This window comes from Pseudomonas sp. 5P_5.1_Bac1 (assembly GCF_025466015.1).
In the GTDB taxonomy this organism is placed as follows: Bacteria; Pseudomonadota; Gammaproteobacteria; order Pseudomonadales; family Pseudomonadaceae; genus Aquipseudomonas.
Genome location: NZ_JANLNX010000070.1, coordinates 57,672 through 115,342 on the forward strand (window position 1 = coordinate 57,672; position 57,671 = coordinate 115,342).

A 57,671-nucleotide genomic window follows, 5' to 3' on the forward strand; every position below is an offset into this window, starting at 1 on the left:
CGAAGTACTTCATGGAGTTCGCCAAGACCTTCGTCGCGCCTACCAGCACCCGGGTGATGCTCACCGACAACTACCGTAGCCACCAGCACATCATTGATGCCGCCGAGCATATCGTGAAATCCGCGCCGTCGATCACTGGCAAAAAGGCCAAGGCGGTGGGGGCGGCCGCTGAAGAGCGCTGGCCGGTGCACGTTCAGGAACGGGACGAGGCGGCACTGGCGCAGCAGGTGATGGAGCACTACCGGCGCGGCGATTCGATCATGATCCTGTTTCGAAAAGGTTCTGATAAGACATTGATTTCAGAGCATATTCAGTCTGTAGTTAATGTTGATTCTAGCTTGCCGCCCGGGCAACGTCGGCTGCGCCAACTGACCTATCACAGTGCCAAGGGGCTGCAGGCGGACGCGGTGTTCATGCTCGGGGATTGCCAGTATGTGACCCGTTCGCCGTACAAGAATCAGGTCTACCGACTGGCGGGACTGGGCCGCTCGGGTGATCTGGAAGCCTTCGATACGGCGCAGAAGGAAGAGATCCTGCGGCTGGCCTATGTCGCGATTACCCGGGCGGTGCGCCACTGCTACTGGCACGTGGAAGTGCCTAACGGAGAGCAGGCGAACCTGCCCCGGGCTTCGGTGCAGGTGGATGGGAAGAAGGCGTTCTTCGAGGATTTGCGCGTTACAACCAGTAGGTCACAGCCCACCAGCCCAAGCCGCCCATGACAACGGTATACGGCAACGCCATCCACACCATCCGCCCGTAAGATAGCCGGATCAGCGGCGCAATGGCCGAGGTCAGCAGGAACAGGAACGCCGCCTGGCCGTTCGGCGTGGCCACGCTGGGCAGGTTGGTGCCGGTGTTGATCGCCACGGCCAGGGTTTCGAAATGCTCGCGACTCATGGCGCCGTCGAGGAACGCCTGCTTGACCTCGGTGATGTAGATGGTGGCGACGAACACGTTATCGCTGATGGCCGAGAGCAGGCCGTTGGCGATGAACAGCATGCCCGGCTGCTGCTCCGCCGGCAGCGCCAGCACCGCCTGGATCAGCGGGGTGAACAGCGCCTGCTGATGAATCACCGCGACCACGGCGAAGAACACCACCAGCAGCGCGGTGAACGGCATGGCGTCCTGGAAGGCCCGGCCCAGGCGGTGCTCATCGGTGATGCCGGTGAACGAGGTGATCAGCACGATCACCAGCAGGCCGATCAGGCCCACTTCGGCAATGTGCAGCCCCAGGCAGACGATCAGGATCAGCGCGGCAATCCCCTGCACCAGCAGCGCGGCGCGTTGCTGGGCGGTGCGCTGGGCATCGTCTTCGGCGGCGTAGGCGGCGAGTACCTGGCGCACGCGGTCCGGCAGCAGGGTGCCGTAGCCGAACCAGCGCAGCTTCTCCAGCAGCACACAGGTCACCAGGCCCGCCACCAGCACTGGCAGCGATACCGGCGCGACCTTGAAGAAGAAGTCCTGGAAGTGCCAGCCCATCTCATGCCCGATCAGCAGGTTCTGCGGCTCGCCCACCAGTGTGCACACGCCACCCAGCGCGGTGCCCACGGCGCCGTGCATCAGCAGGCTGCGCAGGAACGCGCGGAATTGCTGCAGGTCTTCCCGGGCCAGTTCGGGAATCTGCTGGTCGCTGTCGATCTGTGCATCGCCCCGCGGATTGCTGCCGGAGGTGACGCGGTGGTAGACGGCGTAGAAACCGACCGCGGCGCTGATGATCACGGCGGTTACGGTCAGCGCGTCGAGGAAGGCGGACAGGAAAGCAGAAAGGAAGCAGAAAGTCAGTGAAAGCAATGACTTGGACTTTATTCCTAACAAAATACGCGAGAAGGCGAACAGCAACAGATCCTTCATGAAGTAGATGCCGGCCACCATGAACATCAGCAGCAAGATCACCGGGAAGTTGTGCTGCAACTCCTCGTACAACGCCTGTGGCGTGGTCATCCCCAGCAGCAGGGCCTCCACCAGCAGCAGGCCGCCGGGCATCAGCGGGTAGCATTTGAGCGCCATGCCCAGGGTGAAGATGAACTGCACCACCAGCACCCAGCCGGTGACTACCGGACCGAGGGTGAACAGCAGCAGCGGATTGAGCAGCAGGAACAGGCACAAGGTGGCCTTGTACCAGCGCGGCGATTGGCCGAGGAAATTGTGGGCCAGGGCGCCGGCCAGGGAGCGGGGCATGAAGATGTTTCCTAATGATTCAAAGACCTGCGCACGGTGCCGCAAGCACTGTTTAAGATCAAGGCGCGCAGTCCCGGTTTTGGCACAAGTGCGGCGTGGCGGTTGCGATATAGTCCGAGCTTTCCTACATCTGCTGCTCAAGGAGCGTCGCCGTGACCGACTACACCGCGTTCAAGGTCGAGCTGTCGAACAACATCGCCCACGTCCAGATCAACCGCCCGGAAAAGATCAACGCCATGAACGCCGCGTTCTGGAGCGAGATCGTCGAAATCTTCCAGTGGATCGACGAGACCGATGCCGTACGGGTGGTGGTCATCAGCGGCGCCGGCAAGCACTTTTCCTCGGGCATCGACCTGATGCTGCTGGCCTCGGTGGCCAACGAACTGGGCAAGGACGTTGGCCGCAACGCCCGCCTGCTGCGGCGCAAGATCCTGCAAATGCAGGCGTCCTTCAATGCCGTCGACAACTGCCGCAAGCCGGTACTGGCGGCGATCCAGGGCTATTGCATTGGCGGCGCGATCGATCTGATCGCCGCTTGCGACATGCGCTACGCCGCCAGCGATGCCCAGTTCTCGATCAAAGAGATCGACATGGGCATGGCCGCTGACGTCGGCACCCTGCAACGTTTGCCGCGGATCATCAGCGATGGCCTGGTGCGCGAACTGGCGTACACCGGGCGCACCATCGACGCCGAAGAGGCGCGGCGCATCGGCCTGGTCAACCGGACGTTCGACGATCACGGCAGCCTGCTTGACGGAGTCTTTGCCATTGCCACGGAAATTGCGGGAAAATCCCCGATTGCCGTGGCCGGCACCAAGGAGATGCTCAGCTATATGCGCGATCACCGGATCGACGACGGGCTCGAGTACATCGCCACCTGGAACGCCGCCATGCTGCAATCCACCGACCTGCGGGTGGCCGTGGCCGCCCACATGAGCAAACAGAAGCCGGAGTTCGCCGACTGAGCAGGGCGGCGACCCGCTAAGGAAAGGGAACATGTCAGCGCGTTGGACCACAGCGGTACTGGATACGACTCTCAATGGCGGCCTGGCGGTCGTGCGCAGCGCCGAAGGATTCATGCTGGACGCCAACGGCGCGCTGTTCCCCCGCGACTGGCTCAAGCGCCAGGAGCTGGATATCCGCTTCGAACACGGTATTGGCCACTACGATGGCCAGCCGGTCTACCTGATCGAGTTGCACGGCGCCCAGGCGTTGTCGGGGTGCCGCTGGCAAGGGTTGCGTCAGTTCATGCTGGACGGCGACTTCGATACCTACAAGATCCTCGGCTATGCCGCGCAGATTTCCACCTGGGCCCGCGAGCACCGCTTCTGCGGCAGTTGCGGCCAGGCCATGACCCAGGTGCCGCTGGAGCGGGCGATGTACTGCCAGCCCTGTGATCTGCGCAGCTACCCGCGGATTTCCCCGAGCATGATCGTGCTTGTCACCCGTGGCGACGAAATCCTCCTGGCGCGTTCGCCGCGCTTTGTCACCGGCGTCTACAGCACCCTGGCCGGCTTTGCCGAGCCGGGCGAGTCGGCGGAGGATTGTCTGGTGCGCGAGGTGCGCGAGGAAGTGGCGATCGAGGTGCAGAACATCCAGTACGTCGGCAGCCAGTGCTGGCCGTTCCCGCACTCGATGATGCTGGGCTTCCATGCCGAGTACGCGGGTGGCGAGATTGTCATGCAGCCGGACGAGATCGAGGACGCCCAGTGGTTCCGCATCGATGCGCTACCGCCACTGCCGGCCGGGCGTTCCATCGCCCGCTACCTGATCGACCTCTATGTGGCGCGGCGCTTAGGCCTGGCCGAACCAGTGCTGCCACGCTAGGCGCACGGTCAGCGCCAGCACCACGGTGATGAACACTGGGCGAATGAACTTCGAACCGCCGCTGATGGCGGTTCGGGCACCGAAGAAGGCGCCGACCATCAACGCCGAGCCCATCGACAGCCCCACCAGCCAATCCACCTGACCCGAGAAGATGAACACCGACAGCGCCGCCGCGTTGCTGACGAAGTTCATGCTGCGCGCTACGCCGCTGGCCTTGACCAGGTCGATGGGGTAGATCAGCAGCGTGCTGACGGTCCAGAAGGCGCCGGTGCCGGGGCCCGCGACGCCGTCATAGAAACCGAGGGTGAAGCCCTGCGGGAACTGCCATTTCTTCTTGATGGGCGCATCGGCGTCCAGCGGCGCCTTTGGCGTGCCGCCGAACAGCAGATAAACGCCGCAGGCGAAGACCACCACCGGCAACATCTTGTTCAGCCATTCTGCCGGCAGGTAGTGGGCGATGACCGCGCCGATCAGCGCACCTACCAGGGTGCCCACCAGGGCGTGCTTCCACTGCCCCGGATGGAACAGCTTGCGCCGGTAGTAGGTGAAGCCGGCGGTGGCCGAACCGAACGTGGAACTGAGCTTGTTGGTGCCCAGCACCAGGTGCGGCGGCATCCCGGCGGTGAGCAGGGCGGGCGTGGTCAGCAGGCCGCCACCGCCGGCGATGGCATCGATGAAACCGGCAACGAAGGCTACGGCGGCGAGAATGGCGAGGGTGGTGAGGTCAACGCTGAGTTCGAAAGGCATGGGGATTTCTTGAGCGACAGGGGCAGGCGGGAATGGGCTCGCCGGAAGGGCTGTATGTTACCGCTGTCGTCAGGTTTTGTGTTGGGTTGAGGGCCTCATCGCTGGCTTGTGGGGTGCCGAGCCGGAGCGATGAGGCCCGAAAAATCAGGACAGGAACCCACCATCCACATTCAACGCCACACCCGTGGTGTAGCTCGACGCATCGCTGGCCAGATACAGCACCGCGCCCGCCATCTCTTTCGGATCGGCCACGCGCTTGAGCGGGATCTGTTGCAGCGCGGTATTGAGGATGGCCTCGTTCTTCACCAGCGCCGAGGCGAACTTGGTGTCGGTCAGGCCCGGCAGCAGGGCGTTGCAGCGGATGCCGAACGGCGCGCATTCCTTGGCGAAGACCTTGGTCATGTTGATCACGGCGGCCTTGGTCACCGAGTAGATGCCCTGGAACACGCCTGGCGAGACGCCGTTGATCGAGGCGACGTTGATGATGCTGCCGCCGCCGTTCTCGCGCATCAGCTTGCCGGCTTCCACCGACATGAAGAAGTAGCCGCGGATGTTCACGTCCACGGTCTTCTGGAAGGCGCTGAGGTCGGTGTCCAGCACGTTGCAGAACTGCGGGTTGGTGGCGGCATTGTTGACCAGGATGTCCAGGCGACCGAACTGCTCGCGAATACCGGCGAACACAGCGCCGATCTGCTCCATTTCGCCAATGTGGCAGGCAACGGCGGTAGCCTTGCCGCCGGCGGCGATGATGGCGTCAGCGACATGCTGGCAGCCGTCCAGTCTGCGGCTGGAGACGATCACATGCGCGCCTTGCTGGGCCAGCAGGTGGGCGATGGCCTCGCCGATGCCGCGGCTGGCGCCGGAGACGAAGGCGATCTTGCCGTCGAGGTCGAACAGTTGGGTCTTGGACATGGGCGGTTCCTTGTTGTAGTTGTCAGAGGCTGGACGCTTTGATGACCTGCAGGCTCATGTGTTCCAGCAGCTTGTTCATGTGGATGAACTGGGCGAAGCGTTTGTCCTGGGTCTGGCCGTGGTAGAAGCGGTAGTAGATCTGCTGGACGATCCCGGCCAGGCGGAACAGGCCGTAGGTGTAGTAGAAGTCGAAGTTGGTGATCTCGATGCCCGCGCGTTCGGCGTAGTAGTCGACGAACTGGCGGCGGGTAAGCATGCCGGGGGCATTGCTCGGCTGGCGACGCATCAGTTGCACCGGCGCCGGGTCATCGGCTTCGATCCAGTAGGCCAAGGTGTTGCCCAGGTCCATCAACGGGTCGCCGATGGTGGTCATTTCCCAGTCCAGCACGCCGATGATGCGCATCGGGTTTTCCGCGTCGAGGATCACGTTGTCGAAGCGGTAGTCGTTATGGATGATGCCGGGGCGGTGATGGTCCGCCGGCATTTTCTCGCGCAGCCAGGCGATCACCGCTTCCCAGCGCGGCGCGTCGGGGGTCAGGGCTTTCTCGTAGCGCGTGTTCCAGCCTTCGATCTGACGCTGCACGTAGCCGTCCGGCTTGCCCAGGTCGGCCAGGCCGCAGGTGTGGTAATCGACCTGGTGCAGTTCCACCAGGCGATCGATAAAGCTTTTGCACAGCGCCTCGGTGCGCTGGGCATCGAGGCCCAGTTCAGGCGGCAGGTCGGAGCGCAGGATGATGCCCTTGACCCGCTCCATCACGTAGAACTCGCCACCGATCAGCGACTCGTCGGTGCAGTGCACGTAGGCCTTGGGGCAATACGGGAAACCGGCATTGAGCTGGTTGAGGATGCGGAACTCGCGACCCATGTCGTGGGCCGACTTGGCTTTGTGGCCGAAGGGCGGCCGGCGCAGCACGAATTCGCGCTCCGGGTAGGTCACCAGGTAGGTCAGGTTGGAGGCGCCGCCGGGGAACTGGCTGATGGTCGGAACACCGCTGAGGCCGGGGATGTTCGCCTTCAGGTACGGGTCGATCAGGGTGGGATCGAGTTCTTCGCCGGGGCGGACCTGGGTGGACTGGTCGGTGAGCGTCATGCTTTTCCCTTATTTTGGTAGCCATGGAACATTGGCTAATCTAATTCTCGCGTGAGTACCTGCCAAGCGTCGCCATGCCTTATTGGCGTGGGTGTTGCCGGTCGATCAACGCACCTGATGCCGCCCGATTCGCGGGCGAAAAAAAACCGAAGCGGGTGAGGGCTTCGGTTCTTTTTTCGCCATGGGCGTGATGCTTAGGCCGGGAACAGCTCGCTGAGCTTCATCGACAGCATCATGTCGCCTTCGACGCGCAGCTTGCCGCCCATGAAGGCCTGCATGCCGTCGGTTTCGCCGCTGACGATGCCTTTCAGGGTTTCGCTGTCCAGCACCAGGGTGCAGTTGGCGTCGGCGTTTTCGCCTTCCTGGATTTCGCAGGTGCCATCCTTGACGATCAGGGCGTAGTGCTTGTCTTCATCGGTGATGTTGAAACCGAAGACCAGGTCCAGTCCGGCAGCGGCAGCCGGGTTGAATTTGGCTTTCATGGCTTCAACGGCTTTGGCGACATCGCTCATGGTGTTTTCCTTATTAAGTGATTTCAGCGACGCAGGGGGTCGCGGTGAGCCGGAATTCATCGATAGGTGACGAGTTCCGGCACCCTCAATAGCCGCACGTGGGCTTGGCTGTTGAAGGAGGCCAGGGTCACTTCGCTGCCACGGAACTTCAGTTGGCTGAGCGAGGTGTTGATGATCTGCCAGTTCAGCTCGAAAGCCTGGCTGGCGCTGATGCCGGTGACGCGGTGGAGCAGGGCGGCAATGGTGCCACCGGAGGTGAAGATCGCAATGTTGTCGCCGCTGGCGGCCTGCTCCAGGACCCGCTGCAAGCCGTCGCCGGTGCGCTGGACGAAGCTGGCCCAGCTTTCCAGGCCATCGGTGTCGTGTTGCCCGCCATGCCAGCGCTGCACTATCAGCGCGAACAGGCGCTGGAACTCGGCCCGGTTGTCGCGGGCGTTGCGCAATATATGCAGGGCTTCGGGCTCATCCGGCAGAAGGCCGGGGAGCAGCGCGCGGATCACCGCGTCGGCATCGAATTCATTGAAAGCGGCATCGGTTTCAAGCGTTGGCACCAAGGCGCCGCCCGCTTGCATGCTGGCCATCGCCAGGCTCGCGGTGTCTTGTTGGCGGCGCAAGTCGCCGGCCAGGCAGCGATCCAGGCTCAGCCCAAGCTGGGCCATGTGTGCGCCGAGGACTTTGCTCTGGCGTGTGCCGACCGGGGACAGCACGTCGTAATCATCTGCACCGAATGAGGCCTGGCCATGTCGAATGAGGTAGATGCTGCCCACGTCGTACGCCTGGGTAAGTAGGATTTGGCGAGGTTAGGTTGCCACTGGCAGGCTGTCAACGAAAAAACATACAAGCGTTTGAAAAGGGCGTTTGAACTGCGTTGCTGGAAATTTCCTACGCTGGCGACGGCCTGTCGGCGCCGGTATGCTTCACTATCGTTTTCGCGCCCTCGCGGCGCAGGTCAGCTAAGGAGTTATCGTGGAGTTTCTTGCAGAGTACGCAAGCTTTCTCGCCAAGACCGCCACTCTGGTGATCGCGGTTCTGGTTGTGCTGTCGGCTATCGCCGGTCTTCGCGGCAAGGGACGGCGCAAGGCCGGCGGGCAATTGCAGGTTACTCGGCTCAATGAGTTCTACAAGGACTTGCGTGAGCGCCTGGAGTCGGGCCTGTTGGAAAAGAACCAGCTCAAGGCCCTGCGCAAGCAGCAGGCCAAGGAACAGAAGAAACAGAAGAAAGCCCCGGAAGACAAGCCGCGGGTGTTTGTCCTCGACTTTGACGGCGATATCAAGGCCTCGGCCACCGACAGCCTGCGCCACGAAATCACCGCCTTGCTGACGCTGGCAACGCCGCGCGACGAAGTGGTGCTGCGTCTCGAAAGCGGCGGCGGCATGGTCCACAGCTACGGCCTGGCTGCGTCCCAGTTGGCGCGTATTCGCCAGGCCGGCGTGCCGCTCACGGTGTGTATCGACAAGGTCGCGGCCAGCGGCGGCTACATGATGGCCTGCATCGGCGAGCGTATCGTCAGTGCGCCTTTCGCCATCCTCGGCTCCATCGGCGTGGTGGCGCAGTTGCCCAACGTCAACCGCCTGCTGAAGAAGCACGATATCGACTTCGAAGTGCTGACCGCCGGCGAGTACAAGCGCACGCTGACGGTGTTCGGCGAGAACACCGAGAAGGGCCGGGAGAAATTCCAGGAAGACCTGGATGTGACCCATCAGTTGTTCAAGGACTTCGTTTCGCGTTATCGCCCGCAGTTGCACATCGATGATGTCGCGACCGGTGAAGTCTGGCTGGGCGTGGCGGCGCTGAACAAGCAACTGGTCGACGAGCTCAAGACCAGCGACGAGTACCTTGGCGAGCGGGCGCGTGATTCGAACCTCTATCACCTGCACTATGCCGAGCGCAAAAGCCTGCAGGAGCGGGTAGGGCTGGCCGCCAGCGGTTCGGTCGAGAACGCGTTGCTCGGGTTGTGGAGCCGGCTCAGCCGCTGGCGTTAAGCAGTATGTAGCACCGTTGCAGCAGCTCAAGCAGGTTTCCTTCGTGCTCATTTGCCTTAGGAAAACCTGCGATGACGTCCTTCCGTCCCCCCGCTGTCCCTGACTTGCACGCGCCCTTCATCCAGGGCCGTTTACCCGATTTTTTCAAGCACTCCACCCCCGCCGACTTCAAGCGCCTGCGCAACAGCCACCTGTCTGAGCAGGAAGGCGCGTCGGCGCCTGACCATTGGTTCAACAGCGCCTCTGAGGTTGAGCGTCAGGTCCTGCTCGACTATCAAGCCCGTCGCCGCCACTCCAGGAACACACTGGCGGTCACGCTCAAATCGCTGAAAGGTATTGGCGAGTTCGCCGAACCGTTGCTCCAGGCCCGTATCGCGGTTGGGCTGGGCGTGTTGGTCGACCTGAACAAGGATGAATTCGTCCAGATCACCCGCGAGCCGGAGATGATTGGCTCCATGCTCAGGACCGTTCCGCAGCGGCAAAGCCTGATGCAGGCCGCGCTGCAGAACTTTGCCCGTGAGGTCGGGTTCGAGGCTGGCACCGCGCTTGCGCCCAAAGACGCCTTCAGCCTGGAACTGATCCCCGATGGTCAGGGTGCCTACCCGCGTTTTCGCTATCGCTATCGGGAGCAGTTGCCCATCGAGCCGGCGCGGTTCGCCCGCCTGTGCCACGACCTTGACCTGGGCGGGCAGTACCAGCGGCACCTGCAGCACGTGTTCGACACTCCAGCCACCCGCGGCAGGGTGCATGAGCAATCGGTTGCCGCCTTCAAGGATCAATTGCGGGTCGATGTGCAGATCGCGTTTCTGAAAGAGGATATTGGTCCGTCGGCCCGGCAGACGCTGCTGGAGCTGTTGGGAGGCGAGCGGGCTCCGCGTTTCAATGAGCGGCCGGTTCGTTGCTGGCACTTGTCGATGTTCGGTATTGCATTGGCTCAGGTGCTGCTGATCAGCGGCGGGCTGGGGCGCGGGGACAGCGCCGAGCCGCTGTTGGTCTACCTGCCGGGCGCTCCGTCGAGCCCGCTGAAGGAATATCCCTCGGCCGCTGCCGCCATTCGCGACCTGCGGATCAAGCTGCGGTCGCCCGACTATCAAGCACTGTTGCGGCGCTATGCGCCCAAGGTCAGCGAGGCCCACGTCATGCGCCGCCTCGAAGAGGCGTTGTACCACCAGGTTCGCCAGCCCAGTGGCGTGTATGAGCGCCAGCCCGATCCCAACGGCAATCTTTATCTGGGCGCGGAGCCCATTGAGGTGGAGCTGTTCGGCCACCTGCAGGAGCGCCACGTCGAAAAGCTCAAGGCAGATGCCAGGATCCTCGCAGTGCCCAGCGCCGATGCCGATGAGCAAGCACGCACTACGCGCCTGGCGTATTGGGAGAGTACTGGTTTCAACCTGCTCAACGCCGTAGCCTTTTTCATACCCGGGCTGGATCTGGTGATGGCGGCCGTGGCGGCTGAGCAGTTGTTCGCGGAGGTGGTCGATGGCCTCCGCGCCTGGGAAGAGGGTGAGCTGGATGAGGCCTGGACCGTTTTTGAGGCGGTGGGTTTGAACATCGCCCTGATAGCCGGACTGGGCCTGGCCGGCCATCGGCTGTCCAGGGCGACGTCGAGCGAGCTGATGGACGGGTTGGTCCAGGTCAGGCGGCCGGATGGCCAGGTTCGCTTGTGGAAACCGGACCTCAAGCCCTATGCCGTTGAGGTCGACCTGGAGAACGAGGTGTGCAACGCCCAAGGGGTGTATGCGATCGCCGGCAAGTACTACCTGCGCCTGAACGGCACTTCCTATGAGATCGCCCTGAGTGCAGGAGGCGAGTGGCGCATTCTCCATCCCGCCAACCCCGAAGCCTACCAGCCGCAGCTCAGGCATAACGGTCGCGGTGCCTGGGTGGCGAAGGGCGAGTTGCCCTTGAGCTGGAGCCGACGGCAACTGCTGTGCCGTATGGGGCCGGTCACTGAACGGCTGGAGGACATACAACTGGCGCAAGCGGCGGATATCAGTGGTATCAGCGACGACATGCTGCGTCGGATGTACGTGGAAAGCACTCCCGTGCCGCCGTTGCTCGAAGACACCCTGCGACGGCTACGCCTCGATGACAGTATTGGCCGGATGATCGACCTCCTGCGCAGCGCTCAGTCAGGTGAGCTGAACATGGGTTTCTGCGCAAGGCTGGCGATAGAGTTGCCGGGCTGGCCGCGGCGGGTGATCGAAGTGTTCGAGGGGCCAACGTTGACCGGCACCCCGACGGTCTATGGACGTCAGCTCTGGCCAGAGGGCCGATCAATCAAGGTGCTTGCCAGCGACCTGTTCGACAACAGGCTGCCCGAAGCCATCGTGGCGCAGCTTGATGAAAGCGAGATCGACCAACTGCTCGGCGCGGGCGTCGCGCCCGATGCGCGGGCGCAGGCCGTGCGCGAGAAGATGGCCAGGCGCATCATCCGGCGTCGAAAGACGATATTCGAAACCCTGTACGACCAAGGCCACGCACCCAAGTCGTCAAGGGCCCGGCTCCTGAAGGAAAGATTCACCTCGCTGCCTGATGAGGTCGTTGATGAACTGCTCAGCCACGCCAGCGGTCTGGAGGCCGGCGATGAGCGGATTCCCCTGACGCTGGCGGAGGAGGCCCGGCTCTATCAGCGTCAGGTTCGCTTGAGCCGGGCACTCGAAGGCTTGCATCGGCCCACCATGGCAACCCGGGACAGTGACCGCCTGACCTTGCGCCTGATGGAAAAGCTGCCGAACTGGGACGGCCGGGTTCGTTTCGAACTGCGCAGGGACACCGCGGACGGGCGTTTGCTGGAGCAGGTGGGCGAGATGAACGCCTCCCTGAAAAGGACCTTGGTGCGCGAACACGGGAGTTATACCGTGTTCGACGTTGAAGGGCAGGCACTTGCCAGGAGCGAGTCCATGGCCGGGGCAATCCTGACAGCGCTTCCCGGCAAAGACCGCGTCGCACTGGGGATTGACCTGCCCGGGCAACCGCCATTGCAGGCATTGCTGTATCGCTTGGCTATCGACGACCGCGTTCAGGCTTCGCGGTTGCTGGGCCAGCAGCCGGTACGGCCGGGGTTTCGTTCGCCGCTGCGGCTCGCGGATGGACGGCTGGGTTACCCACTCGGTGGTGTTCAGAGTACTCAGGCAACGGCGCGTAGGCTGAGCGAACTCTATCCTGACTTGAATCGCCGCCAGATACAGGCGCTCAAGGCGCGTCTATCACTGAGCAACGAGCATCTGGGCACCGCCATCGAGGCGCTGGAGCACGAATACGAGCAGCTTGCGCGGAGCCTGCGGGACTGGCAATTGGAGCTGCAGATCAGCTCTTTCGAGCTTGAGTACCGCTGGCGGGTGGGGCAGCGGTTGAAGGCGGCGTGGCGCCTGGCTGGTGACGGTGAGCGAACGCATATCCTCGACTTGTCCGGGCAGCGTGTTTCGCGGCTGCCTGTACTGCGCGCCCGCTTCGATCATATAAAGCAATTGAACATGGAGAGCATGGGGCTGGATGAGGTGCCCGAGAGCTTTCTCGGTCGTTTCGGCGAGTTGCGTGAGCTCATATTGCTCAACAACAACTTGAGCTCGGTTCCCGAAGCGGTCGCCCACCTGGCCAGCCTGAGCACGCTCGACCTGAGCAGTAATGCGCTGACCAACTCGTTGACAGTGTTCGAGCCGCTGCGCTCGCTCCATGGATTGCAGTCGCTGAACCTCAGCAGCAATCGCCTCTCGAGCTTTCCGGCCCAGGTATTGCGCGACCTCTGCAGCCTGCCTTCGCTGTGCCGGTTGAGCATACGGTTCAATGGGTTGGCCTTGAGCGCTGGCGACCTGGATATATTGTCCGCCCTGCCGCTGGAGCGCCTGAGCCTGGGCAGCAATCGGATCGTCCTCGATGCCGCAGCCGCGCAGGCGTTCACCCGCTTTTCACACCTGCGTGTGCTGTCACTCTCGTCCAACCCGCTGGGGCTGGCTCCCGATGTCAGTAACATGGTGCTGTTGCAGCACCTGGACCTGGAGTCATGCGCCATCACCGGCTGGCCCGAAGGGCTTTCTCGGCTGATGAATCTGCACCGTTGTCGGTTGCGCCAGGTCGAGTTGAGTTCGAACTTCATCAGCGAAATCCCGGAGTTGGCGACAACGCGTTTTGCTGAGGTGCTGCGGGAGAGCGACTCGAATCAGAGCCGGCTGCACGTCAACTACAACCCGCTGCTGGCCGAGAGCGTGGCGCGGCTTGAAGCCACGGGTTCGGTCTTCCACGCGTCCGGGCAGTTCCAGCACTCGAGCTTGCCCTGGCTGGTGGGGTCAAGCGCTGCGCAACGCGAGCTGTGGAGCGAGATGTTCGTGCGCCGGGGCAACATGGAGCTGATGGACGTTCTTGACCGTCTGGCCGAATCCCGGGAATACAGCATCAATAAAACCGGCCTGAACGAGAGGGTCTGGGCATTGCTGGAGTTCAGCTCGCAACATGACGAGTTGCGCGAGGAACTGGTCGAGATTGCCCGGTGCTTTCCGTTTACCTGTGGCGATGCCGGTACGGATGCTTTCAGTGAGCTGGAAACGACCGTGCTGGTTTACCGTCTTGGCGTGGAGGCTGGCAACAACGCCGAGTTGGGCACTACGCTGGTGCAACTCTTCCGGCAACTGTTCCGGCGCCATGAAGTGCAGCGCCTGAGCGAACTTGTGGCACAGCGCCGGGTGCTCCGGCGCCGGGCGCTGGTCAGGCAGGAGACGCTGCCCGATCTGGCTGTTCAGGATGACATCAGTGACGGGTTGCTCTTGCGCGCGACTGTGGACGATATCGAGATTCGCCTGGCACTGCGTCAGGGGCTGGCGAAAGCGTTGAACTATCCCGAGCTGTCGACGGGCATGCTCTATAGGGAGGAGGCGAATATTTCGAAGAGGACGATCATGAACATCAGGGACGCGGTGCTGGTGAATGAGACCGCTGCAAACCGGCAGCAGTGGATGGCCGGTGATGCGAGTTGGCAGCGCTACCTCAAGCGGCGCTTTTCCGTGCAGTTCGAAGCCGTCGTGGCGCCATGGGCCGAAGGTTTGGAGTACCTGGAATACTGCGCGCAGATTTATCAGGGCCCGATCCCCACACTGGAGCGGGAGGTGCTGGAGGTGTTGAGCGAAGCTCTTGGTGAAAGTCCGCTGGACGCGCAAGGCGCTTTGCGGAGGGTCGAGCTGAGCGGGCAGCGCTACCTGGATGTCGTGAATGCCGTGAGGGATGCTCACCGCAAGGCTGAGGTCGACTGTATTTCGCGCTTGACCAAGGCGGAGGACGAGGCGGTCGAGGAACTCTAGGGGCGGGATTGGCTGAATGTACAAAGGCCCGCTACCGGGCAGCCCTTCGCGAGCAAGCTCGCTCCTACACATGCGTCGATGGTGTAGGAGCGAGCTTGCTCGCGAAGACTGACCAGGCATTCCCCGGTAATGGGGCCTTTGCCTGACCGATCAGCGGCGGCGGAACAGCGGCAGCGGTTCGTCAGTGGCGGCCTGGTAGGTCACCGAGAAGTCCTTGAGACTTTGCAGTGCATCTTCCGGGTCTTTGTCGGCGCGCACGGCGAAAGCGTCGAAACCGCAGCGAGCCATGTAGAACAACTGGTCACGCAGCACGTCGCCAATGGCGCGCAGTTCGCCGGTGAACTTGTAGCGATCACGCAGCAGACGCGCATTGGAATAGTTGCGCCCGTCGGTGAAGGCCGGGAAGTTCAGGGCGATGACCTGGAAATGCGCGACATCTTCACCGATTTCCTCGGCTTCTTCGTCGCTGTCCAGCCACACGCCCAGGCCGCCGTCGCGGGCTTTCAGGGCGTGGGCGTGTTCGCGCCACAGTTGCAGCGGCACGATGTAGTCGTCGCAGTTGCTCAGTTGGTCCAGGGTCACGTCCTTGGGCAGCAGGTGCCAGGTTTCGTCGACGATCTGGTTGTTCTTAATGATTCGCTGCATAGACGCGCTCCTTGAAGGGGTCGATGCCGATGCGCTGGTAGGTGTCGATGAAGCGCTCGTCTTCGTTGCGTTTTTCAACGTAGACGTTAATCAGCTTCTCGATCACGTCCGGCATGGCGTCCTGGGCGAAGGACGGGCCGAGGATCTTGCCCAGGCTGGCGTCACGGCTGGCGCTGCCACCGAGGGAGACTTGATAGAACTCTTCGCCTTTCTTGTCCACGCCGAGAATACCGATATGACCGACGTGGTGGTGACCACAGGCGTTCATGCAACCGGAAATGTTCAGGTCCAGTTCGCCGATGTCGAACAGGTAGTCCAGGTCGTCGAAACGGCGCTGGATGGATTCGGCGATCGGGATCGACTTGGCGTTGGCCAGGGAGCAGAAGTCACCACCCGGGCAGCAGATGATGTCGGTCAGCAGGCCAATGTTCGGCGTGGCGAAGCCATGCTCGCGCAGTTCCAGCCAGAGCGTGTGCAGCTCGCTCTGCTCGACATCGGCGAGGATGATGTTTTGTTCGTGGGAGGTGCGCAGCTGGCCGAAGCTGTAGCGCTCGGCGAGGTCGGCGACCTTGTCCAGTTGCTTGTCGGTCAGGTCGCCCGGGGCGACGCCGGTAGGCTTGAGCGACAGGGTGACGGCAACGTAGCCCGGCTTCTTGTGCGCCAGGGTGTTGCGCACGCGCCAGCGGGCGAAGCCCGGGTGCTGCTGGTCAAGCTCGGCCAGTTGCGTATCGAGGTTGTCGAGGGCCTTGTAGTCCGGATCGACGAAGTGCTTGGCAACGCGATGCACTTCGGCATCGGTCAGGGTGCTGCTGCCGCCGCGCAGGTGGACCATTTCGGCCTCGACCTTCTCGGCAAACACTTCCGGCGTCAGGGCCTTGACCAGAATCTTGATCCGCGCCTTGTACTTGTTGTCACGCCGGCCGTAGCGGTTGTAAACCCGCAGGATGGCGTCCAGGTAGCTCAGCAGGTCCTGCCATGGCAGGAACTCATTGATGAAGGCGCCGATTACCGGGGTACGGCCGAGGCCGCCACCGACCAGAACGCGGAAGCCCAGCTCGCCGGCTTCGTTGTGCACCGGCTCCAGGCCGATATCGTGCACTTCGATGGCCGCGCGGTCGCTGGTCGAGCCGTTGATGGCGATCTTGAACTTGCGCGGCAGGTAGGCGAATTCCGGGTGGAAGGTGGTCCACTGACGGACGATCTCGCACCATGGGCGCGGATCGATCAACTCGTCGGCGGCGACACCGGCGAACTGGTCGGTGGTGACGTTGCGCAGGCAGTTGCCGCTGGTCTGGATTGCGTGCATCTGCACGGTGGCCAGCTCGGCGAGGATGTCCGGGATGTCTTCCAGGGCAGGCCAGTTGTACTGGACGTTCTGCCGGGTGCTGATGTGCGCGTAGCCCTTGTCATAGTCGCGAGCGATCTTCGCCAGCAGGCGGGTCTGACGCGAGGTCAGCTGGCCGTAAGGCACGGCAACCCGCAACATCGGGGCAAAACGTTGGATATAGAGGCCGTTCTGCAGGCGCAGAGGGCGGAATTCTTCTTCGCTCAGTTCGCCGGCCAGGTAGCGGCGGGTCTGATCCCGGAACTGCTTGACGCGGTCCTCGATGATCCGCTGATCGTACTCGTCGTATACGTACATAGGGGTCCTGTTCTCAAGCTGCTTGCAGCTAATCGCGCGCACGGCCGCGCACTCCGGATGCGGAGCCGGGGAAAGATAGCAGGTTGTATTTATGCGCAAAAGTGATGTTTTTGCATATGAAAAGAACCATTTGGACTAAGTGAGATTGGCTGGCATTTATCGGTCTTTACGAGGGGGTTGGCAGGTGCCGTCAGCCGGCGAAACGAAGGTCGGACAGGGCGTCCGTCGACTCGTCAAAGTCCCTGCTTGAGCAATGGGCATTGCTGGACTTTACTGCTGGGGGTATGCATTCCCATAACCACCAATAAAAGAGGCAATGCAATGGGAAACCCGACCAAAGCCGTCAAAAGCGACAGCAATGTCGACGCTTGGGCAATCCTTTGCCTGATTGTCCTGGTTGTCGTGACCGCTGTGTATTGGGTCAGTCATCAGTGATGGAGCGCTGAAGCTGCCCGCAACAATCGTGATCTTGCGACCTGAAATGAAAACCGCCCGCGGCATGGACCCCGCGGGCGGTTTTCGTTTCAGCGGGCGGTAAGGTGCAGGGCCAGCTGGACCAGCCCGTACAGCACCAGAATGAACACCAGGGTGAACGCGATGCCCATGGCGATGAAGTGCGAGGGCTTGCCATGGGTGAAGTCGCGTGCGCGGTTCTTGCCGCTCTGCACGCCGAACGCGGCGGCGAGGGTGCTGTGCAGGAGTTGCCAGAAGGTAGGTGGTTTGCTTTGGCTTGGGTCTTCCATGATGGGCTCCCTGTTCAGGTTTGACAGAGAGTCTAGTCGCTGAGCACGCTGGCAGAGCCGCTTGCGCGCCATTCACGGCGGTTCGGTGTCCCGAACCGCCGTGCAGCGGCTTTTAGATCATCAGTTGTCGTAGCCGAGGTTCGGCGCCAGCCAGCGCTCGCTCACCGACACATCCTGCGCTTTACGCGCGCTGTAGCTTTCGATCTGGTCCTTGTCCACCTTGCCGACCGCGAAGTACTGCGCCTGCGGGTGTGCAAAGTACCAGCCGCTGACCGCCGCCGCCGGGAACATGGCGAAGTGTTCGGTGAGGAACACGCCGCTCTGGCCGGTTTCGCCAATGGCGGTGCCGTCCAGCAAGCGGAACAGCGTGGCTTTTTCGGTGTGGTCCGGGCACGCCGGGTAGCCGGGAGCAGGGCGGATACCGGCGTATTGCTCCTTGATCAGCGCGTCGTTGTCCAGGTGCTCGTCTTTCGCGTAGCCCCAGTAGTCCTTGCGCACCTGCTCGTGCAGCCATTCGGCGCAGGCTTCGGCCAGGCGGTCGGCGAGGGCCTTGACCATGATCGAACTGTAGTCGTCGCCTTTGTCCTGATAGGCCTTGGCCACTTCTTCGGCGCCGATGCCGGCGGTGGTGATGAAGCCGCCCACGTAGTCGGTGACGCCGCTGTCCTTCGGCGCGACGAAGTCGGCCAGGCTGAAGTTCGGCTTGTTATCCGGCTTGATGGTCTGCTGGCGCAGGTGGTGCAGGCGCTCCAGCGGCTGGCCGTCATCGCCGTAGACCTCGATATCGTCATCGGCGACCTGGTTGGCCGGCCAGAAGCCGAATACCGCGCGGGCGCTGATCAGTTTCTCGTCGATCAGTTTCGTCAGCATCTGCCGGGCGTCCTCGTACAGCGCGGTCGCCGCTTCGCCCACCACTTCGTCGGTGAGGATGCGCGGGAATTTGCCGGCCAGGTCCCAGGAAATGAAGAACGGCGTCCAGTCGATGTACTTGGCCAGCACGTTCAGGTCGATGTCCTGCAGCACTTTGACGCCGGTAAAGCTCGGAACTGCCGGCTGATAGTCGGCCCAGTCGTACTTCGGTTTGGCGGCGATCGACTGCGCGTAGCTCAGGCGCTCGGTGCGGGCGCTGCGGTTGGCGGTGCGTTCGCGGACGTCGACGTACTCGGTGCGGGTCTTCTCGACGAAGGCCGGCTTCAATTCCTTGGACAGCAGTTGCGTGGCCACGCCCACGGCGCGGGAGGCGTCGGTGACGTAGATCACCGCGTCGTTGCTGTAGCGCGGCTCGATCTTCACCGCGGTGTGGGCCTTGGAGGTGGTGGCGCCGCCGATCATCAGTGGCAGGTGGAAATCCTGGCGCTGCATCTCGCGGGCGACGTGGACCATTTCGTCCAGCGACGGCGTGATCAGGCCGGACAGGCCGATGATGTCGCATTTCTCTTCGCGGGCGACCTGGAGAATCTTCTCCGCCGGCACCATCACGCCGAGGTCGACGATGTCATAGCCGTTACAGCCGAGCACCACGCCGACGATGTTCTTGCCGATGTCGTGGACATCGCCCTTGACCGTGGCCATGAGGATCTTGCCCTTGGCCTCCGGCTTGTCGCCTTTCTCTTCTTCGATGAACGGGATCAGGTGCGCCACGGCCTGTTTCATCACCCGCGCCGACTTGACTACCTGGGGCAGGAACATCTTGCCGGCACCGAACAGGTCGCCAACGATGTTCATTCCGCTCATCAGCGGGCCTTCGATCACTTCGATGGGGCGCGCGCATTGCTGGCGGCAGAGTTCGGTGTCTTCGACGATAAAGGCGGTGATGCCCTTGACCAGCGCGTGTTCCAGACGCTTTTCCACCGGCAGCGAACGCCATTCTTCGGTTTCCACTTCCTTGGTCGCGCCGCCGCCGCGGTAATCCTCGGCGATCGCCAGCAGGGCGTCGGTGCCTTCCGGGGTGCGGTTGAGCACCACGTCTTCGACGCGCTCGCGCAGCGCCGGTGGAATCTCGTCGTAGATTTCCAGTTGGCCGGCGTTGACGATGCCCATGGTCAGGCCGTTCTGGATGGCGTGGTAGAGGAATACCGAGTGAATCGCCTCACGTACCGGGTTGTTGCCGCGGAACGAGAACGACACGTTGGACACGCCCCCCGACGACAGGGCGTAGGGCAGGTGGTCGCGGATATAGGCGCAGGCTTCGATGAAGTCCACGGCATAGTTGTTGTGCTCTTCGATGCCGGTGGCGACGGCGAAGATGTTCGGGTCGAAGATGATGTCTTCCGGCGGGAAGCCCACTTCGTTGACCAGGATGTCGTAGCTGCGCTGGCAGATTTCGCGTTTGCGCGCGGCGGTGTCGGCCTGGCCGACTTCGTCGAAGGCCATCACCACCACGGCAGCGCCGTAGCGCTTGCACAGCTTGGCGTGATGTTTGAACGCGTCGACGCCTTCCTTCATCGAGATCGAGTTGACGATGCCCTTGCCCTGGATGCACTTGAGGCCGGCCTCGATCACTTCCCACTTGGAGGAGTCGATCATGATCGGCACGCGGGAAATGTCCGGTTCGCCGGCGATCATGTTGAGGAAACGGACCATGGCGGCCTGGGAGTCGAGCATCCCTTCGTCCATGTTGATGTCGATCACCTGGGCGCCGGCTTCGACCTGCTGCAGGGCGACTTCCAGCGCTTCGGTGTAGTTTTCCTCGCGGATCAGCCGGGCGAACTTGGCGGAGCCGGTGATGTTGGTACGCTCGCCGACGTTCACGAACAGCGAGTTGCGGTCGATGGTGAAGGGTTCCAGGCCGGACAGGCGGCAGGCCCTTGGAATCTCGGGGATTTCCCGCGGCTTGTACTTGGCCACGGCCTCGGCGATCGCCTGGATGTGGCCCGGGGTGGTACCGCAGCAACCGCCGATGATGTTGAGGAAGCCGCTGGCGGCGAACTCCTCGACCACCACGGCCATTTCCGCTGGCGTTTCGTCATATTCGCCGAAGGCGTTGGGCAAGCCGGCGTTCGGGTGCGCGGAGACGTGGGTGCCGGCCTTGGTCGACAGTTCTTCCAGGTACGGGCGCAGGTCTTTCGCGCCGAGGGCGCAGTTCAGGCCGACGGAGATCGGGTTGGCGTGGCGTACCGAGTTCCAGAAGGCTTCGGTGGTCTGGCCGGACAGGGTGCGGCCGGAGGCGTCGGTGATGGTCCCGGAAATCATGATCGGCAGTTCGATGCCGTCGTCCTCGAACACCTGTTGCACGGCGAAGATCGCCGCCTTGGCGTTGAGGGTGTCGAAGATGGTTTCGATGAGGATCAGGTCGGCGCCGCCCTCGATCAGGCCGCGGGTGGCCTCGATGTAGTTTTCCACCAGTTCGTCGAAGGTGACGTTGCGGTAGCCGGGGTCGTTGACGTCCGGGGAAATCGAGCAGGTGCGGCTGGTCGGGCCGAGCACGCCGGCGACGAAGCGCGGCCGGTCGGGGGTTTCCAGGGTCTTGGCATCCGCCACCTGGCGAGCGATGCGCGCGCCTTCGACGTTCAGTTCGTACACCAGCGCTTCCATGCCGTAGTCGGCCTGGGAAATCTGGGTGGCGTTGAAGGTGTTGGTTTCGAGAATGTCGGCGCCGGCGTCCAGGTAAGCCTTTTCAATCGCGGCGATCACGTCCGGACGGCTCAGCAGGAGCAGGTCGTTGTTGCCTTTGACGTCGCTCGGCCAATCGGCGAAGCGCGTTCCACGATAGTCTTCTTCCTCAAGACGATAGCTTTGGATCATAGTGCCCATGCCGCCATCTAGAATCAGGATGCGCTCTTTGAGTGCTTGCTGAAGTGCTTGGAAACGAGCGCTGCGGTCAGACATTGGGACTACCTGGGTCAGACAAAGACGAAAGTTGCGGGATGATAACAAAGCTGCGCGCTTTTTAGACGCGTTGCACATTTGCATGAATTTCATTCATGTTGGCACCGCGGCCCGAAGTAGAATCGTGAAAAGCCTTTATGAAATCAGGACATACGGCACATGGTGCATCGCTTTCTTGCCGGCGCCTTCGCTCTGCTCATCAGTGGCGCGGCGCTCGGACAAGCCCCTCAGAACGCTCCGGCAATTTCCTACGCCCGGGACATCCAGCCGATTTTCACCGAGAAGTGCGTGGCCTGCCACGCCTGCAACGACGCGGCCTGCCAGCTCAACCTCGGCAGTGCCGAGGGCGCCAGTCGCGGCATGTCGAAGGTGCCCGTTTACCAGGGCGACCGCAGCCAGGCGGTCGCCCCGACCCGGTTGTTCTATGACGCCAGCGGCCCGGCCGCCTGGCAGCGCATGGGTTTCAGCTCGGTGCTGGATCGCCAGGGCAGCCAGGCCGCGTTGATGGCGCGGATGCTCGAACTCGGGCACACCACGCCGCTGACACCCAATGCCAAGTTGCCCGAGGACATCGTCCTGGGCTTGAACCGCAGCAACATGTGCCCGCTGCCCGGTGAATTCGACGCCTACGCCGGGGCTCACCCGAAAGAAGGCATGCCGCTGGCGGTGACCGGCCTGACCGAGGCCGAGTACCAGACCCTGCAACGCTGGCTGGCCCAGGGCGCGCCGGTTGAGCACAACCCGGTGCAGCCGAGCGCGACGGAAGCCGCGCAGGTCGCGGAATGGGAGGAACTGCTCAACCGTCCGGGTTCCACCGAGGCGCTGGTGGGGCGCTGGCTCTATGAGCATCTGTTCCTCGCGCACATCTACTTCGTCGGCGGCGAGCCGGGGCATTTCTTCCAGTGGGTGCGCTCGCGCACACCGAGCGGCCAGCCGGTCGACCTGATCGCCACGCGCCGCCCCAACGACCCGCCGGGCACCGATTTCTATTACCGGCTGATGCCCGTGCAGGGCGTGATCGTGCACAAGACCCACATCACCTACCCGATGGGGCCGCAGAAGCTCAAGCGGGTGAAACAGTTGTTCTACAGCGGTGACTGGCACGCCGCCTCGCTGCCGGGCTATGGCCCGCGGCACCGTTCCAATCCGTTCGAGACCTTCGAGGCGATTCCGGCGGTCGCGCGTTACCAGTTCATGCTGGATAACGCCGAATACTTCGTTCGCACCTTTATCCGCGGCCCGGTGTGCCGCGGACAGATCGCCACCGACGTGATCCGCGACAACTTCTGGGCGCTGTTCCAGGAGCCGGCCCACGACCGCTATATCACTGATGCGGTGTACCGTGCCGAGGCCACGCCATTGCTGGCCATGCCCGGCCAGATCGACGACGTTGGCAGCATTCTCAGCCTCTGGCACGCCTACCGCGACAAGCGCAACGAGTACGAAAGCCTGCGCCGCGACACCTACGCCGACATGCCGGCGCCGAGTTGGTCGAGCTTGTGGGCGGGCAATGACAACGCGCTGTTGACCATCTTCCGCCACTTCGACAGTGCGTCGGTGACCAAGGGCCTGATCGGCGACGTGCCGCTGACGATGTGGCTGTTCGACTATCCGCTGCTCGAGCGCACCTACTATCAGTTGGCGGTCAATTTCGATGTGTACGGCAACGTTTCGCACCAGGCCCAGACCCGCCTGTACTTCGACCTGATCCGCAACGGCGCAGAGGTCAACTTCCTGCGCCTGATGCCGGCCGACCAGCGTGGCGACATCCTCAGCAACTGGTATCAGAACAGTGGCAAGGTGAAGATGTGGATGGACTACGAGGAAATCGACACCAGCACGCCGACCGCGCTGAAACTCGATCCGCGCAACCCCACGCGTGATTTCGGCCTCAAGCTGATCGAGCGCACCGGCAGCCTCAATGCTTCGCCTGATCCGATCAACCGCTGTACCGGCGCGTATTGCTCGCGGGACACCGTCAGCGAGGAATTCCGCGATGTCGAGCAGGCCCTGAGCCGGCTGGCATCGCGTCCGGCGGCGGGCTTGAAGGTGATTGGCCAGTTGCCCGAGGCGACGATGCTGCGTATCGAGGGGCAGGGCGGCAAACGGCAGGTCTACAGCATGTTGCGCAACCGTGCGCACAGTAACGTTGCTTTCATGCTGGGCGAGGCATACCGCTATCAGCCGGGGCTGGACACCTTGACCATTTACCCGGGGGTGATGAGCAGTTACCCGAATTTCATGTTCAACGTGCCGGCCAGCGATGTGCCGGAGTTCGTCGAGGACATGGAAGCAGCGCGTGACGACACGGCGAAGTTCGAGCGGATCGTCATGCGCTGGGGCGTGCGCCGCAGTCACCCGCAGTTCTGGCATTACTTCCATGACTTGAACAGCTACATCAAGGAGACCGATCCGGTGGAGTCCGGGGTTCTGGATATGAATCGGTACGAGAATCTTTGAAGCGACAAGCCTCAATCCTCACGCGGCAAGAGAGAACAGCGGCGCGGCTGGCTGCTTTTTCTTGCCGCTGGTAGCTTGCGGCTTGATCCTTTCTTTCCCGACATAATTGCTAGGACTTTGTTCGTTGACGCGCTTGGCGTAAACTGCCGCCAAGTCTGTGAGGAAATTCCATGAGCGCTATAACTATTACCGACGCCGCGCACGATTACCTGGCCGATCTGCTCTCCAAGCAGAACACGCCGGGCATAGGTATTCGCGTCTTCATCACCCAGCCCGGCACCCAATACGCCGAAACCTGCATTGCCTACTGCAAGCCGGGTGAAGAGAAGCCAGAAGACACCGCGCTGGGCCTGAAGAGCTTTACCGCCTACATCGACGCTGTCAGCGAGCCGTTCCTCGACGACGCCGTCGTCGACTACGCCACCGACCGCATGGGCGGCCAACTGACGATCAAGGCGCCGAACGCCAAGGTGCCGATGGTCAACGATGACAGCCCGGTCAACGAGCGCATCAACTATTACCTGCAAACCGAAATCAACCCGGGGCTGGCCAGCCACGGTGGTCAGGTCAGCCTGATCGAAGTGGTCGAGGACGGCATCGCCGTGCTGCAGTTCGGCGGCGGTTGCCAAGGTTGCGGCCAGGCCGACGTGACCCTCAAGGACGGCATCGAGCGCACCCTGCTCGAGCGCATCCCTGAGTTGAAAGGCGTTCGCGACGTGACTGACCACACGCAGAAAGAAAACGCTTACTACTAAGCACAGAAAACGGAGCCAGATGGCTCCGTTTTTTTGTCTGGGGATTCTCTTTTCTCGGCATGCTATGCCCTTGTGGTGGCTTGCCAGCGATACGCCGCGCGCGAAGTGGAACGCTTACTACTGACCCCTGTCATAGTCTGGCAATATGACATCGCGGGGCCGCCCCGCGATTCATTTCTAGCGCTGAATTTCAGCAGTTCCTCAGTCAGGGTCGACATGCAACCTCTCTATCTCAAAAAAATCGTCAACGCTTACATTCAGGAGTCGCCATTCCTCGACGCGCACTCACAACCGTCGTTCACCACCGTGCCGATGGCCCCAAAGATGGAAAGCTGGTGGGTTGGCGGAACCGTTGAGGTGACGCAGGACGTCCTGGTTTTCTCGGCCAACTTCGCCAACCGCCTGGTTCATGATCATCTCAACGAGGTGCATATCCCCACGGCGAATATGACCTCGATCGGATACGAGTTCGGCTGGCTCACCGGGATCGTGGTGGTGAGGCACCTCAATGGCGAGTTCCGCTTCCGCTGCTACGGCGCCAAAGGCGTGGTGGCCCAGTTGCATGAAGCGTTCATCGAGCCAAGGACCGCGTCGCGCTCCCTGGCTCAGCCGGTCAAAAGTCGTAACTCACGCTGGAGTAGTAAAACGCCCCCTGGGCGCCTTCGGGAGAAGTGATCGAGTACTTCGGCACCCCGTACAACTGCGCGCCCTTGAGTTTGTCCGGGTGGCTGTCGAACAGGTTGATCGCGCCCACCGAGACTTTCAGCCCGAGGTCGAAGCGGTAGCTGAGGTCCAGGTCGGTCACCCATTGCGGGCTGAAGGTCTGGTCCAGTGCCGGGTTGCTGGCGTTGAGGTTTTTCCATTCGCCGTAACGCCGCTGGGTCAGGGTCAGGCCCCAGTTTTCGTACAGCCAGTTGGCGCTGAAGGTCAGTTTGTTCTCCGGGGTGCCGTGTTCGATCAGGCCTTGGGTGTTGCGCCCGACGATCTGGTCGCCACGAATGCCGCCCACATCCCGCAGGTCGGTGATCCGCGTGCGGGTCTTGGCGACGCCGGCGTTCAGGTCCAGGCGACCATAGGCGGCCAGGTCCAGTTGGTATTGGCCGCTCAGTTCGATGCCGTCGGTGCGGGTGTCGGCGATGTTGGTGTAGAACGCCGCGCTCTGGATGTTGGCGTAGGGCGTGCCGGCGAAGATCGGCCCGACCACGTTGGCCGGCAACTGGTCGGAGAGGGTGATGCGGTTGTCGATGTCGATGCGGTAGGCGTCCACGCTCAGTGATGCGTTGGTCAGCGGTCGCCAGACCAGCCCCAGGGAGTAGTTGGTGGATTCTTCCGGCTTCAGCGCCCGGCCGCCGAGCAGCGCCGCTTCCGGGCTGTCGGCACGCAGGGTGCGCTGCTGCACTTCAACCCAGTTGCCGCTGCCCGCCGGCTGCTCGACCACTTGCACGCTGAACGATGACAAACCGCTCTGCACCAGCGATGGCGCGCGATAGCCGCTGCTGATGCTGCCGCGGGCGGCGATCTGCGGGGTGAAGTCGTAGCGCAGCGACAGCTTACCGTTGGTGGTGTCGCCGAAGTCCGAGTAGTGCTCGGAACGCACCGCCAGGCCGGCCTGGAATTTGTCGGTGATCTGCCCTTCGAAATCCAGATAAGCACCGAGGACCTTGCGCTCCAGCGAGGCGGCATCGACCTGGGTGATCCCCGAGTAATAGCCCGGAATGCGCCGTCCGGTGATCGGGTCGAGGGTATTGAACAGCGCGCCGTTCTGCCAGCCGGCGGCCTCGCCGGCGCTCAGGGCGTAATTTTCCTTGCGCCAGGCCAGGCCGGCGGAAACGGTCAGCGGCTTGGCCAGCAGGTCGGTAGGGAAGTCCCGCACCCAGTCCAGGGTCAGGTTGGTCTGCTCGTTCTCGCGTTCACCGGTGTAGATGTTGTACGGGCTTGCCGTACCCCAGCTCGGGTTGATGGCATCGCGGTCGGTGGACTTGAGGGTGTCGTTGCCGTAGTTGGCCGCCAGGTCGAACTTGCCCAGTTGCTCGCTCTCGTAACGCAGGCCGCCGGTCAACGCATAGTCTTCGAGGGCGTAGCGGGTGATCGGCAGGCGCCCGTCCGGGTAGCGCGACAACGCCACGCTGCCGTAGTTGCTGCGCAGGGTGGTGGGCGGGTCGAAGAAGCCTTCGGCGTCGGTGTTCTTGTGCGCGTAGGTGGCGAAGCCGTAGGCGGTCAGGCCGTCGCCGAGGCCGATTTCGCTGTTGGCGACGAGGTTGTACTGATCGGAAACCCCGCCCGAGCCCCAGTTCCAGGTGCGGTAGCGGTTGTTCTGCTCCCGTGGCGTGTTGATGCTGGTGCTGCCGGGATAGAAGATGCGGTTGTCCGGCCGGGTGTCGCTGGCCGGGTCCTGGTTGCCGGCGTCGAACGACAGGGTGAGGAAGCCGTCATTGGGCAGGGCAAAGCCTTTCCAGCCGCTGAGCTTGCGCTGCAGGCCGTCGCCCTTGTCGTAGCCGCCGAAGCGGTAGCCGATGTTGCCGCCGTCATCGTTTTCCTTGAGCACGATGTTGATCACCCCGGCGATGGCGTCGGAGCCGTACTGGGCGGCCGCGCCGTCGCGCAGGATTTCCACCCGCTGTACCGCGCTGAGCGGGATCAGGCTGAGGTCCACCGCCGCCGCGCCGCGGCCGTTGGCCAGGCTCTGGCGGGTAATGTTGGCGCTGCTGTGGCGGCGCTTGCCGTTGACCAGCACCAGCACCTGGTCCGAGGCCAGCCCGCGCAGCGAGGCGCCTTGGGCGATGGAGCCGGCGAAAGCACCCTGCGGCGATTGCGGGAAGCTGAAGGACGGCGACAGCGCGGTGAGTGCGCCGGACAAGTCCTTGGCGCCGGTTTCTTCGAGGCGTTCGGCGCTCAGCACATCCACCGGCGCGGCGCTTTCCAGCGCGGTGACGTCGCTGCGGCGAGTACCGACCACCACCACGGTGTCGAGTTTGTCACTCTTGGCGCCATTGCCGGTGGCGGGCTCCTGGGCCTGAACGACGGGCACGGCAAGGCTGCCGATGACCAGCGCGATGGCGCCGGCCAAGGGATCGAGACGGAACATGTGGGGCTACTCCTGTAACACGAAAGAGGTGCCGGCGGCGCGGGCCGCCGGCGAGGGCGGGATCAGAACCGGCTGGTGACGCTGAGGCCGACGGTGCGCGGGTCGCCGTAGGTGATGACGTATTGGCCGGCGGTGCCGTTGGGCCGGCCGTGGACCTGGTAGCGGCGGTCGGTGAGGTTGTTGACGAAGCCGGTGACGCTGAGTTTTTCGTCGGCGCTGAACCAGGTCAGGCGGCTGTTGACCAGGGTGTAGTGCGGCTGGTTGAGCGGTTCATCGGCGCTGCTCTGGCGGTCGGCGAGGAAGTATTCCTTGTCGCGGTAGCTGACATCGCCACCGGCCACGAGTTTGCCGGGAATGTCCAGCGGCAGGGTGTAGTCGGCGCCCAGCGACACCACGTGGCGCGGCGAGCGGACGAAGCTGTTGCCGCTGTAGTCGGCGGTGACGGCGCCGGTGGTGGGGTTGGTGTTCTTGAAGTCGGTGTATTCGGTGTCGAGGAACGACAGCGCCGCGCGCAGGTGCAGGCGATCGGTGGGCTGGCCCTCGATCTCCAGTTCCGCGCCCTTGACCTTGCCCTTGGCGCCGTTGGTCAGCGCGGTGGTGAGGATGCCGCTGTTCACCGTCAGCAGGTTGACCTGGATGTCCTGGTAGTCGTAGTAGAAGACGTTGGCGTTGACCGTCAGGCGACGGTCGAACCACTCCGATTTCAGGCCCAGTTCGTAGGCGTCCAGTTCTTCCGGGTCCACCGTGGTCAACTGCGCCAGGCTGGTGGACAGGCCGGTGTTGAAGCCACCGGAACGGAAACCGTGGGCGTAGCGGAAGAACACCCGCAGGTTGTCGTTGATGCGGTATTCCGGGGTCAGGTCGTAGGTCCAGGCGTCCCAGCGTTTTTCTTCTTCCTGGTTGCCGTTGCTGCCGGCGGCGGTCAGCGGGATCAGCGGGCCGTTGGCGGTGGCGCGGGTCAACTGGGTCAGGTTGAGGTCGATGTCCTTTTTCTCGGTGGTCCAGCGCAGGCCGCCGGTGACCGTGAGGTTGTCGGTGAAGTCGTAGGCCAGGTTGCCGAACAGCGCATAGCTGTCGGTGCGGTGGTCGTAGTTCAGGTCGCGGAAGCCCACGGCGCCGCCGGTCTGGTTGGAGCCGGTGCCGTTGGGCGTCGGGCCGGGGATCACGCGGCGCACGGCGCTGCTGTCGAGGGTTTCGTGGAAGTAGTGGGTGCCGAGCATCCAGCGCAGGGTTTCCTGCTGCGGCGAGGCCAGGCGGAATTCCTGCGAGTACTGGTCGTAGCGGTTGTCGCTGTCGGTGGCGCCGTTGACTTCGTAGGGGGTGTAGTCGGCGTCGGCGAGGGACTGGTTGCGCAGGTAGTCGTAGGCGGTGATCGAGGTGAGGGTGTAGTCGCCGAGGTTCCAGTTCAGGGTCAGCGAGGTGCCGCTGTGGTCGAGTTTGTAGTCCTCGTCGGTGTTCAACTCGATGCGCCGGCCTTCGGGACGCTGGTAACCGACGTTGTAATAACGCCCCAGCGGCAGCGAACCGCTGCTGCCGTCGCCCTTGAACTCGCGGCTGTGGATCTTCAGCAGCGCTTCCAGGTCGTCGGTGACCTTGGCCAGGAACTGCACGCGCACGGCCTTCTTGTTGACGTCGCCGTAGGTCTGGTCGTTGGTCAGGTTGTGGGTGAAACCGTCGCGCTCCTCGGAGTACAGCGACACCCGGCCGGCCAGGCGGTCTTCCACCAGCGTGCCGCCGATGGCGCCGTTGAGGATGCGCTCATTCTTGCTGCCGAAGCCGATGGTGCCGTAGCCGTCAGTCTCGAAGGTGGGTTTCTTGGAGATCACATTGACCGCGCCGGCGGTGGTGTTCTTGCCGTACAGGGTGCCTTGCGGGCCGCGCAGGATCTCGATGCGTTCCAGGTCGAACAGCGGACCGCCGCCAGCCACCGGGGCATTGAGGTAGACGTCGTCGGCGTAGATGCCCACCGGGTAGACGGTGGCGGCGCCGGTGTCGCCGGTGCCCAGGCCGCGGATGTACCAGCGCGGACGGCCGTCGCCATCCGGGTTCTTCGCCGAGGCGTTGGGAATGAAGGTGGTGATATCGCCCATGGCGCGAACGCCGTCGGCGACGATGTTGCTGCCCTGGACCGCGGAAACCGCCACCGGCACTTCCTGGAGGGTTTCCTCGCGGTGCTGGGCGGTGACCGTGACGGCCTTGAGTGACGTGGTGGTGGTGTCGTCTTCGGCGTGAGCGAACTGGCCGGCCAACAACAGACTGAGGCCGATGCCTTTAGTGATTGGATTGATCTGGAACATGCTGCTTCTCCCCGAGCGTTGCAGATGCAGGGATAGAGCAGGGTTTGTGCCAGTTTTATAAGGTGTTGATTTACATCAATAAAACGTGATTTTTCGGTGATGGCTGCTAGTTGGGCAGCAGGCGGCTGTGGAATGCCTGTTGCTCCAGCAGCAATCCGCTGTTGATTGCCGCGCATGGCGTGTTGGCTGCCAGGCCCGTCGCCGTGTGGAGACGTTGGAAGTATCCCAGTGCGCTGTTATTTCGAAGGGTTATCGCGACCTGTCATTTTTATCAGTTGTTGCCGACGGCCTTCGAATCTAACGTCATCGTAAATGCTTGTTTATGGTGTGCTTAAAGCCGGGTGGTTATTACCACGCGAGGGAGACGTCATGTCCGATAAAAAGAAAGGCGCCGCTGTTATTCCCTCTATCCCGAAGGGCGCGGGTGCGGATCCTGCATCAGGAAGTTCTGAGCAGCCGCTGGCGGGTGGGGGGCAGGAAGTTCCTCGCAGTCACGTTATTTCCATTAATCCTGAAACCGGCCGTGGCGTGTTGAAAATTCCGCTAGGGCGTCTGTTTGCCGATGAGGGAAGTAAGGCGGGAATTGATATCAATCTTTCCTGGGATCTGGACAATCCGGTGTTGAAGTTTTTTCCGCCGGACAAGGTGTTTAGGGTTTGGGTGCCGGAAAGTGTTACCGGGGCGCAGTGTGGAATTTCCTTGCGGTCGTGTGAGGGGCGCCCCATCAAAGCCAAATTTAAAGATGAAGGGATACAGGTTGGCACCGACTTTCTATTGGACGCGTCGGCGTTATGCGCAAGGCTTAAAGTGATACTCGCTTGCCGCGCGGAAGGTAAAAGTGAATGTGTGGCTGTTTACTATAAGAATGGGGTAAGTGAATTCTATAGTTATGAATTTCCTGACGGTGATGAAGGTGAGGGTGACTTTTTTACTGTTTTCGGGGTTCTACTGTTAAGTCAGTATGTTTTGCCGTCGGGCCGGTCACTGAGTTTTACGTGGGCGCACGAGGGTAAACATCCAACGCTTGTTTCTATCCAGGATGAAAAAAGGTGCCTGCTGCGCGCGGCATGGACAACCGCACACGAGCGCCCTGAACTCGAAAGCCTGACGATGTTCCCGGATAGCGAGGAAAAGGCGTGCTACCTGTTCTCTCGCGAAGGCGAGGTGTTGAGCATTGACGTCAATGGCGCAGGCGCATCGGCCAAGCAGCGCTACCGGCTTGAAAACGACAGTGAAGGCCGGCTTGCGACATTTACGCTGGAAAACCAGGTGACCCTCGCCCCTGAGAAAGAAGGCGACGAAGGGGGACTTGAGACTCGCTGTCACGTCGAATCGCTGGCGTACACCGACGGCAAAGTTCGCCAGCATTCGATTGCGTCCGGCGGAGGTTGCGCAGTCAGGGTCGAACAATACAGCTATGAGCGCGGCAAGACGTCGGTTACTTGCACCCTGCGTGCGGAAAATACCGAGACAGCGGAGAACAATAGTGTCGCCACCCGTGTGTATACGTTCGGAGACAATTTTTTTTCCGAGTCATCGCACTCCGGTGGCGTGGTTGTTACCACTGAGCAGACCGTTCAGATAGATAAGGTGCGCGGCGTCGCGGCTGTCAAAACGATAAAAATGCAGGGAGGCGCCATTGTTGATGAGTTGACCCTGGAATATGACGCGTGCGGCAACCTGATTACACATATTCAAGGCGATACGGTGACGGAGTGGACTTACTACAATAATTACCAGGCGTATAGCGTTTCCGAGCGTCGCGAAACTCAGCAAGATACAAGTTTTTTTGGAGTTATTTTAAAGCCATTCGAATACCTGAACCCGGTTGGATGGGGGTTTGCGCTATTCGGGAATGGAGGGCTCACTTGGGGAACGGTACTGACCTCGACGGTCACGATGTCAGCCTCTGACAATAACTACGCTCAAAGCGCCTTTCAACTTCCCGTTGAAATCAACTATCCGGGCGATGTCAAAAACTTCGCCGCGCATGTCGAATCAGAACTGGTGTACCGCAAGAAAGGCGATAAGAAGCATGCCTTGAGCCTGACCTATTATGGCTACGAAGCCTTTAAACCGATGCCGGTGCCGGGTGGGCGCACCCACGCGGTTGTTCCTAAGCGCAAGTTGACGGTGCTCGAGCCACAGTATGACGAAGTGGATGTATCGGCAGAGCAGTTGGCCGTTGCCAGAAAGGCTGCCAAGGCGGTGCTGGACCTGTTTGCCAGGGAACTCAAGGCCGCCACCGACAATAGGTTGAAGGAAGAACAGCAGGCGTCGCTGGACGAACTGAATACCAGCCTGCAGGCGCAAAGCAAAGCCAATGCCCGAGGGTTCAGGCTGCACACGCCGTGGCCGCAAGGGGCGATGCAGGTCGAGGATCTGGCCTACCACAACCAGGCCGGCAAACCCGGCTTCGGACTGCTCAAGTCCAGTGCCACCTATTTGCTGGGCGGCGACGGCAAGGAAATCGAAGGCTCCAGGGTTACCTCCGCGTTCGACTACAGCCTGGCTGCCGAGGACGCGCGCAAGGTGACGGTAAAAACCACGGTGGAAACCACCGATGTAATCACCCTCACTACAAGCCAGACCCGTTCGGTGCTGAGCGGGCGGCAGCTTGAGCAAGTCGATCCCCTGGGCGCCGTCACCACGTTCAGCTATGACGAGCGCGGCCTGCTGAGCAAGGAAACGCTGACGCTGGACGGCAAGGTGCTGCGCGAGGTGGTGCATGCTTCCAGCCCGCTCAAGGGCAATCTGTGGCGCCATGAACGCCACGACACCGAGACTGGACAGGGCATCCGGACCGTGGTGGATGAGTTGGGCCGCGTGCGCGAGCACTGGGAGCAGGAGGGCGCGCTGTGGCTGTTGATGAACAGCTACAGCTATGACTCGGCGGGTCGTAGCGCCAGCCGGTGTGAGTACGACTACGACAGCCAGCATCAACGGCACAGCACGCAGCTCACCACCTGGGCGTACACCGACAGCGGCACGACGATCACCCAGGTGCTCAAGGATGCCAGCGACCAGGAAATCGACCGTCAGTCCCAACGGATGGAGATTACAGCCGATAGCGAGACGGTGATCTCCAACGGCTTCGAGGTGCAACGCCGGTTCGAACCGGACGCTGGCGTGCTGACCGAAACGTTCGGGGACGCGAGCAAGGCTCACTTCAAGATTCAAAGCACCGTGAATGACGCCGGCCAGTTGCTCTCGGCCCGATACCTCAAGGTCGCTGCGGATAAAAAGGAGACCGAGCGGGACAGCCTGGCGATCGCCTACAACTGGCAGGGGCTGGCCGAGACCATGACGCCTGCGTTCGGCGCTGCTTCCACGTACCGCTATGATCGCTTTGGCCGCCTGCTCGGCACCACCACCGGCGGTGTCGAGGTCGGTAACACCTATGCCGATGCGTCGCGCTTGCCCGTGGCAACGACCGGCTTTGTGAAAGAGGCCGACGACGAGGTTCTGCTGGGAAGCCAGACAGTCGATGGCCTGGGGCGGATTACCAGCCGGACAGTCAACGGCTTCAAGACAACGGTCACCTATGCAGGGACGAGCCGCTGGGCCACGGGGGGTGATGCAGACAAGCAGCCACAGGCGGACAAGCATTTCACCCGCACCCGCGACGTCACGGGCCTGGAATTCAGTGAAACCTACGACCAGGGATTCGGCGGTTACATCCACACCTCCCGCACCGTGCTCAGCCGGGGCGGCAGGCTGTTGACGTTCGAAGGGTTATCGGGCGGCGTGACTCACTACCAGTACGATGCCTGCGGCCGGGTGCTGGGGTCGACCAATGACAGTTGCGAGGCGCGGTTCGTGTACGCCGATAAAGGTCTTCTGGCCAAGGAAACCATCAAGGCCCTGGCCGAGGGCGTCACCATGACGGTGACCTACAGCTACGACGAGATGGGCCTGGAGATCAGTCGCTCATTCGACTGCGAGGGCTTCGCGCCTCATGTGATCGAGCGGACCTTACTGGGCGATGGGCGCGTGCAGAAGAGCAGCCTGTCAATCAACAAGAAGGAACAGCGCAGCGATCAGTATGAATATGACGAACTCAAGCGCCTGGCATCGTGGTCGTGCACGGGTGAGGGGGTAGACACGGGTAATGACAGGCGTTACGTCAAGCAGGTTTTCAGCTACGACGCGTTCGGCAACGTAGTGTCGCGTCAGGACGATTACTATTTGATCGAGCACAAGCAGCGCCCTGACACGCTCGAAACGAGTACCACGACTTATCGCTACGACCCGCTGAAACCCGGGGTGCTGCTGAGCGTTGACGGGCATGGCATGCAAAACGATGACAGGGGCCGGGTGACCAATCGCTTCTGCCGTGAAATCACGTACCACGACAACGGCCAGGTCAAGCGCTACGCCTGTGAAGAAAGCCCTGAAGAGCCGATGCCTCGCAATGGCCTCAATCAGGATAGGGAGCAAGCCTTCCTGTACGACGACCTTGGCCGAGTCCGTGGGGATGGACGCGATTATTATCATTATCGCGGCGATCGCATTTATGCCTGCACCGAACAAAATCTCGTCAACTTCAATCGCGACCACAGCGGGCGGCGGATGATGGTGTTGCAAAACGACAGCCCCGGTTGCTGGATGCAGGAAGTCAGGGCCGCCAGTAGGGTCAATCCCGCCCAAGGCCTTTGCTTCGACACCTTCGAACTTCGCGACGCCGCCGGGACGGTATTCGCCAGCTTCAACCTGAAGCTCAAGACGATCACTTACCAGGCCTACACCCCTTATGGCGAGCGCAAGTCCAGCCGTGAGTCGTTCACCTGGCTGGGGTTCAAAGGTGAGCCGCAGAATGCGCTTGGGCTGTACCACCTTGGTAATGGCTACCGCCTCTATGACCCGCTTCTTCAGCGTTTCCAGACGCCTGATGACTGGAGCCCGTTCGGCGAAGGCGGCCCGGCGGCCTATGTTTTCTGCAACGGCGACCCGGTCAATTACTGTGATCCGCAGGGCCATCAGCGGGTCGCCCAGTTCAGCCGCCTGGAGACCGCTCCGTGGATGTACAGCGCCGAATTCAACATTGCGACGAGTGTGCTGGGGGTGCTCGCGACGCCGTTCACGGCAGGAGGATCGCTTGCCCTCGGCATCGGGCTGACCGGGCTTGCGGCCATAACGGCCGCGTTCGATATCGCCTCGACGCTGCTCAAGGACAGCGATCCCAAGTTGTCGAAAATTTTCGGGTACGTCGGGATGGCGACAGGGGCAATGGAGGCTGGTGCCGGGATCGTGACGGCATTCGGCAATGCGCCGGGTGTAATAGGCAAGTCTACTAACCGAGCAAGTGCTAGCTGGATGAGTGCGGCAGGCGATGGTCGCAGGGTCGACAGCCTCAGCCTTGCGCATTCAGCCCGAGGAGGCTCGCACAAATCGCAGACAGTGATTGACGGGGTGGCGGGGCTGGGGATGCAGTCCGCCGAAGCGGGGCTTCGTTGGCTTGATTGGGTGCCATCAGCGCGCCGTGCAAGAGGTATTGATAACTATCTTTTGAGGCAGTTCAGAGCCGCCATAAGGGAGCTGTCTGATGTGCCGTGGCTTGACCTGATAGCGGCTCAAGCCCTGGATATCGATATCTCCAAGCCGCTGGATTACAAGGGGGTGAGTGAGCTGCTCATAAAGGCTCATACCCGTGGTTTTCACTACGACAGAATCGTCGGTAGTTTCTGCCGGGGAACGATTCCTCCGCATGGCTACTGGACGGGGGGCGCAGGCACTTTTCGTACAAAGCCTGGTCGTTGAAGCGAAGGGGGCCGCACAGCGGCCCCCCCGGTTTCCTCAACCTTCGCGTTTCACCACCAACGTCAGAATGTCGTAACTCGCCACCAGCTCACCCAACTGGTTGGTCACTTCCACATCCCACGCCACCACCCCTTGCGGAATGCCCTGCGGGCTCTTCTTGCCCTGGTCGATCTTGCGCTTGCAGGTCAGGCGCGCCTGGATGGTGTCGCCGATGCCCACCGGGTTGATGAAGCGCAGGTTGTCCAGGCCGTAGTTGGCCAGCACCGGGCCGGGCGCGGGGCTGACGAACAGGCCCGCCGCGGCCGACAGCACGAAGTAGCCGTGGGCGATGCGCTTGCCGAACTGCGATTCGCGGGCGGCGATTTCGTCGAAGTGCATGTAGAAATGGTCGCCCGACAGGCAGCCGAAGTTCACCAGGTCGGCCTCGGTGACGGTGCGCCGGTGGGTCAGCAGCGACTCGCCGATGCGCAGGTCTTCGAAGTGGCGGCGGAACGGGTGCACGTCGGTTTCGATCACCTCGGCACCGCGCACGTATTCGCCGGTCACCGCCATCAGCATGCTCGGCGAGCCCTGTATCGCGGCGCGTTGCAGGTAGTGCTTGACCGCCCGCAGGCCGCCCAACTCTTCGCCGCCACCGGCGCGGCCGGGGCCGCCGTGCTTGAGTTGCGGCAAGGGCGAGCCGTGGCCGGTGGATTCAGTGGCGGCTTCGCGGTCCAGCACCAGCAGCCGGCCATGCCAGGCCGCCGCCACTGGAATGGCCTTGGCCGCGACGGCGCGGTCGGCGGTGACCAGGCTCGCCACCAGGCTGCCTTTGCCGCGCGCGGCGAGGTCGAGGGCTTCGTCGAGGTCGTTGTAGGTCATCAGGGTGCTGACCGGGCCGAACGCCTCGATATCGTGGGCGCCGCCTTCGGCGTGGGCATCCCGGGCCAGCAGCAGGGTCGGGGCGAAGAACGCACCGTTGGCGACGCCTTCACCGCGCGGTTCGAAACCGTCACGGGCGCCGAACAGCAGGTCGCAGCTTTGCAGCAGTTGTTCGACCCGCTCGCCAACGTCGGCCTGCTGATCATGGGACGCCAGGGCGCCCATGCGCACGCCCTCTACCGACGGATCACCCACCACCACCTTGCTCAGGCGCTCGCGCAGGCGCGTGGCCACGGCATCGAGGTGCTTGGCCGGGACGATGGCGCGGCGGATGGCGGTGCATTTCTGCCCGGCCTTGGTGGTCATCTCGCGCACCACCTCCTTGATGTAGAGGTCGAACTCCTCGCTGTCCGGCGTGACATCCGGGCCGAGGATGGCGCAGTTCAGCGAATCGGCCTCGGCGGTGAAGGGCACCGAGTGGCGGATCAGGTTGGGGTTGACGCGCAGCTTCGCCGCGGTGTCGGCCGAGCCGGTGAAGGTCACCACGTCCTGGCCGTCGAGGCGGTCGAGCAGGTCGCCGGTGCTGCCGATCACCAGTTGCAGGGCGCCTTGCGGCAGCAGGCCGGATTCATCCATCAGGCGCACCACGGCTTCGGTCAGGTAGCTGGTGGCAGTGGCCGGTTTGATGATGCACGGCATGCCGGCGAGGAAGGTCGGCGCGAACTTTTCCAGCATCCCCCAGATCGGGAAGTTGAAGGCGTTGATGTGCACCGCGACGCCGGTGCGCGGCACCAGGATGTGGCTGCCGGCGAAGCGCCCCTGTTTGCCCAGCGGGATTGCCGGGCCTTCATGCACGAGGTTGCCCGACGGCAGTTCGCGGGCGCCGATGCCAGCATAGGAGAACAGCGTGGCGTTGCCGCCTTCGATGTCGATCCAGCTATCGGCGCGGGTCGCGCCGCTGTGGTGGGACAGGGCGTAGAGCTGTTCCTTGCGCTCGGCCAGGTACAACGCCAGGGCCTTGAGGCGCTGGGCGCGTTGCTGGAAATCCAGGCTCATCAGTGCCGCGCGACCGCGCCGGCGGGCGTGTTCGACGGCTTCGGCGAAGTCCGGGCGCTCCTCGTGGGCATGGGCCAGGACGTGGCCGTCCAGGGCGCTGCGCAGGGATTGCGCGCCGTGCTCGCCGATCCAGCGGCCGGCGATGAAGCTTTGCAAGGTAGGGGCAGCAGGCATGGTGTGTTCTCCGATTCTTTCAAGACGGCGCTGTTACCACAGCGCCAGGGTGTAGCCGACGATCAGGCGGTTCTCGTCCAGGGCATTGGTCAGGCCGTTGCCGGAACGGAAGGTGACGTTGCGCCAGCGCAGGCTGACGTTTTTCAGCGGGCCGCTCTGGATGACGTAGGCGAGGTCGGTGTCGCGTTCGCGCTCGCGGCCGTTGTCGATGCCCGCCGCCTTGGCGTGGCGGCCATCGGTGTAGCGGGTCATGAAGGTCAGGCCGGGGATGCCGAGGGCGGCGAAGTCGTAGTCGTAGCGCGCCTGCCAGGAGTCCAGCCCGGCGCGGGTGAAGGTGTTGAAGGTGACCAGGTTGACGGTGTACGGGTCGCCGCCGTTGAGGAACGGGAAGGCACTGTCGCCAGACATCTGCTGGAAGGTGCCGCTGAATTTGTGCGCGCCCACCGCCAGGGTGAACATGCCGTTGAAGTTGCGGTTATCGATGCGGCCGGCGCGTTCGGCACCGTCGCCGCGGCTGTCGAAATAACGCAGGTCGCTGCGCAGGCTCAGGCCTTCGCCCAGCGGCTGGGTGTGCACCAGGCCGACGAACTGCTGGCGGTAGATCTCCTCCAGCTTGGCGTAGTAGTAGGTCACCGCCAGTTGCGGGTTGAAGGCGTAAGTGCCGCCGCCGAAGTCGAAGTGGTCGCTGCTGGCGGCGCCGTAGCCGATGTCGTCATTGCTCGACGAGTCGCGCAGGTTGGCCTTGGTCAGGCGACCGCCGTTGAGGGTCAGGCCGTCCAGTTCCTGGCTGGTCAGCAGGCCGCCCTTGAAGGTCGAGGCGAGCAGGCGGGTGTCGTTGTAGGTCACCACCGGCAACAGCGGTTGCAGGGTGCCGAGGCGCAGCACGCTTTTCGACAGGCGCACCTTGGTGGTCAGACCCAGCTCACTGTAATCATCCGCCGGCTCCAGGCTGTTGCGACCGTAAGGCAGCAGGCCGGTGCCGCGGCGGTCGCGGCTGGAATCGAGCTTGATGCCCAGTTGGCCCATGGCATCGACGCCGAAGCCCAGCGTGCCGTCGGTGAAGCCCGACTCCAGCTTGGCGGTGAAGCCCTGGGCCCATTCCTCGGCCTTGGCTTGCGGCGCGTTGTCCTGGCGGAAATCGCGGTTGATGTAGTGGTTGCGCAGCTCGATTTTTGCGTGGCTGTCCTCGACGAAACCGGCCATGGCCGGGGCGCAGGCGAGGGGCAGGGTGAGTCCTGCCAGAAGGCGAACAGGGTTCATTGTTGTTATTCCCGAGTCGTTTTCTTGTGAATTAGTGTTTGCTGGCGCCAGCGGCGCCGATACCGGTCATGGAGCGGATGAACTGCGCCAGGTAGCGCCCGCGTTCCTCGCTGGCCTGGGCCGAGCGGTCGGTGACCGAGAACACCCAGGCACTGAGGAAGGCCGCGCTCATGGAGAACAGCGCCGGGTTGCTGTAGGGGAACAGCGCCTTGTCGTGATGCAGCACGTTGACCCACACCACCGGGCTCAACACCAGCAGGATCACGGCCGAGAGCAGGCCCGCCATGCTGCCGGCGACCGCGCCACGGGTGGTCAGGCCCTTCCAGAACATCGAGAGGAACAGCACCGGGAAGTTGACCGACGCCGCGATCGCCAGCACCAGCCCGGACAGGAAGGCGATGTTCTGCGATTCGAACATCAGCCCGAGGATGATCGCCAGCACGCCAATCACCAGGGTGGCGACGCGGGAGACGCGGATCTCTTCCTGTTCAGTGGCCTTGCCCTTGCGGATCACGCAGGCGTAGAGGTCGTGGGACACCGCCGAAGCACCGGACAGCGCGAGGCCGGCGACCACCGCGAGGATGGTGGCGAAGGCCACTGCCGAGATGAAACCGAGGAACAGGTTGCCGCCCACGGCTTGCGCCAGGTGCACGGCGATCATGTTGCCGCCGCCGATGATTGCGCCGCTGGCGTCGCGGTAGGACGGTTCAGTACCGACCATGACGATGGCGCCGAAGCCGATGACGATCAGCAGCAGGTAGAAGTAGCCGATGAAACCGGTGGCGTAGAACACCGACTTGCGCGCTTCCTTGGCGTTACTGACGGTGAAGAAACGCATCAGGATGTGCGGCAGGCCGGCGGTGCCGAACATCATGCCCACGGCCAGGGAAATGGCGTCCACCGGGTTCGACAGCAAGCCGCCCGGGGCCATGATCGCCGCGCCCTTGGCGTGCACGGCGGTGGCGCTGGCGAACATCGCCTCGGTGCTGAAACCGAAGTGCTTGAGCACCATGAACGCCATGAAGGTGGTGCCGGACAGCAGCATCACCGCCTTGATGATCTGCACCCAGGTGGTGGCGAGCATGCCGCCGAAGGTCACGTAGAACACCATCAGCACGCCCACCAGCATCACCGCGTAGAGGTAGCTGATGCCGAACAGCAACTCGATCAGCTTGCCGGCGCCAACCATTTGCGCCACCAGGTACAGCAGCGCCACGGTCAGGGTGCCGAAGGCCGAGGTCAGGCGCACCGGCGTCTGCGCCAGGCGGTAGGAGACCACGTCGGCGAAGGTGTATTTGCCCAGGTTGCGCAGGCGTTCGGCGATCAGGAACAGGATGATCGGCCAGCCGGCGAGCACGCCGAGGGCGTAGAGCAGGCCGTCGTAGCCGTTGAGGAACATCATCGCCGAGATGCCAAGGAAGGACGCGGCGCTGATCATGTCGCCGGCGATCGCCAGCCCGTTCTGCATCCCGGTCAGGCCGCCGCCGGCGGTGTAGAAATCACTGGCCGAGCGGGTGCGCAGGGCGGCCCAGCGGGTCACGCCGAGGGTGAAGACGACGAACAGCAGGAACATGCCGATGGCGGTCCAGTTCATTGCGCGCACTCCTGCTTGACCTTGTCGTTGAGCGGATCGAGGACGTTGTTGGCGCGGTACACGTAGATACCGGTGAGGGCGAAGGACAACAGCACGATCAACACGCCCACCAGCATGCCCACCGTGGTCACGCCGCCACTGAGGGACTGGCCCAGGGTGCTGGGGGAAAAGGCCACGAGCAGGACGAAGCCGTAGTAGATCACCAGCATGGCGGCGGTCAGCGTGCCGTTGAGCCGGCGCTTGCGCCGGACCAGTTGCTGGAAGTCGGGGTGATTGCTGATGGATTCGATATGACTGGGAGTCATGGGTGGGCGCTCTCTTGATCTTGTTGTAGTTGTGTTGTGGGAGCGGGTTTACCCGCGATGGGTAGCGGACCCTGGGTGTTTCCGGTGAAACGGTGTTGCCTGGTTTTGCGGCCCTTCGCGAGCAAGCTCGCTCCTACCGGGTTTGCGTTTTGGGCGTGTAGGAGCGAGCTTGCTCGCGATAGTCAGAGCTGATCGAAGTCGAGCACCACGCGCTCGCTCACCGGGTAGCTCTGGCACGACAGCACATAGCCGGCCGCCACTTCGTAGTCTTCGAGGGCATGGTTGCTGTCCATTTCCACTTCGCCTTCGATGACCTTGCACTTGCAGGTGGAGCACACGCCCGCCTTGCACGACCACGGCAGTTCCGCGCCGATGGCGTTGCCGGCTTCCAGCACGCTCTGGGTGTTGCGCGGCAGGTCGAAGGAGAGGGCGCGGCCATCGCTGATCACGGTGATCTGGCTCACTGCCGCATCCACCTGCCGCGCCGCTTCGCGGGCATGGCGGCGTTCGCTGTTGCCGGCAGTGGCGAACAGTTCGAAGTGGATGCGCTCGGCCGCCATGCCCTTGGCCTTCAGCGCATCGCGCACGGTCTCGGTCATTTCCTGCGGGCCGCAGATGAACGCGGCGTCGAGGTTGGGCACGTCGAGCCAGCGGCTGAACAGTTGCTCGCATTTGCCGGCGTCGATGCGGCCGTTGTAGAGGTCGATGTCCTGCTGCTCGCGGCTGAACACGAAGATCAGGTTGAGGCGCTGCAGGTAACGGTTCTTCAGGTCTTCGAGCTGTTCGCGAAACAGCGCGCCGCCGCTGGCGCGGTTGCCGTAGAGCAGGGTGACGCGGCTGTTCGGCTCGGCCTCCAGGGTGCTCTTGACGATGGACAGGATCGGCGTGATGCCGCTGCCCGCCGCCACGGCGAGGTAATGGCCGTGGCGCGCCGGATCGAGGGCGACGTGGAAGCTGCCGGACGGCGGCATCACCTCCAGCACGTCACCGGCCGCGAGGGCTTCGTTGGCAAAGGCGGAGAAACGCCCGCCGTTGACCTTCTTCACCGCCACGCGCAATTCGTCGTCGTTGATGCCGGTGCAGATTGAGTAGGAACGGCGCACTTCTTCGTCGTCCAGCCGGGTGCGCAGCACCAGGTACTGGCCCTGGGTGAAGCGGAAGGTTTCGCGAAGGTCGTGCGGCACGTCGAACAGGATCGACACGGCGTCGCGGGTTTCGCTGCGGACTTGCTTGACGGTCAGGCTATGGAACTGGCTCATGGAATTCTCCATCAGGCGCGCTTGGCCGCGCCTAGATGCACTTGAAGTAGTCGAAGGGCTCGCGGCAGTCGCAGCAGCGGTACAGCGCCTTGCAGGCGGTGGAGCCGAACTGGCTGAGCAGTTCGGTGTGCACGCTGCCGCACTGCGGGCAGGCGATCACGTCAGGCTCGCCCAGCAGGCTGCGCTTGCTGCTGCTGCCGACCGGCGCGGCGATGCCGTAGGCGCGCAGGCGTTCGCGGCCGCTGGCGCTGATCCAGTCGGTGGTCCAGGCCGGGCTCAGTTGCCGGCTGAGTCGCGGCGCGGCGAAACCGGCCTGCTCCAGCGCGTCGCGGATGTCTTGCTCGATCACCTCGGTGGCCGGGCAGCCGGAGTAGGTCGGGGTCACGGTCACGCGCAGGTGACCTTCGGCCCAGTCGAGGTCGCGGACGATGCCCAGCTCGACCACGCTGACCACCGGCACTTCCGGGTCCATGACCTGTTCCAGCACCGTCCAGGCCTGGTGCAGGTCGTCGGCCCGGGGCGCGCGGGCGCCGCGGTCGCTGGCGATCAGCTCACCAGGTCGCATCGGGATAGGCTCGCGGCAGGAATTGCATTTCCGCCAGCAGCAAACCGAGGTGCTCGCTGTGCACGCCCTGGCGACCGCTGAGGTAGAAGTGGCTGGCCGGCTGCGGCACCGGCAGGCTGGCGCGCTCGAAGGTGGCTTCGACCTGCCGCTGCCAGTCCAGCGCGACCTGCTCGGGATTGCCGATCACGCCGGCCTGGAACAGGCGCTGCTCGACGGCATCGGCCTCCACCAGCTCGACGGTGAAGCGCCAGACCTGGGGCAGGGCGGCGAGCATGCGCTGGCGGCTTTCCTCGGTGCCGTCGCCCAGCCGCTCGACCCACTCGCCGGAGCGGCGCAGGTGATACGTAACTTCTTTCAGCGCCTTGGCGGCGACGCCCTGCACACGCTCGTCGCTGGAGCGGCACAGGCCTTGAAGCACCGCGTAATGCCAGGCGTCGTAGAAGAACTGCTTGAGGATGGTCACCGCGTAGTCGCCGTTGGGCTGTTCCACCAGCAGCAGGTTGCGGTAGGCGCGTTCGTCGCGGCGGAACACCAGGTGATCGGCGTCACGGCCGTCATCGGCCAGCTCGGCGGCGTATTCCAGCCAGTTGCGCGCCTGGCCGACCAGGTCGAGGCCGACGTTCATCAGCGCCAGTTCTTCTTCCAGCGCCGGGGCGCGGCCGCACCACTGGCACAGGCGCTGGGCCTGGACCATGGCGCTGTCGCCCAGGCGCAGCAGGTACTGGATCAGGTCCTGGTTCATCACATGTGCCCCACTTCGGCCGGCAGCTCGTAGAAGCTGGCGTGGCGGTAGATCTTGTCTTCGGACGGGGCGAACAGCGGGTCTTTTTCGTCCGGCGACGAGGCGGTGATCAGTGCCGACGGCACCACCCACAGGCTCACGCCTTCATTGCGCCGAGTGTACAGCTCGCGGGCGTTCTCGATGGCCATTACCGCGTCGGCGGCGTGCACGCTGCCGACATGCTTGTGGTTGAGGCCGTGCTTGCTGCGCACGAAAACTTCGAAAAGGGTCCATTCGGACATGGCGGGGTTCTCCTGTCAGGCGGCGGTCAGGCGGCGTTCTTGTTGTGTTTTTTGCGGGCGTGGGCGACCGCGGCCGCGCGGACCCAGGCACCGTCTTCGATGGCCTGGCGGCGGGTGGCGACGCGCTCCTGGTTGCACGGGCCGTTGCCCTTGAGCACTTCGTAGAATTCGTCCCACTGGATCTCGCCGAAATCGTAGTGGCCGCGCTCGGCGTTCCACTTCAGGTCCGGGTCCGGGGCGGTGCAGCCGAGCAGCTCCAGTTGCGGCACGGTCTGGTCGACGAAGCGCTGGCGCAGTTCGTCGTTGCTCTGGCGCTTGATTTTCCAGGCCATGGACTGGGCGCTGTTGGGCGAGTGCTCGTCGCTGGGGCCGAACATCATCAGCGACGGCCACCAGAGGCGGTTGATCGCGTCCTGGACCATGTCCTTCTGCGCCTGGGTGCCCTCGCGCATCATGGTCAGCAGCAGTTCATAGCCCTGGCGCTGGTGGAAACTCTCTTCCTTGCAGATGCGGATCATCGCCCGCGAGTAGGGGCCGTAGCTGGTGCGCTGGAGCACCACCTGATTGACGATGGCGGCGCCATCCACCAGCCAGCCCACCGCACCGATATCGGCCCAGCTCAGGGTCGGGTAGTTGAAAATACTCGAATACTTGGCTTTTCCGCTATGCATCTTGTCAATTTCTGTATCGCGATCAGCGCCCAGGGTTTCCATCGCGCTGTACAGGTACAAACCGTGGCCGGCTTCGTCCTGAATCTTCGCCATCAGTTGCAGCTTGCGCTTGAGGCTGGGAGCACGGGTGACCCAGTTGCCTTCTGGCAGCATGCCGACGATTTCGGAGTGGGCGTGTTGGGAAATCTGCCGGATCAGCGTCTGGCGATAGGCGTCCGGCATCCAGTTCTTGGCTTCGATCTTGATCTCGGCGTCGATCCGTTCCTGGAAGGCGCGTTCCTGCTCGGACATCTCTTCGAGGGTCTTCAGGCGCTTGACGCCGGTTTCGACCAATTGTGCGTACATGAGGGGTCTCCCGCCTTTTTGTCGTGGGGGCTTCGGGGCGTGAGACAGTTATAAGTGATACAAAACCAAATATCAAACAGAAAAAATGGTGTCGTAATTGTTTTTTGTGTCGGATCGCAGCGTTGATGACGAACGGAGTCCGGGTTGATTTATGTACTAAAAGTAACCTACCTTTGGTATGTCGATATTTCATCTCAACAACCCGGAGAAACCCATGCACGCCTTGATCGTCGTTGCGCATCCCGACACCGGTTCCCTGACCCATCGCGTCGCCGCTGAACTGGCGCACGGCGTCGCCGAACACCACGCCTTCGAACTCGCCGACCTCAGCGCCGAAGGCTTCGACCCGCGCTACAACCCCGAGGACCTCGCCCTGTTCCGCAACCAGGCGGCGGTGCCCGCGGACGTCCTCACCGAGCAGGCGCGGATCGACCGCGCCGATGCGCTGGTGTTGGTGTACCCGGTGTATTGGTGGTCGTTCCCGGCACTGCTCAAAGGCTGGATCGACCGGGTGTTCACCAGCGGCTGGGCCTACGATCAGGCCGAGCAGGGGCTATTGCAGCGCCTGCCGGTGCACTTGGTCGCTATCGCCGGCGCCGGCCCGCGCACTTACGACAAGCACGGCTACGCGGTGGCGATGCACACCCAGATTGAACACGGGATCTTTGGCTATTGCGGTGCGCGGGTGGCATCCTCGACGCTTTTGACCCAGATGGATGAGCATTTCCCCGAGGGGCATTTCGACACCGCGCGGCGTATTGGCCGTGAGCTGTTCAGTCACAGGAGTTGATGCATGAGCGACACCCGCAAGCGCCTGACCCGCGAGCAGCGCCTGGAGCAGTTGCTGGACGTTTCCCGGCAACTGATCGCCGCGGAGGGCACCGATGCCCTGAGCCTGGGCCGGCTGGCCGAGGCGGCGGGCATCACCAAACCGACGGTGTACGACCATTTCGGTACGCGGGAAGGTTTGTTGACCGCGCTCTACCGGGATTTCGAAACGCGGCAGAACCTGCTGATCGACGCGGCCATGGCGGCGGGTGAAGCCAGCCTGGCGGGTAAGGCGCGGGCGATCGCCGACAGTTATGTCGACTGCGTGCTGGCCGAAGGGCGGGAGATTCCCGGGGTGTTGGCGGCGCTGGAAGGTTCGCCGGAACTGGCGCGGTTGAAGCGCGAGTGTCAGCTTGAGTTTCTCGGCAAATGCCGGACGGTGCTTGGGCCTTTTGCCGGGGCGCTTTCTACTGCGGGGTTATGGGGAATGCTGGGCGCGGCGGATGCTTTGTCCGGGGCGGCGGTGGCCGGAGAGATTGAGCACGGGCAGGCGCGGGAGGAGTTGTTTGCCGTGATCGTCAGTCTGGTGGGCAGAAGCTGAGGTGACGGCCTCATCGCTGGCAAGCCAGCGCCCACAAGGTCCGTTGCATGTCGATCCCTGTGAGAGCCGGCTTGCCGGCGATGAGGCCCGAAAGACGGACTCAGCCTTCAACCCGCCTGCTTGCGCTTGTCATACACATGGCACGCCTTGCCTTCCGAGCGTTTGATCGAGTACGCCGGCTGCAACACGATCCGGGAGCTGATGCCGATATGGGTCTTGATATGCCGGCTCAGTTCCGAACACACCTCTTTCTGCTGCGCCTCGCCCAGGTGCTGGTGCTCGCCGCGCAGTTCGACATGGATGTCGATGCTGTCCAGGTTGCCATTGCGATACAGGTGGATCTCGTAGCACTCCGAAAGCTGTTTGACCTTGAGCACCTGTTCCTCGACCTGGGTCGGGAACACGTTGACCCCGCGGATGATCAGCATGTCGTCGCTGCGCCCGGTGATTTTGTCGATGCGTCGCATTGGCCGCGCGGTGCCCGGCAGCAGGCGGGTCAGGTCGCGGGTGCGGTAGCGCACCATCGGCAGCGCTTCCTTGCTCAGGGTGGTGAACACCAGCTCGCCCAGCTCGCCGTCCGGCAGCACTTCGCCGGTCACCGGGTCGATGATCTCGGGGTAGAAATGGTCTTCCCAGACGGTCGGCCCGTCGCGGCTTTCGGCGCATTCCATGGCGACACCCGGCCCCATGATTTCCGAAAGACCGTAGATATCCAGGGCGGTGATGCCCAGGCGCGCCTCGATCGAGGCGCGCAGTTCCGGCGTCCACGGCTCGGCGCCGAAGATGCCCAGGCGCAGTGCCAGCTTGTGCGGGTCGATGCCCTGGCGTTCGATCTCGTCGGCCAGGTTGAGCATGTACGACGGCGTGACCATGATGATGTCGGGCTGGAAGTCGCGGATCAGTTGCACCTGTTTCTCGGTCTGCCCGCCGGACATCGGGATCACCGTGCAGCCCAGGCGTTCAGCGCCGTAGTGGGCGCCGAGGCCGCCGGTGAACAGGCCGTAACCGTAGGAAACATGCACCTTGTCGCCCTTGCGCCCGCCCGCGGCGCGGATCGAGCGGGCCACCAGGTCGGCCCAATTGTCGATGTCCTTTTGGGTATAGCCGACCACCGTCGGCTTGCCGGTGGTGCCGCTGGACGCGTGCAGGCGGACGATGTCGTGCTGCGGCACGGCGAACATGCCGAACGGGTAGTTGTCGCGCAGGTCGTTCTTCACCGTGAACGGGAAGCGCGCGAGGTCATCGAGGCTGTCCAGGTCGGAAGGGTGAACGCCCAGTTCGTCGAAGCGCTGCCGGTACATCGGCACGTTCTGGTAAGCGTGCTCCAGGCTCCAGCGCAGGCGCTGCAACTGGTGGGCGCGCAGTTCGTCGACGCTGGCGGTTTCCATCGGGTCAAGCACGGGGGCGGGGGAAAGCTGCATGTTCATGGGTTCACTCTAATGTTGTTGTTGTCTGCGGCCGGCACGTCGGCCCGAGTGCATGGCGCCAAGCATAACCCGGCGCCATGGAGCGTTCAGTGTTCAGTCGTCGAGGCGTTCGATAATCATCGCCAGGCCCTGGCCGACGCCGATGCACAAGGTGCACAGGGCGTAGCGGCCACGGCGTTGTTCCAGTTCGGTGAGGGCGGTGGTGACCAGCCGTGCGCCGCTCATGCCCAGCGGGTGACCCAGGGCAATGGCGCCGCCGTTGGGGTTGACCCGCGGATCGTCGTCGGCCACGCCCAGTTCCCGCAGGACCGCCAGGCCCTGGGCGGCGAAGGCCTCGTTGAGTTCGATCACGTCCATGTCGGCCAGCGCCAGGCCGGCCAGCTCCAGCACTTTGTGGGTCGCCGGCACCGGGCCGATACCCATGATTCGCGGTTCGACCCCGGCGCTGGCCATCGCCACCACCCGGCCCCGGGCCTTCAGGCCGTAGCGACGGGCCACTTCGCGGCTGGCGAGGAGCACGGCGCAGGCCCCGTCATTCACACCCGACGCATTGCCGGCGGTGATGCTGCCGCCTTCGCGGAAAGGTGTGCCGAGGCGTTGCAACTGTTCCAGGGTGGTGTCGGCGCGCGGGTGCTCGTCCTGTTCCACCAGTTTCGCCGGGCCTTTGCGCTGCGGAACCGGCACCGGCACGATTTCCAGCCCGAGGCGGCCGCTGGCCTGGGCTGCTGCGGCGCGTTGCTGGCTGCGCAGGGCGAAGGCGTCCTGGTCGGCGCGGCTGATGTTGAACTGCGCGGCGACGTTTTCGGCGGTCTCCGGCATGCTGTCGATGCCGTACTGCTGCTGCATCAGCGGGTTGACGAAGCGCCAGCCGATGGTGGTGTCGAACAGTTCCGCCTGGCGCGAGAACGCTTGTTCAGCCTTGCCCATCACCAGCGGCGCGCGGGACATCGATTCGACGCCGCCGGCCAGCACCAGCCCGGCTTCGTTGCAGCGAATCGCCCGCGCCGCGGCGCCGACCGCTTCCAGGCCGGACGCGCAGAGGCGATTGAGCGTGACGCCGGGCACGCTGATCGGCAGGCCGGCCAGCAGCGACGACATGCGCGCGACGTTGCGGTTGTCTTCGCCGGCCTGGTTGGCGCAGCCGTAGAACACATCGTCCACCTGGCTCCAGTCCACCTGCGGATGGCGTTGCATCAGGGCGCGCAGCGGCACCGCGCCGAGGTCGTCGGCGCGCACGCCGCTCAGGGCGCCGGCATAGCGCCCGATGGGGGTGCGCACGGCGTCGATGATCAGGGCGTCATTCATGTCAGGGTCTCCGGTTCGAGTACGCTGCCGCGTACCTGGTAGGACTTGCCGCGAAACAGCGCGATCAATTTGCCGTGCTGGTTCTCGATGCGGACGTCATAAGTGCCGGTGCGTTTGCCGCGGCTCAGTTCAGTGCAGTCGGCGGTCAGGGTGTCGTCGAGAAACGCCGGGGCGATGTACTCGATGCTGCAACCCTGGGCCACCGTGGCGTCGTTGTGGCTGTTGCAGGCGAAGGCGAACGCCGAGTCGGCGAGGGTGAAGAGGAAGCCGCCGTGACAGGTGCCGTGACCCTGCAGCATGTCGGCGCGCACGCTCATGCCGACCCGCGCGGTGCCCGGGCCGCTGGCAAGCAGGCGCATGCCCAGGCCCTGGCTGGCGGCATCGCGGTCGAACAGGGCCTGGGCGCAGCGGCTGGCCAGATCCAGACGGTCATTCATGAAAGCGTGCTCCTTCGGCCCGTTGCCGACGCAGTTGCAGGGAGGGGCGATAGCGTTCTTCGCCATAGGCGGCTTGCAGGTGGTCAAGCACCCTCACCAGGGTGTCGGCGCCGAGCTGGTCGGCCCAGGCCAGCGGGCCGCGGGGGTAATTGACCCCGGCGCGCATCGCCAGGTCGATGTCCGCCGCCGAGGCCACCCCTTGCAGCAGGGCGTCGGCGGCTTCGTTGGCGAGCATGGCGACGGTGCGCAGCACGCACAGCGCCGGGCTGTCGCGCAGCGGGGTGACGGCGATGCCGGCGGCGCTCAGCAGTGCGACGACCTGGTCCACGGCGTGGGTCGAGGTGGCGTTGGCGCAACTGATGCCCACCCGGGTGCAGCGCCGGTAATCCAGGGCCAGGTCCAGCAACACCAGTTCGGTCAGGCCCTCATCGGCGGCGCGCTGGCTGGCAAGGCGGCCGTCGCTCAGGGCCAGGGTGGCGTCGCCGACCCGTAGCAGCCCGCGTCCGGCGCGGCGGCTGATGCTCACGCCGTGTTCGCTCAGGCGCTCCAGCAACGGCTGCAGCAGTCCGGCGTCGCCTTCGACGATCACGGCCGGCGTCTTCGCCGGGCTGATGAGGCTGGCGGCGGACGGGCGCACGGCGCCTTCGCGGTAGTCATAGAAACCGCGACCGCTCTTGCGTCCGAAGTGACCGGCGTCCACCAGTTCTTTCTGGATCTGCGAGGGCTGGAAGCGCATGTCCTGGTAATAGGCGTCGAACACCGAGCAGGTCACCGCGTAATTGACGTCGTGGCCAATCAGGTCGGTCAGTTCGAAGGCGCCCATGGCAAAGCCGCCCGCCTCGCGCAGCAGGGCGTCGAGGCTGGCGCAGTCGGCGGCGCCTTCCTGCAGCAGGCGCAGGCTTTCGGCATAGAACGGCCGGGCCACGCGGTTGACGATGAAGCCGGGCGTGGAGCGCGCCAGCACCGGTTGCTTGCCCCAGGCCAGGGCGGTGGCGAGCACGCGCGCGGCAACGTTCGGATCGGTGGCGAGGCCCTTGATCACTTCCACCAGGGCCATGACCGGCGCCGGGTTGAAGAAGTGCATGCCGACCAGGCGCTCGGGCCGGCGCATGCCGGCGCCGAGACGGGTGATGGAAATCGACGAGGTGTTGCTGGCGAGGATGCAGTCAGGGGCGCAGAGCGATTCCAGTTGGTGCAGCAACGCCTGCTTGACCTCCAGGTTTTCGACGATGGCTTCGATCACCAGGCCGGCATCGGCCAGGCGTTCAAGGCTGTCCGCCGGCACCAGCGTGGCTAGGCAGGCGTCGCGGGCGCTGGCCGCCAGTTTGCCGTTGTCGACCCGCTTCGCCAGTTGCCGGGCGATGCCGTCGATGGCTTGGGCGGCGGCGCCGGGGCGGTTGTCGTAGAGCCAGACCCGGTGCCCGGCGCTGGCGGCCACTTGGGCGATACCGGCGCCCATGGCGCCGGCGCCGATCACCGCGACGGGCACGTTGCTGTTGAGTGCGCTCATCGACTCAGTACCCCTTGAACTGCGGCGTGCGTTTTTCCATGAAGGCGGCGACGCCTTCGCGGTAGTCCTCGCTGCGTCCGGCCAGGCGCTGCAGGTCGCGTTCGAGGGTCAGTTGCTGCTCGAAACTGTTGTCCAGGCTGGCGTGCAGGCTGCGCTTGATCAGGCCGAGGCCGTAGGTCGGCTGGGTGGCGAGCTGGCGGGCGAGGGCGATGGCCTGGTCGCGCAATTCGGCGTCATCGACCACGCGGTAGATCAGCCCCCATTCCAGCGCCTGCTCGGCGCTCAGGCGCTCACCCAGCAGGGTCAGCGCCTTGGCCCGGGCCATGCCGACCAGCCGTGGCAACGCCCAGGTGCCGGCGGAGTCGGGAATCAGGCCGATCTTGCAGAACGCTTGGATAAAGCTCGCCGAGCGCGCGGCCAGGACCAGGTCGCAGGCCAGCGGGATGTTGGCGCCGGCGCCCGCGGCGACGCCGTTGACCGCGCAGATCACCGGGATCGGCAGTTCGCGCAGGGTGCGGATCAGCGGGTTGTAGAAGCGCTCGATGGACAGGCCGAGATCGGGCATTTCCGCGCCGGGGGCGACGTTGCGGTCGCTGAGGTCTTGCCCGGCACAGAAGCCGCGGCCTTCGGCGGTCAGCAGCAGGACGCGGACGTCGCTGTTGTTCTGCACGGTCTTCAGGGCGTCACGCACTTCCTGGTGCATAAGCGTATTGAAGCTGTTCAGTTGCTCGGGGCGGTTGAGGCTCAGGGTGGCGACCCCGGCTTCAATGGAAAACAGGATGTGCTGGTAGCTCATGGCGGGTCCTCTTAACGGCCTTTGAAGTCGGCCGGGCGTTTTTCCTGGAAGGCGCGGATGCCTTCGTTGCGGTCGGCGGTGCCGGCCAGCAGGGTGAAGGCGTGGCGTTCGAAGCGCAGGCCGCTGGCCAGGTCCAGGTCCTGGGCCTTGAGCAGAGCTTCCTTGGCCAGGCGCACCGCCAGCGGCGCTTTGGTAGCGATGCGCTGGGCGATCTGCAGGGCGCGTTCGACGGTCAGTTCCGGCGGGGTGATTTCGCTGACCAGCCCGGCATCGAGGGCGCGACGGGCGCTGATGGATTCGCCGGCGAGGACCATCTGCATCGCCAGCGACTTGCCCACCGCCCGCAGCAGACGCTGGGTGCCACCGGCGCCGGGCATGATGCCGAGGTTGATTTCCGGCTGGCCGAACTGGGCGTCGTCGCCGGCGATAAGGATGTCGGCGTGCATCGCCAGTTCGCAGCCACCGCCGAGGGCGTAGCCGTTGACTGCGGCAATCAGCGGTTTGGGGAAGCGGGTGATTTGTTGCCAGTAGGCCTGGCGTGGGTCGTCGAGCATGCCGACGAGGTCGCGCTCGGCCATCTCGTTGAGGTCGGCGCCGGCGGCGAAGGCCTTGCGGCTGCCGGTGATAACCACGGCGCGGACCTCGAGGTCATCGGCGCAGCGTTGCAGTTCGTCCGCCAGCTCGCCCAGCAGTTCGGTGGTCAGGGCATTCAGTGCATGTGGACGATGCAGGGTGATCAGGCGGGTGGCCTGATGCGCCTGCACCACAAGGGTGTGCGGCATGACGACTTCCTCGCAAGGCTCGCCGGACCCGTGGGTCGGCGTTTTATTGTTGGACGGGCTCGATGGCCGTTTCGCCAAAGTATAGGCATAATGCGATACAGAAAAACAATATCGACAATCAAAAATGTGTCCAATGATCGATTGTAATACTCAGGGAAGTCCGTTATTCCTAAGAAAAACCTCGTGTTAGGGGGTTTCGTGAGTACGACTGTTGCGTATCGTTTTCGAGGAGAAGTGGCATGACTTGTTACAGCATTGACGGCCTGACCCCGGTCATTCACCCCACCGCCTACGTGCACCCGTCGGCGGTATTGATCGGTGATGTGATCATCGGGCCGAACTGCTACGTCGGCCCGCTGGCCGCGCTGCGCGGTGACTTCGGACGGATCGTCCTGGAGGAGGGCGCCAACCTGCAGGACACCTGCGTCATGCACGGCTTTCCGGCCAGCGATACGGTGATCGAGCGCAACGGCCATGTCGGCCACGGTGCGGTGTTGCACGGGTGCCGGGTGGGCGAGGACGCGTTGATCGGGATGAACGCCGTGGTGCTCGACAACGCCCGCATCGCTCCGCGCTGCATCGTCTCGGCGGGCGCGCTGGTCAAGGCCGGGTTCCACTGCGAGGAGCAATCGCTGGTGCTGGGCTCGCCGGCAAAAGTGACCCGGCGCCTGAGCGACGACGAAGTGGCCTGGAAACAGACCGGCACCCGCGCCTATCAGCAACTGACCAGACGCTGCCTTGAAAGCCTGCGCGAGTGCGAGCCGCTGAGTGAAATCGAAGCCGGACGCGGCCGTTACCGTGACGACGCCGTGCGCCCGAAATTACCGGGCGGCGCCTGAACCGCCGGCGCGCGCCGAGCATGGTCATGCCGCGGGCGCGCGGGTATATTCCTTCCTTTTCTGACCGGAACGCTTATGTCGTCCCTCACGCCACTCGACCACCTGATCGACCGCTTCCAGCAGCAGACCCCGGTTCGCGCCAGTTCCCTGATCATCACCCTCTATGGCGATGCCATCGAACCCCGTGGCGGGACGGTCTGGCTGGGCAGCCTGATCCAGTTGCTCGAACCCATGGGCATCAACGAACGGCTGATTCGCACCTCGATCTTTCGCCTGACCAAGGAAAACTGGCTGACCGCCGAGAAAGTCGGCCGGCGCAGCTACTACAGCCTCACCGGCACCGGGCGGCGGCGTTTCGAGAAGGCCTTCAAGCGCGTCTATGCGGCCAATCCACCGGCGTGGGACGGCTCCTGGTGCCTGGCGGTGCTGACCCAGTTGCCGCAGGACAAGCGCAAGGAAGTCCGCGAGGAACTGGAATGGCAGGGCTTCGGCGCCATTTCCCCTGGCGTGCTGGGTTGCCCGCGCTGCGAGCGTGCGGATGTCAGCGCCACCCTCGCGGACCTCGGCGCCCAGGAAGACACCATCCTCTTCGAAACCACCGCCCAGGACGTGCTGGCCTCCAAGGCGCTGCGCATGCAGGTGCGCGAAAGCTGGAAGATCGACGAACTGGCGGCGCACTACAGCGAGTTCATCCAGTTGTTCCGGCCGCTGTGGCAGAGCCTCAAGGAACAGGACACCCTCGACCCGAAAGCCTGTTTCCTGGCGCGGGTGCTGCTGATCCATGAGTACCGCAAGCTGCTACTGCGCGATCCGCAACTGCCGGACGAACTGCTGCCGGGTGATTGGGAAGGCCGCGCGGCGCGGCAGTTGTGCCGCAATATCTACCGGTTGATCCACGCCGCCGCCGAGCAGTGGCTGGAGGCGGCGATGGAGACGGCGGACGGGCCGTTGCCCGAGGCGGGGGAGGGTTTTTACAAGCGGTTTGGTGGGTTGACCTGATAAAAATGCCAGTTGTGCCGCTCATGGCCCAAGAGGCTTACTGAAGTCCTTCTGAGAGGGGCTTCAACATGGCCAAACCTTCGCTGACGCAACTGAAGTCCTGGCTTGCAAGCGGGCCCAGAGGCCTGGGCTGGGAGATGATCGTTGCCTATGATCGGGACATGATCAACGAACTGCTTCAACAGCAGTACATCCATCGGTTCAGCCAAAGCGACTTCATACCGGCAATTTCTCAAAGCATCGACCTCACGCACTCCACCGAACACATGCAGGGCATCAGGCTCAGGGCGCCGGTGGCTTCATTTGAAGGTGACTCGCTGCGCCTGAGCATGGACTGCATCAGCGGAACGATCATCACGGAGGTAACGATAACGGGCGCCGTGCCTTACATCGGTACGGTCCGAAACCTGCTGCCCGTTGGCGGGCCTCAACTGACCTTGGGCGTGCCGCTGACGGAACTGACCGGGCAGGTGGGTGACGGTCGAAGAATTGTCCTGGATATCAGCAAGGGCACCGAGTTCTTGGCCAACTTCGTGCTCGACACGCAGTCTCAGCAGGTAATTGGCCAGCGCTTCAAGCATGTCTTTCAGAGCCTGCCTGAATCACAACGGACGTACGATCTGGGCCAGCTCGCCGATGATTTTCCCGTGCCGAAAAAGGTTGTCATGCGCGTCATGCCCGTCCCCGGAACGCGGGATAGCGCATCTTCCACGCTGGGAGGCGGCGCACTGCTGATGTTCGTGCGTTTCGAAAAGAACGCCGACGGTTCATTTCCTGGCCCGGACTTCCTGTACCCGATACCAGAGCACACCGCGTCCAAGCGCTACACGATATCGACCCTGACGTTCTGGGACTCCGCGAAGAAGTTTCCCGGGGATACCGGTGCAGGAGAACTCCCCGAAGTCATGAGTAGCATCGGTTTTGGTGACCACTATCAGGTGTTAGTGAACGACATCAGCTTTAGTGGGCAACCGGGGGCGCATCAAGGGTGGTACGGCGACCTTCAACTGTCGAGCAGTGTGTATGACGTCACTCCGGCATTTCCGGTTATCTGGGCGGGGGCCTATTTCGGCTTCTCCACAGTACCTCCGGTGAGTAACGGGGTACTGAGCTGGAGTGCGCGTGGAACGGATCCGGCCAACAGCAACGTCGGCTCTATCAGCACCCTTGGCAATTACGTTCCGCCTGAGCCCGCGTCGATGAAGAGTGATTGCGAGAACGTCACGGTATCGGCCAGTTGGAAAGTCGCAGGGCGGGATTTGCGCTCTTGCGCACTGGTTTCCATTTTGAAACACCCCTTGGCGGTTTCACCGACGTTTGAGGTCTGCAGCGCCGGGAAGAGTGTCAGCATGACGGCGGCGATTCCCTCCTCGCACGCGTCGACGCTGTCCTGGCGGATTGTTTCCCCTGGCATGGGCGGAACGCTCGGTACAGCAACCAACCGGCTGAGCTGTACCTACCAGGCGGCCGCTCCAGGCACGCAAAAGCAGGCCATTTATCTGGAGAGGGTGCGCGTCAAAAGCACGTATTCCCATGCCCCGGAAGACGAACAGGACATCACGATACTGGTACTGAACGTTACCCCCTCGGTGCCGATGTGCATCAGCGCGCAGAGCCAGCCTGAAACCAATCGCGTCCAGCTTCAGGTCCTGCGCAAAGGCGTTCCGGTCAATCTGAACGAGGTGGGCGACTATGTGCTTGAGCGAATGCTCATGCCCGCTACCTGCAACGTCACGGAGGACGGTATTTTTTCGGCGGCTTCCACGGCGAGCGGTATTGCCATCTTGCACCTGACAGTGCTCGATGACTTCTCCGACCATCACGGCTTTATTGTGCTTCCCATGCCATTGTGGGCTCACGAGGATGTTATGCAGCGGACGAACCGGTCGATCATGCAACACGCCATGGCAAGATCACCGCACTGACCCGGCTCAGTTAACTTGGCACGGTATCGATGCCTTTCTCGCCCCCGGCAGGTGGCTGCCGGAAGCTTTTTGAATCAATCGTTGACTTGGTAAAGGCACTTCGCTAGTTTCGCTGGTATGACGAACCTCCCGCTTGTGCCGACCCGCAGCATTATTACCGCCATTATCAGATTGGCGGGTTAGCTGGCACTTGCACCGAACCCGCCCTGGAGGCGGGTTCTTTCTCTCGACTCCTGGGCTCTTTGAAAAAACCAGGAGTTACCGATGACCAGCCTCACCGCATGCCCCAGTACAGCCGTTGGCGCACCGAACCTGCTGTCGGACTATGTGCGCCGGATTCTTGCCGCTCCGGTGTACGACCTGGCCATTGAAACCCCGCTGCAACCGGCCCGCGCCCTTTCGGCGCAACTGGGCAATCAAGTGCTGCTCAAGCGTGAAGACCTGCAGCCGACCTTCTCCTTCAAGATCCGTGGCGCCTACAACCGCCTCAGCCGGCTGACCCAGGCCCAGCGTGATCGCGGCGTGATCACCGCGTCCGCCGGCAACCATGCCCAGGGCGTGGCGCTGGCGGCCCGCGAGCTGGGCATTGTCGCCACCATCGTCATGCCGGAAACCACCCCGGCCCTCAAGGTCGAAGGCGTCCGCTCTCGCGGCGGCAACGTGGTGCTGCACGGCGACGCCTTCCCCCGTGCCCTCGCGCATGCGCTGCAACTGGCGCAGAGCGAAGGCGCGACCTTCGTCCCGCCCTTCGATGACCCGGACGTGATCGCCGGGCAGGGCACCGTGGCCATGGAAATCCTTCGCCAGCAGCAGGGCCCGCTGGATGCCATTTTTGTCCCGGTCGGTGGCGGCGGCTTGATCGCCGGCATCGCCGCCTACGTCAAATACCTGCGGCCCGAGGTCAAGGTCATCGGCGTCGAGCCCCACGACTCCAACTGCCTGCAGGCGGCCCTGGCGGCCGGCGAGCGGGTGGTGCTGCCGCAGGTCGGCACCTTCGCCGATGGCGTGGCGGTGGCGCAGATCGGCGCGCATTGCTTCGATGTCTGCCGGCACTACGTGGACGAAGTGATCACTGTCAGCAGTGACGAACTGTGCGCGGCCATCAAGGACATCTACGACGACACCCGCTCCATCACTGAGCCGTCCGGCGCGCTGGCGGTCGCCGGGATCAAGAAATACGTGGCCGCCCGTGGCGTGCGCGGGCAGACCCTGGTGGCGATCGACTCCGGCGCCAACGTCAACTTTGATCGCCTGCGCCATGTCGCCGAGCGCGCCGAACTGGGCGAGCAGCGTGAAGCGGTGATCGCGGTGACCATCCCCGAGCGCCCCGGCAGCTTCCGCGCCTTCTGCCAGGCCCTGGGCCGGCGGCAGATCACCGAGTTCAATTACCGCTACTACCCCGGCAAGGAAGCGC

General features: G+C 63.4%; 41 protein-coding genes and 1 pseudogene (2 of these 42 cut by a window edge). 15 read left to right on the forward strand and 27 right to left on the reverse strand.

What is annotated here, in order from left to right:
* Positions 1-719 carry the 3' portion of a UvrD-helicase domain-containing protein gene (locus NTD82_RS15330; RefSeq protein WP_262129314.1) on the forward strand. The gene continues 1,786 nt to the left of window position 1, outside the view, so only the last 719 of its 2,505 coding nucleotides appear in the window; its start codon lies beyond the left edge, outside the window; the stop codon is at positions 717-719.
* Here the strand turns inward: NTD82_RS15330 and nhaB are convergent.
* Positions 676-2,178, reverse strand: coding sequence for a sodium/proton antiporter NhaB (nhaB, locus tag NTD82_RS15335; protein WP_262129315.1), 1,503 nt, complete (start codon positions 2,176-2,178; stop codon positions 676-678). The genes NTD82_RS15330 and nhaB overlap by 44 nt on opposite strands.
* A gap of 152 nt (positions 2,179-2,330) precedes the next feature.
* Between nhaB and NTD82_RS15340 the strand changes: the two genes are divergently transcribed.
* Entirely contained in the window at positions 2,331-3,143 is an 813-nt protein-coding gene (locus tag NTD82_RS15340; RefSeq protein WP_095155085.1) for a crotonase/enoyl-CoA hydratase family protein, read from the forward strand.
* A gap of 31 nt (positions 3,144-3,174) precedes the next feature.
* Positions 3,175-4,005: an NAD(+) diphosphatase gene (gene nudC, locus NTD82_RS15345; RefSeq protein WP_095155084.1), complete on the forward strand. Its 831-nt coding sequence runs from the start codon at positions 3,175-3,177 to the stop codon at positions 4,003-4,005.
* Here the strand turns inward: nudC and NTD82_RS15350 are convergent.
* The 5 genes from NTD82_RS15350 to NTD82_RS15370 form a co-directional block, all read right to left on the reverse strand.
* Positions 3,973-4,752: a TSUP family transporter gene (locus tag NTD82_RS15350; protein WP_262129316.1), complete on the reverse strand. Its 780-nt coding sequence runs from the start codon at positions 4,750-4,752 to the stop codon at positions 3,973-3,975. The two genes, nudC and NTD82_RS15350, sit on opposite strands and share 33 nt — an antisense overlap.
* 144 nt (positions 4,753-4,896) lie before the next feature.
* Positions 4,897-5,664: an SDR family oxidoreductase gene (locus NTD82_RS15355; protein ID WP_262129317.1), complete on the reverse strand. Its 768-nt coding sequence runs from the start codon at positions 5,662-5,664 to the stop codon at positions 4,897-4,899.
* A 22-nt stretch (positions 5,665-5,686) separates the two neighbouring features.
* Positions 5,687-6,754 (reverse strand): phosphotransferase family protein, encoded by a 1,068-nt coding sequence (locus NTD82_RS15360; RefSeq protein WP_262129318.1) that lies wholly within the window; start codon positions 6,752-6,754, stop codon positions 5,687-5,689.
* 194 nt (positions 6,755-6,948) lie between these two features.
* Entirely contained in the window at positions 6,949-7,266 is a 318-nt protein-coding gene (locus NTD82_RS15365; RefSeq protein ID WP_036995189.1) for an SCP2 sterol-binding domain-containing protein, read from the reverse strand.
* Between the two features lie 56 nt (positions 7,267-7,322).
* Positions 7,323-8,033 (reverse strand): histidine phosphatase family protein, encoded by a 711-nt coding sequence (locus NTD82_RS15370; protein WP_262129319.1) that lies wholly within the window; start codon positions 8,031-8,033, stop codon positions 7,323-7,325.
* A 199-nt stretch (positions 8,034-8,232) separates the two neighbouring features.
* On the opposite strand from NTD82_RS15370, the gene sohB reads away from it, so the two are divergent.
* Together sohB and NTD82_RS15380 are read left to right on the forward strand one after the other, a co-directional pair.
* Positions 8,233-9,249, forward strand: coding sequence for a protease SohB (gene sohB, locus NTD82_RS15375; protein ID WP_262129320.1), 1,017 nt, complete (start codon positions 8,233-8,235; stop codon positions 9,247-9,249).
* 71 nt (positions 9,250-9,320) lie between these two features.
* The gene (locus NTD82_RS15380) at positions 9,321-14,540 is read left to right on the forward strand and encodes a dermonecrotic toxin domain-containing protein (protein WP_262129321.1); all 5,220 of its coding nucleotides are present in this window, start codon (positions 9,321-9,323) and stop codon (positions 14,538-14,540) included.
* 150 nt (positions 14,541-14,690) lie between these two features.
* On the opposite strand, the gene NTD82_RS15385 is transcribed toward NTD82_RS15380, so the two are convergent.
* From NTD82_RS15385 to metH, 4 genes are all read right to left on the reverse strand, one after another.
* Positions 14,691-15,185 carry a DUF934 domain-containing protein gene (locus tag NTD82_RS15385; RefSeq protein ID WP_095155077.1) on the reverse strand — a complete coding sequence of 165 codons (495 nt, stop codon included), beginning with the start codon at positions 15,183-15,185 and terminating at the stop codon, positions 14,691-14,693.
* Positions 15,169-16,827 (reverse strand): nitrite/sulfite reductase, encoded by a 1,659-nt coding sequence (locus NTD82_RS15390; protein ID WP_095155076.1) that lies wholly within the window; start codon positions 16,825-16,827, stop codon positions 15,169-15,171. Before NTD82_RS15390 ends, NTD82_RS15385 begins: the two co-directional genes overlap by 17 nt.
* Positions 16,828-17,351: 524 nt before the next feature.
* Positions 17,352-17,570 (reverse strand): DUF2970 domain-containing protein, encoded by a 219-nt coding sequence (locus tag NTD82_RS15395; protein WP_095155075.1) that lies wholly within the window; start codon positions 17,568-17,570, stop codon positions 17,352-17,354.
* Between the two features lie 120 nt (positions 17,571-17,690).
* Complete coding sequence (gene metH, locus NTD82_RS15400) at positions 17,691-21,398, reverse strand: methionine synthase (RefSeq protein ID WP_262129322.1); 3,708 nt, start codon at positions 21,396-21,398, stop codon at positions 17,691-17,693.
* A gap of 159 nt (positions 21,399-21,557) precedes the next feature.
* On the opposite strand from metH, the gene NTD82_RS15405 reads away from it, so the two are divergent.
* From NTD82_RS15405 to NTD82_RS15415, 3 genes are all read left to right on the forward strand, one after another.
* Positions 21,558-23,858: a fatty acid cis/trans isomerase gene (locus tag NTD82_RS15405; protein WP_262129323.1), complete on the forward strand. Its 2,301-nt coding sequence runs from the start codon at positions 21,558-21,560 to the stop codon at positions 23,856-23,858.
* A gap of 170 nt (positions 23,859-24,028) precedes the next feature.
* On the forward strand, positions 24,029-24,613 hold the full coding sequence (gene nfuA / locus NTD82_RS15410; protein ID WP_095155072.1) for a Fe-S biogenesis protein NfuA: 585 nt from the start codon (positions 24,029-24,031) through the stop codon (positions 24,611-24,613).
* 216 nt (positions 24,614-24,829) lie between these two features.
* Entirely contained in the window at positions 24,830-25,288 is a 459-nt protein-coding gene (locus NTD82_RS15415; RefSeq protein ID WP_262129324.1) for a hypothetical protein, read from the forward strand.
* On the opposite strand, the gene NTD82_RS15420 is transcribed toward NTD82_RS15415, so the two are convergent.
* Together NTD82_RS15420 and NTD82_RS15425 are read right to left on the reverse strand one after the other, a co-directional pair.
* Complete coding sequence (locus tag NTD82_RS15420; RefSeq protein WP_262129325.1) at positions 25,227-27,698, reverse strand: TonB-dependent receptor plug domain-containing protein; 2,472 nt, start codon at positions 27,696-27,698, stop codon at positions 25,227-25,229. The genes NTD82_RS15415 and NTD82_RS15420 overlap by 62 nt on opposite strands.
* 62 nt (positions 27,699-27,760) lie before the next feature.
* Positions 27,761-29,995 (reverse strand): TonB-dependent receptor, encoded by a 2,235-nt coding sequence (locus NTD82_RS15425; RefSeq protein WP_262129326.1) that lies wholly within the window; start codon positions 29,993-29,995, stop codon positions 27,761-27,763.
* A 369-nt stretch (positions 29,996-30,364) separates the two neighbouring features.
* Here NTD82_RS15425 and NTD82_RS15430 point away from each other — a divergent pair, with 369 nt between their 5' ends.
* A complete protein-coding gene (locus NTD82_RS15430; protein WP_262129327.1) occupies positions 30,365-35,755 on the forward strand; it encodes an RHS repeat-associated core domain-containing protein in 5,391 nt (1,796 codons plus the stop codon).
* Between the two features lie 36 nt (positions 35,756-35,791).
* On the opposite strand, the gene paaZ is transcribed toward NTD82_RS15430, so the two are convergent.
* From paaZ to paaA, 9 genes and pseudogenes are all read right to left on the reverse strand, one after another.
* Positions 35,792-37,846, reverse strand: a complete 2,055-nt coding sequence (gene paaZ, locus NTD82_RS15435) for a phenylacetic acid degradation bifunctional protein PaaZ (protein ID WP_262129328.1) — start codon at positions 37,844-37,846, stop codon at positions 35,792-35,794.
* A gap of 33 nt (positions 37,847-37,879) precedes the next feature.
* Complete coding sequence (locus NTD82_RS15440; protein ID WP_262129329.1) at positions 37,880-39,106, reverse strand: OprD family porin; 1,227 nt, start codon at positions 39,104-39,106, stop codon at positions 37,880-37,882.
* Positions 39,107-39,137: 31 nt separating this feature from the next.
* A pseudogene (locus tag NTD82_RS15445) lies at positions 39,138-40,706 on the reverse strand (cation acetate symporter); the annotation flags it as partial.
* The gene (locus tag NTD82_RS15450; RefSeq protein ID WP_095155065.1) at positions 40,697-41,005 is read right to left on the reverse strand and encodes a DUF485 domain-containing protein; all 309 of its coding nucleotides are present in this window, start codon (positions 41,003-41,005) and stop codon (positions 40,697-40,699) included. The pseudogene NTD82_RS15445 and the gene NTD82_RS15450, both read right to left, overlap by 10 nt.
* A gap of 182 nt (positions 41,006-41,187) precedes the next feature.
* Positions 41,188-42,264 carry a 1,2-phenylacetyl-CoA epoxidase subunit PaaE gene (gene paaE / locus NTD82_RS15455; RefSeq protein WP_262129330.1) on the reverse strand — a complete coding sequence of 359 codons (1,077 nt, stop codon included), beginning with the start codon at positions 42,262-42,264 and terminating at the stop codon, positions 41,188-41,190.
* A 31-nt stretch (positions 42,265-42,295) separates the two neighbouring features.
* The gene (gene paaD / locus NTD82_RS15460; protein ID WP_262129331.1) at positions 42,296-42,829 is read right to left on the reverse strand and encodes a 1,2-phenylacetyl-CoA epoxidase subunit PaaD; all 534 of its coding nucleotides are present in this window, start codon (positions 42,827-42,829) and stop codon (positions 42,296-42,298) included.
* Entirely contained in the window at positions 42,816-43,571 is a 756-nt protein-coding gene (paaC, locus tag NTD82_RS15465) for a 1,2-phenylacetyl-CoA epoxidase subunit PaaC (protein ID WP_262129332.1), read from the reverse strand. The genes paaD and paaC overlap by 14 nt, the downstream gene beginning before the upstream one ends.
* A complete protein-coding gene (paaB, locus tag NTD82_RS15470; protein WP_095155061.1) occupies positions 43,571-43,852 on the reverse strand; it encodes a 1,2-phenylacetyl-CoA epoxidase subunit PaaB in 282 nt (93 codons plus the stop codon). The genes paaC and paaB overlap by 1 nt, the downstream gene beginning before the upstream one ends.
* A 26-nt stretch (positions 43,853-43,878) precedes the next feature.
* On the reverse strand, positions 43,879-44,868 hold the full coding sequence (gene paaA / locus NTD82_RS15475; RefSeq protein WP_262129333.1) for a 1,2-phenylacetyl-CoA epoxidase subunit PaaA: 990 nt from the start codon (positions 44,866-44,868) through the stop codon (positions 43,879-43,881).
* 214 nt (positions 44,869-45,082) lie between these two features.
* Between paaA and NTD82_RS15480 the strand changes: the two genes are divergently transcribed.
* Both NTD82_RS15480 and NTD82_RS15485 read left to right on the forward strand, forming a co-directional pair.
* Entirely contained in the window at positions 45,083-45,658 is a 576-nt protein-coding gene (locus tag NTD82_RS15480) for an NAD(P)H-dependent oxidoreductase (protein ID WP_262129334.1), read from the forward strand.
* Between the two features lie 3 nt (positions 45,659-45,661).
* Positions 45,662-46,237 (forward strand): TetR/AcrR family transcriptional regulator, encoded by a 576-nt coding sequence (locus NTD82_RS15485; protein ID WP_262129335.1) that lies wholly within the window; start codon positions 45,662-45,664, stop codon positions 46,235-46,237.
* Positions 46,238-46,344: 107 nt separating this feature from the next.
* Here NTD82_RS15485 and paaK read toward each other — a convergent pair whose 3' ends face one another.
* The 6 genes from paaK to paaF form a co-directional block, all read right to left on the reverse strand.
* Entirely contained in the window at positions 46,345-47,664 is a 1,320-nt protein-coding gene (gene paaK, locus NTD82_RS15490; protein WP_262129336.1) for a phenylacetate--CoA ligase PaaK, read from the reverse strand.
* Positions 47,665-47,757: 93 nt separating this feature from the next.
* Positions 47,758-48,969 carry a 3-oxoadipyl-CoA thiolase gene (pcaF, locus tag NTD82_RS15495; RefSeq protein WP_262129337.1) on the reverse strand — a complete coding sequence of 404 codons (1,212 nt, stop codon included), beginning with the start codon at positions 48,967-48,969 and terminating at the stop codon, positions 47,758-47,760.
* The gene (gene paaI / locus NTD82_RS15500) at positions 48,966-49,406 is read right to left on the reverse strand and encodes a hydroxyphenylacetyl-CoA thioesterase PaaI (RefSeq protein WP_095155055.1); all 441 of its coding nucleotides are present in this window, start codon (positions 49,404-49,406) and stop codon (positions 48,966-48,968) included. The genes pcaF and paaI overlap by 4 nt, the downstream gene beginning before the upstream one ends.
* Positions 49,399-50,916, reverse strand: a complete 1,518-nt coding sequence (gene paaH, locus NTD82_RS15505; RefSeq protein ID WP_262129338.1) for a 3-hydroxyacyl-CoA dehydrogenase PaaH — start codon at positions 50,914-50,916, stop codon at positions 49,399-49,401. Before paaH ends, paaI begins: the two co-directional genes overlap by 8 nt.
* A 4-nt stretch (positions 50,917-50,920) precedes the next feature.
* Positions 50,921-51,712, reverse strand: a complete 792-nt coding sequence (paaG, locus tag NTD82_RS15510; protein WP_095155053.1) for a 2-(1,2-epoxy-1,2-dihydrophenyl)acetyl-CoA isomerase PaaG — start codon at positions 51,710-51,712, stop codon at positions 50,921-50,923.
* Positions 51,713-51,723: 11 nt separating this feature from the next.
* On the reverse strand, positions 51,724-52,494 hold the full coding sequence (gene paaF / locus NTD82_RS15515) for a 2,3-dehydroadipyl-CoA hydratase PaaF (protein ID WP_262129339.1): 771 nt from the start codon (positions 52,492-52,494) through the stop codon (positions 51,724-51,726).
* 239 nt (positions 52,495-52,733) lie between these two features.
* Between paaF and paaY the strand changes: the two genes are divergently transcribed.
* The 4 genes from paaY to ilvA all read left to right on the forward strand — a co-directional run.
* On the forward strand, positions 52,734-53,333 hold the full coding sequence (paaY, locus tag NTD82_RS15520; protein WP_095155051.1) for a phenylacetic acid degradation protein PaaY: 600 nt from the start codon (positions 52,734-52,736) through the stop codon (positions 53,331-53,333).
* Positions 53,334-53,408: 75 nt separating this feature from the next.
* Positions 53,409-54,332: a phenylacetic acid degradation operon negative regulatory protein PaaX gene (paaX, locus tag NTD82_RS15525; RefSeq protein ID WP_095155050.1), complete on the forward strand. Its 924-nt coding sequence runs from the start codon at positions 53,409-53,411 to the stop codon at positions 54,330-54,332.
* Positions 54,333-54,400: 68 nt separating this feature from the next.
* The gene (locus NTD82_RS15530) at positions 54,401-56,257 is read left to right on the forward strand and encodes a hypothetical protein (protein ID WP_262129341.1); all 1,857 of its coding nucleotides are present in this window, start codon (positions 54,401-54,403) and stop codon (positions 56,255-56,257) included.
* Between the two features lie 264 nt (positions 56,258-56,521).
* Positions 56,522-57,671, forward strand: partial view of a threonine ammonia-lyase, biosynthetic gene (gene ilvA / locus NTD82_RS15535; RefSeq protein ID WP_262129342.1) — the 5' portion only. Its footprint extends 413 nt past the window's final position; only the first 1,150 of its 1,563 coding nucleotides appear in the window; it begins with the start codon at positions 56,522-56,524; its stop codon lies off the right edge, out of view.

What these genes read in the sequence shown, in the direction of transcription:
- nhaB (WP_262129315.1), bottom strand. Translation starts at nt 2,178, where the DNA reads ATGCCCCGCTCCCTGGCCGGCGCCCTGGCCCACAATTTCCTCGGCCAA.
- nudC (WP_095155084.1), top strand. Translation starts at nt 3,175, where the DNA reads ATGTCAGCGCGTTGGACCACAGCGGTACTGGATACGACTCTCAATGGC.
- NTD82_RS15350 (WP_262129316.1), bottom strand. Translation starts at nt 4,752, where the DNA reads ATGCCTTTCGAACTCAGCGTTGACCTCACCACCCTCGCCATTCTCGCC.
- NTD82_RS15355 (WP_262129317.1), bottom strand. Translation starts at nt 5,664, where the DNA reads ATGTCCAAGACCCAACTGTTCGACCTCGACGGCAAGATCGCCTTCGTC.
- NTD82_RS15360 (WP_262129318.1), bottom strand. Translation starts at nt 6,754, where the DNA reads ATGACGCTCACCGACCAGTCCACCCAGGTCCGCCCCGGCGAAGAACTC.
- NTD82_RS15365 (WP_036995189.1), bottom strand. Translation starts at nt 7,266, where the DNA reads ATGAGCGATGTCGCCAAAGCCGTTGAAGCCATGAAAGCCAAATTCAAC.
- NTD82_RS15380 (WP_262129321.1), top strand. Translation starts at nt 9,321, where the DNA reads ATGACGTCCTTCCGTCCCCCCGCTGTCCCTGACTTGCACGCGCCCTTC.
- NTD82_RS15385 (WP_095155077.1), bottom strand. Translation starts at nt 15,185, where the DNA reads ATGCAGCGAATCATTAAGAACAACCAGATCGTCGACGAAACCTGGCAC.
- NTD82_RS15390 (WP_095155076.1), bottom strand. Translation starts at nt 16,827, where the DNA reads ATGTACGTATACGACGAGTACGATCAGCGGATCATCGAGGACCGCGTC.
- NTD82_RS15395 (WP_095155075.1), bottom strand. Translation starts at nt 17,570, where the DNA reads ATGGAAGACCCAAGCCAAAGCAAACCACCTACCTTCTGGCAACTCCTG.
- metH (WP_262129322.1), bottom strand. Translation starts at nt 21,398, where the DNA reads ATGTCTGACCGCAGCGCTCGTTTCCAAGCACTTCAGCAAGCACTCAAA.
- NTD82_RS15405 (WP_262129323.1), top strand. Translation starts at nt 21,558, where the DNA reads ATGGTGCATCGCTTTCTTGCCGGCGCCTTCGCTCTGCTCATCAGTGGC.
- nfuA (WP_095155072.1), top strand. Translation starts at nt 24,029, where the DNA reads ATGAGCGCTATAACTATTACCGACGCCGCGCACGATTACCTGGCCGAT.
- NTD82_RS15415 (WP_262129324.1), top strand. Translation starts at nt 24,830, where the DNA reads ATGCAACCTCTCTATCTCAAAAAAATCGTCAACGCTTACATTCAGGAG.
- NTD82_RS15420 (WP_262129325.1), bottom strand. Translation starts at nt 27,698, where the DNA reads ATGTTCCGTCTCGATCCCTTGGCCGGCGCCATCGCGCTGGTCATCGGC.
- NTD82_RS15425 (WP_262129326.1), bottom strand. Translation starts at nt 29,995, where the DNA reads ATGTTCCAGATCAATCCAATCACTAAAGGCATCGGCCTCAGTCTGTTG.
- NTD82_RS15430 (WP_262129327.1), top strand. Translation starts at nt 30,365, where the DNA reads ATGTCCGATAAAAAGAAAGGCGCCGCTGTTATTCCCTCTATCCCGAAG.
- paaZ (WP_262129328.1), bottom strand. Translation starts at nt 37,846, where the DNA reads ATGCCTGCTGCCCCTACCTTGCAAAGCTTCATCGCCGGCCGCTGGATC.
- NTD82_RS15440 (WP_262129329.1), bottom strand. Translation starts at nt 39,106, where the DNA reads ATGAACCCTGTTCGCCTTCTGGCAGGACTCACCCTGCCCCTCGCCTGC.
- NTD82_RS15450 (WP_095155065.1), bottom strand. Translation starts at nt 41,005, where the DNA reads ATGACTCCCAGTCATATCGAATCCATCAGCAATCACCCCGACTTCCAG.
- paaE (WP_262129330.1), bottom strand. Translation starts at nt 42,264, where the DNA reads ATGAGCCAGTTCCATAGCCTGACCGTCAAGCAAGTCCGCAGCGAAACC.
- paaD (WP_262129331.1), bottom strand. Translation starts at nt 42,829, where the DNA reads ATGCGACCTGGTGAGCTGATCGCCAGCGACCGCGGCGCCCGCGCGCCC.
- paaC (WP_262129332.1), bottom strand. Translation starts at nt 43,571, where the DNA reads ATGAACCAGGACCTGATCCAGTACCTGCTGCGCCTGGGCGACAGCGCC.
- paaB (WP_095155061.1), bottom strand. Translation starts at nt 43,852, where the DNA reads ATGTCCGAATGGACCCTTTTCGAAGTTTTCGTGCGCAGCAAGCACGGC.
- paaA (WP_262129333.1), bottom strand. Translation starts at nt 44,868, where the DNA reads ATGTACGCACAATTGGTCGAAACCGGCGTCAAGCGCCTGAAGACCCTC.
- NTD82_RS15480 (WP_262129334.1), top strand. Translation starts at nt 45,083, where the DNA reads ATGCACGCCTTGATCGTCGTTGCGCATCCCGACACCGGTTCCCTGACC.
- NTD82_RS15485 (WP_262129335.1), top strand. Translation starts at nt 45,662, where the DNA reads ATGAGCGACACCCGCAAGCGCCTGACCCGCGAGCAGCGCCTGGAGCAG.
- paaK (WP_262129336.1), bottom strand. Translation starts at nt 47,664, where the DNA reads ATGAACATGCAGCTTTCCCCCGCCCCCGTGCTTGACCCGATGGAAACC.
- pcaF (WP_262129337.1), bottom strand. Translation starts at nt 48,969, where the DNA reads ATGAATGACGCCCTGATCATCGACGCCGTGCGCACCCCCATCGGGCGC.
- paaI (WP_095155055.1), bottom strand. Translation starts at nt 49,406, where the DNA reads ATGAATGACCGTCTGGATCTGGCCAGCCGCTGCGCCCAGGCCCTGTTC.
- paaH (WP_262129338.1), bottom strand. Translation starts at nt 50,916, where the DNA reads ATGAGCGCACTCAACAGCAACGTGCCCGTCGCGGTGATCGGCGCCGGC.
- paaG (WP_095155053.1), bottom strand. Translation starts at nt 51,712, where the DNA reads ATGAGCTACCAGCACATCCTGTTTTCCATTGAAGCCGGGGTCGCCACC.
- paaF (WP_262129339.1), bottom strand. Translation starts at nt 52,494, where the DNA reads ATGCCGCACACCCTTGTGGTGCAGGCGCATCAGGCCACCCGCCTGATC.
- paaY (WP_095155051.1), top strand. Translation starts at nt 52,734, where the DNA reads ATGACTTGTTACAGCATTGACGGCCTGACCCCGGTCATTCACCCCACC.
- paaX (WP_095155050.1), top strand. Translation starts at nt 53,409, where the DNA reads ATGTCGTCCCTCACGCCACTCGACCACCTGATCGACCGCTTCCAGCAG.
- NTD82_RS15530 (WP_262129341.1), top strand. Translation starts at nt 54,401, where the DNA reads ATGGCCAAACCTTCGCTGACGCAACTGAAGTCCTGGCTTGCAAGCGGG.